Here is a 56,543-nt window from a genome sequence, read left to right as displayed (position 1 = left end):
AGCCCAATGCAGACGCCAGCAACACCCCGACAATCGCCAGGCTGATCAGGGCGATCAGCAGGTGATGTTGCGTCTGGTAAAAGGTCTCGGTGTCGATGCCGATCATGAAGCGCAGCGGCGGGCGTTGATCCTTGGCCGGGAACTGGCTCACCAGTACTTTCAGCGGGTAGGGATGGTCCGGCAGCTGCAAGTCACGCATGCCCAGCGGCCCTTCGGCAAAGGCGCGGATTTGCGGTGTCGGGCTGCCGTATTCGTAGTGCGGATCACCGCTGGTAATCCAGAAACTGATGCGCTTGTCTTCCTCGCCCAGCAACTTGAGTTTGTTGTTGATCTTCACCCAATGTTCGGGCGTGCCGTAACGGCCAACGGTGGATTCGAGCACGCTGTAGCGCGCGTCCAGTTCGGCTTCGGGCAGCAATCCCAAGCCCTTGTCGACCTGCTGGTACAAGGCCCAGCCGATCAACAAAAACACCAACAGCGCCACCAGCGTGAACATCCCGCTCAAGCGCAATGCGATGCTGTTACTGGACACCACGGCTCTCCAGCACATAACCCATGCCACGAATCGTGTGCAGCAATTTCTCGTCGAAGGGGCCATCGAGTTTGGCCCGCAGGCGCTTGATCGCGACCTCGACGACGTTGGCGTCGCTGTCGAAATTGATGTCCCAGACCATCTCGGCAATCGCTGTTTTCGAGAGGATTTCACCTTGCCGGCGGGCCAGCACACTGAGCAGCGAAAACTCCTTGGCCGTCAGATCAAGGCGAGTACCGGCGCGGGTGGCCTTGCGGCTGATCAAATCAATCCACAGGTCGGCGATACTCACTTGCACCGGTTCGTGGCCGCCGCTGCGGCGGGTCAGCGCTTGCAGCCGTGCCACCAGTTCAAGGAACGAAAACGGTTTGCCGAGGTAATCGTCGGCGCCGTCGCGCAGGCCCTTGATGCGGTCTTCGACGCGCTCGCGGGCGGTGAGCATGATCACCGGGGTTTGCTTGCGTGCACGCAATGCACGTAGCACGCCGAAGCCGTCCAGGCCCGGCAGCATGACGTCGAGGACGATCACCGCGTAGTCGCTTTCCAGCGCCAGGTGCAGGCCCTCGACGCCGTCGCGCGCCAGGTCCACGGTGTAACCCTGTTCCGTCAGGCCGCGGTGTAAATAATCCGCGGTTTTTTCTTCGTCTTCGATAATCAGAACGCGCATGACCCCGCCTCAGTCTGTGGTCGCCAACGCCGGTACCGGCGAAGGTTTGGGCCTGTGGAAAAGCCGCTCAAGCCACAAGTATATGACCGGAGTGGTGAACAGCGTCAGCGCCTGGCTGACCAGCAAACCGCCCACGACCGCGATTCCCAGCGGCTGGCGCAGTTCGGCGCCGGTGCCGTAGCCGAGCATCAGCGGCAGTGCGCCGAGCAGGGCGGCGAGGGTGGTCATGATGATCGGCCGGAACCGCGTGATACAGGCCTGAAAGATCGCCTCTTCCGGTGGTAAACCACGGTTGCGCTGGGCATCAAGTGCAAAATCGATCATCAGGATGCCGTTTTTCTTGACGATACCGATCAGCAGCACCAGCCCGATCAGCGCCATGATCGAAAAGTCCTGGCCGCAAATCCACAGCATGATCACCGCCCCGAGCCCCGCCGAAGGCAGCGTCGAAATGATGGTCAGCGGGTGAACGAAGCTCTCGTAGAGCACGCCCAGAATGATGTACACCGCAACCAGCGCCGCCAGAATCAGCCACGGCTGGCTGGCCAGCGAACTCTGGAACGCCTGCGCCGCGCCCTGGAAATTACCGCTCATGGCCGCCGGCATGCCGATGTCGACCTTGGCCTGGTTGAGCATGATCACCGCATCGCCCAACGCCACGCCGGGCGCGAGGTTGAACGACAAGTTAGCGGCCGGGAACATGCCGTCGTGGGCGATGGACAGCGGGCCGACCGTGGGGGCGTCAAATTTGGCCAGTGCCGACAGCGGCACCATTTCTCCGCTCAGGGGCGAGCGCAAGTAGAAATAGTTCAGGCTTTCCGCCTTGCCGCGTTGCTGGGTGTCGAGTTCCAGAATCACGTTGTACTGGTTGATCTGGGTCTGGAATTCATTGACCTGACGCTGACCAAATGCATCGTAAAGCGCTTCGTCGACATCACTGGCGGTCAGGCCGAAGCGCGCCGCCGCGCTGCGGTCGATGCTGATGTGGGTGATGCTGCCGCCCAGTTGCAGGTCGTTGGAAATGTCGCGAAACGCAGGGTTGCCGCGCAGCTTTTCCGTCAGGCGTTGGGTCCAGGTGCTGAGGGTCGCGCCGTCATTGCTCTTGAGTACGTATTGGTACTGGGCGCGGCTCGGGCCGGAGCTGAGGTTGATGTCTTGCCCGGCTCGCAGGTACAGCACGATGCCCGGGACCTTCATCAGTTTCGGGCGAATCCGGTCGATGAACTGGCTGGCCGAGACATCGCGGTCGCTGCGTTTTTTCAGGGAGATCCAGAAGCGACCGTTGGCGATGGTCTGGTTACTGCCCGATACGCCGACCGAGTGGGAAAACGCCGCGACGGCGGGGTCCGCCGCGACGATTTCGGCCATTGCCAGGTGTTTTTTCACCATGTCGCCGTAGGAAATATCGGCGGCGGCTTCGGTCGTACCGAGGACAAAACCGGTGTCCTGCACCGGGAAGAACCCTTTCGGAATGAAGATGTAACCGGCGATGGCCAGGCAGAGGGAAAGGCCAAACACACCGATCATCAACTTTTGATGGGCGAGGGCGCGGCGTAGCAGTTTTTCATAGCCGGCCATCAAGCGTTCGCCGAACGTCGGTTTGCTGTGGGCGTGGTGCACCGGCGCACGCATGAACAGCGCGGCCAGGGTGGGCGCCAGCGTCAGCGACACCACCACCGAAATCATGATGGTCGAGGTGGCCGTCAGGGCGAATTCCTTGAATAACCGCCCGACCACGCCGCCCATGAACAGCAGCGGAATGAATGCCGCCACCAGCGAGAAACTGATCGAGACCACGGTAAACCCAATCTCGCCGGCGCCCTTGATCGCCGCCTCGCGCATGCTGTCGCCGGCCTCAAGGTGCCGGTGAATATTCTCCACCACCACAATCGCGTCGTCGACTACAAACCCCACGGCCACCACGATGGCCACCAGCGTCAGGTTGTTCAGGCTGAAGCCCATGATGTACATCAGCGCGAAACTGGCGATCAGCGAAACGCCCAGTACCGCGGACACGATCAGCGTCGCCGACCACTGGCGCAGGAACAGCGCCATCACCGCCACCACCAGCATGATCGCGATCAGCAGGGTGATTTCCACTTCATGCAGCGAGGCGCGGATAGTCTGGGTGCGGTCGACCAGTACCTTGACCTGCACCGAGGCGGGGAGCATGGCTTCCAGAGCCGGCAACGCGGCTTGAATGCGATCCACGGTCTCGACAATGTTCGCGCCCGGTTGCCGGGAAATCACCAGGTTCACCCCCGGCCTGTCGCCGGCCCAGGCCTGAACGTAGGCATCTTCCGAGCCGTTGACGACTTTGGCGACATCCCTCAGATGAACCGGGGCGCCGTCCTTGTAGGAAACGATGAGTTGGCTGTATTCCTCGGGGTGAAATAGCTGGTCGTTGGTCGACAGGGTCGAAATGCTCGATTCGCCGTACAGCGCACCTTTGGCCAGGTTGAGGCTGGTGCTCTGGATCGCCAGGCGAATGTCCGCGAGGGTCAGGCCAATGGCCGCCAGTTTGTCCGCCGACGCTTGAACCCGGATAGCCGGACGTTGCTGGCCGGTAATGTTGATTTGGCCTACGCCATCGATCTGACTGATCTGACGGGAGAGCAGGGTTTCCACCAGATCACTGAGCTCGGTGCCGGGCATTTGGGTGGAGTTGACGCTGAGGATCAGCACTGGGCTGTCGGCGGGATTGACCTTGCGCCAGGTTGGCAGCGTGGGCATGTCCTTGGGCAGTTTGCCGGCGGCGGTGTTGATCGCGGCCTGGACTTCCTGGGCGGCGGTGTCGATGCTTTTGTCGAGGGTGAACTGCAGGGTCAGGTTGGTCGACCCCAAGGCGCTGCTCGACGTCATTTGCGTCACGCCGGGGATGGCGCTGAATTGCACTTCAAGCGGCGTGGCCACCGACGAGGCCATGGTTTCCGGGCTGGCGCCGGGCAATTGCGCGGCCACCTGGATAGTCGGGAATTCCGCTTCCGGCAGCGGCGCAATCGGCAGGCGCGGGAAGGCGATGGCGCCGAGCAGCACCAGAGCAAAGGTCAGCAGGATAGTGGCGACCGGATGATCGATGCACCAGGCCGAGACTGAGCCGTGGCCCTTCATGGTTTCGACTCCGATTGCACCACTTGCGGCGGGTCGGTCAGCACTTGCACGGTTGAACCAGGCTTGAGCCGCGACTGGCCATCACTGACCAGCACATCGCCCTGTTTCACGCCTTTGATGATGTCCTGGCCGCTGCCTTGAGCGACGACCTGCACGTTGACGGCTTCAACTTTGTCACCGTTGACCCGGTACACGAAATGTTGATCGAGGCCCCGCTGTACGACGGTGGGCGGCACCACCAGCGCATCTTTCTCCAGGGCTGTCTGAATTTTTACCGTTACCAGCAGGCCGGGCCAGAGTTTCTGTCCGGGGTTGTTGAATTCGGCCTTGGCGCGGATGGTCCCGGTATTGGCGTTGATCTGGTTATCGATCAGGGTCAGGTGACCTTCGCCCAGCAGGTTGCCGGTTTCACCGTCGGTGTCGGCGCCGATGTAGGCTTTCACTTGTGCGCGTTGTGGGTCGCCGATCAGCCCTTGCAGGGTCGGCAGCATTTGCTGCGGCAAGGAGAACTCGACGGCGATCGGGTCGATCTGGGTCACGGTGAACAGACCTTGGGCGTCGGTCATGCGCAGGAAGTTGCCTTCATCCACCGTACGAATACCGACGCGCCCGGTGACCGGGGAGCGAATCTGTGTGTAGGAGAGTTGCACCTGAGCGGCGTCGATTGACGCCTGATTGCCTTGCGCCGTGGCCTTGAGCTGATTGACCAGCGCTTGTTGCTGGTCGTAGGTCTGCTTGGAAACCCCATCGTCGACCGTCAGTAATTTGTACCGCTTGAGGTTGACCTGTGCGACTTCCAATTGAGCCTGGCTTTCACCCAGTTGCGCACGGGTCTGATCGAGGCTGGCGCGGATCGAGCGGTCGTCGATGGTCGCGAGCAAGTCCCCTTTGTTCACCAGTTGGCCTTCCTTGACCAGGATTTTGGTGAGGATGCCGTCAATTTGCGGACGCACCACAACGCTGTGCAAGGACAGCACCGAACCGATGCCGCTGACATAACGTGGGACGTCTTTTTCAACAACGTTGACCACGCGCACCGGGATGGCCGCAGGCGCAGCGAGCTTCGCCGTGGCGGGCTTGACGACATACCAGGTGCCCCACGCGGCCAAAGCAATAAGCAGACCGGCGATCAAGGCGGTTTTTTTCTGAATTTGCATGCGAGTGGGGCGCCGGGCTAAGGGATAGGGGGAGTTTTCAGGTTTATACCCTCCTTTATAACCCTGTCAGCCCGTCAGGAGGGTGACTGCTAACTGACGGCGCTGTCAGTTTGGGAGGGATCTTGATTTTGCTTGCATGGCGTTCGGTCAGGTTGACCGCGTTATCGTTCATCGCGAGCAAGCTCGGCTCCTACAGATACGTTGGGTCCTTGTGGGAGCCGGGCTTGCCCGCGATGGCGGCAGTTCAGTCAACACAAAACCCGACGGACTCGCTCGCGGCGTGAAGCTTGCAGCTCTCGACACAGGTATACTGCCGCCTTTCGCGGCTCGCTGACCGGGCCCGACTCTATGTGCACCACCCGGAGCTTTCATGACTTCCCCGACACAACCGCCGGTTGCCGACGCTTTGAGCGACGACCAGGCAGACCTGCCAGACAGCGTCGACTCCAGCGCAGACAGCGAAACCAAAGCCGCGATCCCGGCATTCAAGTTCCCGTTCAAACCGGGTGAATTGGCCGCCGCCAAGAACGCCAACCAGCCTTGGTACAAGAATGGCGCGAAGAATGGGCATACCAAGACGCCAGGCGCAGCACCTCCGGGCACGCGTCGTTCGATGGGTAAGCGTTGACCCTCGGTTATGTTTTCTGCTGGAAAGAAATCTGTCTGATGCCGAGACAGTTCCCACAAGGATGAGCGACTTGTCCTCTGGGAAGGTTGGTGACCCTTCGTCGAAGATTCGTTTCCAAGAATTCTCGACGAAGCCACTGAAATGCCTCTGCTAAAAACGCTCACCGTCCTGTCGCTGGTGCTCCTGACCACCGGTTGTGTGTCTTCTAAACCTGACCCACAGATCCGTTTTGGGGTCGAAGCCCTGGTTCCGCCATTTGAAAGCCGTAATGAAAATGGCGAACTGGTCGGGTTGAACATCGATTTGGGCAACGCCTTGTGTGCCGAACTCAATGCCCGCTGTGTCTGGATCGACCAGGCTTACGCCACCAATATCGCTGCCCTTGAAGCCAGGCGTTTCGACGTCATCATGCCGATGACCGCTACGGCGGCGCGACGTGAGCGGATCGACTTCACCGAGAACCTTTACCCGTTGAGCAGCCGACTGGTGGCGCGTCAAGGTTCCGGTTTGCAACCGTCGGTGGTCTCGCTCAAAGGCAAGCGCGTCGGTGTTCTGGCGGGCACCAGCCGCGAGACGTTCGCCAAAACCCGTTGGGCTGAGGCCGGGGTGACGGTGCGCAGTTTCAATTTGAATGATCAACTGATTGCCAGTTTGCAGGCGGGCGAAATCGACGCAACCCTGCAGGACACGATCGAAATTACCCACGCATTTTTGAGCCAGCCTCAAGGACAGGCATTCGACTTTGCCGGTCCTGTGCTCGACGATCCTATGTTGGGCAGCGGTGTGGCAATGGGGGTGCGCAATAACGACACCGCGTTGCGCGATAACCTGAATACTGGCCTTGAGCGTCTCAAGCGAAATGGCCAGTACCAGGCGATAACCCAGCGTTACTTGCCCCCCGTGACTACCGATGCACCCCGTTACTTTCCTAATGAAGAAGGCCTGCCATTTTCCGATGCGGTGCAGGTGGGGCACACGGTTTACCTGTCCGGGGTGATCGGCCTCGGAGCTGATGGCAAATTGGTCAAGGGCGGCATCGGACCGCAAACGACCCAGGCCATGGAGAACTTGCGTGCGGCATTGCAAGGCAATGGTTCATCCCTGGTCCAAGTGGCCAAATGCACGGTCATCCTGGCTGACATCAAGGATTTTTCCGCCATGAGTACTGTGTATCGCAGTTACTTCCCGGGGGACCGTTTGCCGGCTCGTACGACGTTTGCCGGCCAGTTGGTTGCGGGTGCGAAAGTAGAAGTGGAATGCCTGGCGGTCACGGCCCGCTAGTTCTATCGGTGACGGGCCATTGTGCAATGGAGTTGTGCGGTGGCTCCGACGTCTGGAGCCGGGCCTCTCAAGCCGCCCGCAACGAAATAAACGCGTAGTTCACCGGCGCTTCGGTCACCAGTTGCGCACCTGCCGCCTGCACTTGCCCGGCAATTTCATCTCCCGACACATGAAACACCCAGTCAGCCCCTGACGCTGCCAACGGTTGTGCTGTTACGTGGTCGATGACATTGGCAAATGCCGTCATGTCTGGCAGATAGGCCGTAAATCCATCGCCCTTCAGCGCTGTCGTGCGAATGCCCAATAACGCGCAAATCGCGTCCTTGGCCTGGACATCATCACGATCCGCCTGGCGCGAACGCAGGATCAGCTCTTTCAGTTCCTGATCGACCATTTCGCCGTCGATGATCAAGTCCGGGCCTTGTTCCCACGACTCGGGCGGGCAGTCCTTGGTCGCCGTGTCCAGCATGATGTGTGGGTTGATTTCCGCCGGGTAGATGCGGCACACCAGCGGTCGGCGTTGGTAAATGCGGCACAGGTTGTCTTCGTCAAGATTCCGGCAGGGACCGACGTTGTAGGCGGCAAAGGTGATCGCCACATAGGCCTCGGACGCGCCGCTTCGAACCACCACCGAACGGCGTTCGGCATGTTCGCGTTGCTGCGCCGGCAGGCCCAGGCCGTTCCCCAGGAAACCCTCGACGAGCACGATCACCTGACCGCCATCGGCCGCCCACATCCGGGCTTCCGCCAGCGTCAGCGGGACGTGGTGGTCATTGCAGCACTTGCCGCAACCTACGCAGGAAAACGTTGTGTTCATGGATTACCGGACCGCCTGTTAACGCATGAAGTGGCGACAGAATGTCGCCGCAGCGCTCGGTCTTGAAGCAAGTTGTACGCCACTCACTGGGCCTTGGCAGTCGGACGGATCGAGTCCCATTCGGTCACGTAGGCGGTTTTGGTCTTTTTGTTGTAGAGGCACAGTTCAGTGCCTTGCTGGCCTTTCATGTGTTTTTGCGGGTATTGGCCTTGCAGCAGGAGGGCGGTGTAGTCGACCCGATCATCGAATTGCGCAGGGTTGCCGACGGGCTTGGCATTTTTCAGGCTGCTGGCCTTGGTGCAACGGGTGAGTACCGCTTTGTCGTAGGCTGCCCAGGCGTCGGGGCTGGAAGCCTGGGCCTGGGAGGCGAGGGCGCTGAGGCAGAGGAAGGTCAGGCTGACGGCTTTCATGTTCGGGCATCCTTGGGGGTGATTGACCAAGGTCTGAGTCTGTCACATCGGGACAGGTTCCCGGCGAACCACAACCATCCCGGCACTTTCATACAAACGCTGCGCTCGAAGGTTGTCTTCCAATACCTTCAGGTCGACAAAACCCTCGCGGCGTTGCTGAAACACATTGAACGCGTGCAGCAATAAAGTGCGGCCAAGCCCTTGGCCTTGTGCTCGCGGATGCACGACAAGGTTCTTGATGAAGGCGCTGGTCCAGCACTGGCACACGCCAACGACACCGTCGGCATCCAGCGCAATGAAACACAAGGAGGGATCGTATTCGGGATCGGTTTCAAACCGCTGTTGCCACAGTTCCAGCGCTGGCACGCGGCCGCCACCTTCGAGATAACCCTGTTCCATCAAGCGATGAACGGCTTCGGCCAATTCAGGCCGGTAGGGGCTGAGGACTATCCCTTGAGGCCAGGTAATCGGCGGCACACCTTGCGCGAGGTTGCGCCGCATCAAAAAGCAAAAGCCCTCGGCCACCTGTTAATGACCTTGTTCAGCGACAGCCTTGGCTGCCTCGATCAGGCATTTGGTCAGCTCTGGCGAAGAGAATTTGGTCAGCACGGCGTTAGCTCCGGCCAAACGCGCTTTTTCGCTGTTCATCGCACTGTCCAAAGACGTGTGCAACAGCACATACAGGTGCGAGAAGTCCGGCGTTTCGCGCAGGGTGCGGGTGAAGGCGTAGCCGTCCATTTCCGACATTTCGATGTCCGAGACGATCAGGTTGATCTGCGAAGCGGTGCCTTGCAGGTCGAGCAGGCAGTCGATGGCTTCCTTGGCGCTGCGGGCGGTGTGGCATTGCAGGCCGAGGTTGCGCAGGGTGTGCACCGATTGTTGCAGGGCAACCTGGCTGTCATCGACCACCAGAATGCGGGCGTTGCCCAAGACTTCGGCGTCTTCCATGCTCAGCTCGGTCGGGGCCGATTCGATTTGCGCCGGAGCGATGCCGTGGATGACTTTTTCGATGTCCAGCACTTGCACCAGCGTACCGTCGACCGAGGTCACGCCGGTGATGTACGAGCGCACGCCGCCGGAACCAAAGGGCGGTGGGCGGATATCGGTGGTCAGGCAATGGACGATCTTGCTCACGGCCTGAACATGCAGGCCCTGCTTGGAGCGGCTGACGTCGGTGACGATCAGGCAGCCACCGTTCGGATCTTCCAGCGGGCGCTCGCCAATGGCACGGCTCAGGTCGATCACCGACAACGAGGCGCCGCGCAGGGTGGCGATGCCTTTAACGTGGGGATGCGACTCCGGCAGCCGGGTCAGCGGCGGGCAAGGGATGATTTCACTGACTTTCAGCAGGTTGATCGCCATCAGCTTGCCGCTGCGCAACGTGAACAGCAAAAGCGAAAGTGAATCTGCGCGGGCTTTATTGGTGGACATAAAAACCTTCTGTGGAAAAGGTGATGGGCGATTGCGGGATCGCCCACAACTACCGATATCGGGTTATCGACTTGTAGCGGGCAGGCTTTAGGGGCTTTGCGTCGCACATCGGTGAATGCATTCTTTGTAGCAGCTGCCGAGCCTGCGAGGCTGCGTCCGGTTGCGAAGCAGCCGTAAACCCTGAATCCCGGATGTATCAGATACAACGCAGCCGATGGATTGGCGAGGACTGCGTCTTCGAACGCAGCCTCGCAGGCTCGGCAGCTGCTACAGGGACCGAGTTATTTCATCCCCAACCGCTTGGCCATGCGCCCAAGATTCGCCCGGTCCAGGCCTAGCTCACGGGCCGCGCTGGCCCAGTTGTCTTGGTGCCGCTCCAGGCAACTACTGATCAATTGCCGTTGATAGTTCTCGGTGGCTTCACGCAAATCGCCAGACACCAGCACCACAGGGTTGGCCACCGGTTGCTCGGTGATAGCCTCGACACTGCCAGTGGGCAAGTCCAGGTCCGCTGCACTCAAACTGAGAATCTTCGGGCGATCCTTGCAGTTGCCCAGCGCTTTGAGTGAGCTTCGACCAATCAAATGCTCCAGCTCACGCACATTCCCTGGCCAGTTGTACGCCAGCAATGCGGTCTGCGCGTCGCTGCTCAAACGCAGGCTGTTGAGGCCCATGCGCGAGCGATTTTGCTCAAGAAAGTAGCCACTGAGCAGCAACACGTCCCGCCCGCGATCGCGCAGCGCCGGTACCAGCAAGGGGTAAACGCTCAAACGGTGGTAGAAGTCGGCACGGTAGCGACCGTTGCGCACTTCTTCGGCCAGGTCGCGGTTGGTGGCCGCGATCAGCCGCACATCCACCTGGTGTTCCTTGTCCGAGCCCAGGCGCTGCAACTGACCGCTTTGGAGCACTCGCAACAGCTTGGCTTGCACTGTCAGTGACAATTCACCGACTTCATCGAGAAACAGCGTGCCGCCATTGGCCAGCTCAAACTTGCCGCGACGATCACTTGTTGCGCCAGTAAAGGCGCCCCGCACGTGACCGAACAATTCGCTCTCGACCAATGTGTCCGGTAGCGCCGCGCAGTTGAGGCTGATGATGGGTTTGTCGGCTCGTGCAGAGGCGGCGTGAATCGCCTGCGCCACCAGTTCCTTGCCGACGCCGGTTTCGCCGGTGATCAACACGGTCAGGTCACTGCCGCCCACCAGATTGATTTCTTCCACCAGACGCTTGTGGGCCTTGCTCTGGCCGATCATCTCGCGGTCCTGCTGACCACTGGCTTGACGGTAAACCTCGGCGCGCTGGTGTTCGTCTTCGGCGCGATTGGCCAGGCGCTCGATGCGCTCGGCAGCGTTGACCGTGGCCGCAGCGAGGCTGGCAAAGGCTTGCAGGGCGTCCAGTTCGATGGGTTCAAACTGTTCCGGATCGAGGGCATCGAGGGTCAGCAAACCCCATGGGCGCTCGTCGATAAACAGCGGGCATCCCATGCAGTCGTGGACTTCCAGATGATCATCGAGGCCTTCGACCAGCCCGTCGTAAGGGTCCGGCAGGCCGCTGTCGGCGGCAAAGCGGGTGGGGCCGTGGCTGCTGAGCAATGCCTCGAAGCGCGGGTGTTCGCTGACTTTGAAGCGTCGCCCCAGGGTGTCGGTACTCAACCCGTCGACGGCCAAGGGCACCAGCCAATCGCCATCAAGGCGCAGCAGGGCTGCGGCATCGCAAGGGAGCAAGGCGCGCATGGCTTCGAGCAGGCGGCGATAACGCTCGCCTTCGGGCAATTCGCGAGACAGGTCGGAGACCAGGGGCAGCAGGGCGGTGAGCAAGGATTTTGCAGTCATAGTGACTCCATGTAGTCGGGATGACTATAAGGTAGTGTGTGTCGATATGACTACTGTGTTTTTAAGTTGTTGTTTTATAAGGTTTATAGTTTTGGCATGGAAACTGAAAGGTCTAAGGAAACTCACACAAAGATCCGGAGTCGCCTTAATGCTTAGCGTCCAAGACCGTGCCATTGTCAAATCCACCGTGCCGCTGCTGGAAAGCGGGGGCGAAGCGCTGATTACCCACTTCTACCGCATGATGCTCTCGGAATACCCTGAGGTCCGCCCGCTGTTCAACCAGGCCCACCAGGCCAGCGGTGATCAACCGCGCGCGCTGGCCAACGGTGTGTTGATGTACGCGCGGCACATCGACCAGCTCGACCAGTTGGGTGACCTGGTGGCCAAGATCATCAACAAGCACGTGGCCCTGCAAATCCTGCCGGAACACTACCCCATTGTCGGATCCTGCCTGTTGCGCGCCATCGCCGAAGTGCTGGGCGAAGAAATCGCCACCCCTGAAGTGATTGCTGCCTGGGGTGCCGCGTATGGCCAACTCGCCGACATTTTGATCGGCGCTGAAACCAGCATCTACGACCAGAAAGAACAGGCCCCTGGCGGATGGCGCGGGGCGCGGGATTTCATCGTGACGGCCAAGGTCGAGGAAAGCGCTGAAATCACCTCGTTCTACTTCGAACCTGCCGACAAAGGCCCGATTCTTGTGGCGGAGCCTGGCCAGTACATCGGCATGAAACTGATCCTCGACGGCGAAGAGATCCGTCGCAATTACTCGCTGTCGGCACTGGCGAACAACGGTCAGTACCGCATCAGCGTCAAGCGTGAAACCGGTGGGCGCGCGTCAAACCACTTGCACGATCAGTTGCATGTCGGTGCGAGCATCGAGCTGTTTCCGCCGTCGGGCGAATTCACCCTGGCCGCCAGTGACAAACCGCTGGTGCTGATCAGTGGCGGTGTCGGCATCACGCCAACGCTGGCAATGCTCGAAGCCGCGCTGGCCACCGAGCGCCCGGTGCATTTCATCCACTGCGCGCGCAACGGCAGCGTGCACGCCTTCCGTGACTGGATCGATGGTCTGGCCGAGCGTCATCCGCAACTCAAGCGCTTCTATTGCTACGCCGAAGATGACGGCGTCAGCGCCGCTGCGCACAAGGTCGGGTTGTTGAGTCAGGAGCAACTGGGCGAGTGGTTGCCCGAACAGCGTGACCTGGATGCTTACTTCCTTGGGCCTAAAGGCTTCATGGCCGCGATCAAGCGTCACCTCAAGGCCTTGGGTGTACCGCAGCAGCAAAGCCGCTACGAGTTCTTTGGCCCGGCCTCGGCGCTGGAGTAACTGGTCAGGGCGACTCGGGAGACCGAGTCGCCTTCATCTCGGGTAAGCCCGCTCCCACAGGTTTTGTGTCGTTCGAGAGATTGCGGGCAAGCACAATTCCTGTGGGAGCGGGCCGCGATTGGCCGCACTGCGGTTCCGAACCGTACAAATCCTTTAAAAGTTAATCCCTCCTTAACCGCTTTATCGTTTATTCCCCCGAATCCACCGGCACGCGGCAGGCTCTCAAACGACGGAGCCTGCGTGTAGACTGGCGGCAACTGATATCAAAAAGGGAAACGCGATGAGCGAGGAATCGATGCGGTTGGGACGCGAACGGCGTTATCTGGTGTTACTGGGCATCATCTGCCTGGCGCTGATCGGCGGCGCGCTGTACATGCAAATTGTGTTGGGCGAGGCGCCATGCCCGCTGTGCATCCTCCAGCGTTATGCGTTGTTGTTTATCGCGGTGTTCGCCTTCATCGGTGCGGCGATGCGCACCCGTCGCAGCATTACCGTGTTCGAGACGCTGGTGGTCATCAGTGCCATTGCAGGCGTCGCGGTCGCCGGGCATCACGTCTACACCCAGTTCTATCCTGCGGTCAGTTGCGGCATCGACGTGCTGCAACCGATTGTCGATGGTTTGCCACTGGCGAAGATCTTCCCGCTGGGCTTCCAGGTCGATGGCTTCTGCTCCACGCCGTACCCGCCGATCCTCGGCCTGTCGCTGGCGCAATGGGCGCTGGTGGCGTTCGTGTTGATCGTGGTGCTGGTGCCGTTGCTCACTTCACGTAACCGTAAAACGCTGCGCTGAGGCAGTTCGCTTCACCGCTGCGTCATCCAAAAAAAACGCCCCGGTCCTCGTTAAGAGGGCCGGGGCGTTTTGCATTTCTGACGGTTGGTAGAAAGACCTTGATGCACGACAAGAAGGGGTGCGACACGTGTGCGACATGTTGTCACATCGGCAGTGTCGCAAGGCATTTCAAAAGGATTAATTGGCATAAGGTCTGGCAACAAAATTGGACTGCCCGGATGCTGATTCAATTCGCCCGGAAAGTGATGAGGCAGGCAGTTTTAACAAGTGCTGGCGAATTGCCGGAGCCCTTGTCACGTGGGGGCTTTGGCAATCTCGGGAGAGGGTGTAGGGGGCTCGAAGCTGTCTGAACTGCGGGAGATAGACCTACTAATTTTGGTGTTTTTGTTGAGAATCAATTTCGATAACATGCCCGACTTTTACGAAATACGTTAATGATTGTTGCTGGAATGGATAAAAATTATTTCGGGATGAGACATGGTTTATGAATCGTTACATATCTACAATCGCCCGCACTGAATTCCCGGCACTGCTCACCCTTAATCAGGTGCTTGAGCAGAAAGAAGGGCGTCGAGAGGCCTGAAGGCTTCATGCGACTCCCCGGTGTCGGAGCCTTCCAACTATCCGCACCAAATGGAATTGGTCTGTAACAAGGCCTTTGACCACGAATTCGAATAAGAACTTACCGCTGGCCCAGGATTTGTCGAGCAGCGTCTGACGCGCGACGGGCAGCCCTTATTCAATCCAAGAAAAATGCCAACCCTTGGCAGGGTGAAGTGTTGGCGATCAAAACCCAACTGCATTGCGCAAGCTGCTTTAGAGGTCGTGAGATGAGTAAAAACAGGTACCCCAGACTACTAGGCTTATTGCCGCTGATTGGCACGTTGTTGCTGTCAGGCTGCAACATGACCTTGCTCGATCCCAAGGGCCAGGTGGGCCTGGATGAGCGAAACCTGATCATCACCGCAACGCTGCTGATGCTTCTTGTCGTGGTACCGGTCATCGTCATGACCTTCCTGTTCGCCTGGAAATATCGCGCCTCCAACACCGACGCCGTATACACGCCGAAGTGGTCGCACTCCACCAAGATTGAAATCGCGGTGTGGGCCATTCCAGTGCTGATCATCATTGCCCTGGGTTATGTCACCTACAAGTCGACCCACGCACTGGACCCGTACAAACCACTGGAATCCGACGTCAAGCCGGTCACCATTCAAGTGGTCTCGATGGACTGGAAGTGGCTGTTCATCTACCCGGAACAAGGCATTGCCACGGTCAACAAGATCGTCTTCCCGGCCAACACGCCAATCAATTTCCAGATCACCTCCGACACCGTGATGAACTCGTTCTTCATTCCGGGCCTGGGCGGCCAGATCTACGCGATGGCGGGCATGCAGACCAAACTGCACCTGATCGCCAACCAGAACGCTGAATTCGACGGTATCTCCGCCAACTACAGCGGCGCGGGTTTCACCGGCATGAAGTTCAAAGCAATCGCCACCTCTCAGGCTGATTTCGATGCCTGGGTCAGTGATGTCAAGAAGGCACCTAAACAGCTTGAAAAAGCTGAATACGAAGCCCTTTCCAAACCAAGCCAGAACAATCCAGTAGAGCTCTACTCCTCGTTCACGCCGAACCTGTTCCAGACCATCGTCGACAAGTACGAAGGCATGAAACCGGGTCCGAAAGTGGACCACGAGAAGAAAGAGAAAGAAGTGGCCCAGATGGAAGGGATGGACATGAGTTCGCATTCAGCTGCCGGGGCAGAGGAGTAAACGATGTTTGGTAAATTAAGTTGGGAAGCGGTCCCGTTCCACGAGCCGATCGTGATGGTGACCATCGCCATGATCGCGCTCGGCGGTCTGGGCGTGTTCGCTGCAATCACCTATTTCAAGAAGTGGACCTACCTGTGGTCCGAGTGGCTGACATCGGTCGACCACAAGAAAATCGGCGTGATGTACATCGTCGTGGCCATGATCATGCTGCTGCGTGGTTTTGCCGACGCCATCATGATGCGTTCCCAGCTGGCCCTGGCCACTGAAGGTTCGCCTGGCTACCTGCCACCTGAACACTATGACCAGATCTTCACCGCTCACGGTGTGATCATGATCATCTTCATGGCGATGCCATTCTTCACCGGCCTGATGAACCTTGCAGTGCCGCTGCAGATCGGCGCCCGTGACGTTGCCTACCCGTTCCTGAACTCCCTGAGCTTCTGGCTGCTGGTCTCCGGCGTTGTGCTGGTTAACGTGTCCCTGGGTGTCGGCGAATTCGCCCGTACCGGTTGGGTTGCGTATCCACCGCTGTCGGAACTGGGCTACAGCCCTGGCGTGGGTGTGGACTACTACATCTGGGCGCTACAGCTATCCGGGCTAGGTACGACGCTGACCGGGGTCAACTTCCTGGCCACCGTGCTGAAAATGCGTACCCCGGGCATGAAAATGATGGACATGCCGATCTTCACCTGGACCTGCACCTGGGCCAACGTACTGATCGTCGCTTCCTTCCCGATCCTGACCGCTACCCTGGCACTGCTGACGCTTGACCGTTACATGGATTTCCACATTTTCACCAATGAACTTGGTGGCAATCCGATGATGTACGTCAACCTGTTCTGGGCCTGGGGTCACCCCGAGGTTTACATCCTGATTCTGCCGGCATTCGGGATCTTCTCCGAAGTCATCTCGGCGTTCTCCGGCAAGAAGCTGTTCGGTCACCACTCGATGATCTACGCCTCGGGCGCGATCTCGATCCTGGGCTTCATGGTTTGGCTGCACCACTTCTTCACCATGGGTTCGGGTGCCAGCGTCAACGCCTTCTTCGGTCTGGCGACGATGCTGATTTCCATCCCGACGGGTGTGAAGCTATTCAACTGGCTGTTCACCATCTACCAGGGCCGTCTGCGCATGACCAGCCAGGTGCTGTGGACCCTGGGCTTCATGGTGACCTTCGCCATCGGCGGCATGACCGGCGTGCTGCTGGCCATTCCGGGTGCTGACTTCGTTCTGCACAACAGCCTGTTCGTTATTGCTCACTTCCATAACGTGATCATCGGCGGCGCAGTATTCGGCTACATCGCAGGCTTCGGCTTCTACTTCCCTAAAGCGTTCGGCTTCAAGCTGCACGAAGGTTGGGGCAAGGCAGCGTTCTGGTTCTGGATCTCGGGCTTCTTCGTCGCGTTCATGCCGCTCTATGTATTGGGCTTCATGGGCATGACCCGTCGTCTGAACAGCACCACCAACCCTGAGTGGACGCCTTACCTGCACGTTGCAATGTTTGGCGCGATCCTGATCGCTGTCGGTATTGCCTGCCAGTTGATCCAGCTGTACGTCAGTGTCCGTGACCGTAACAAGCCGGAAAACATGTGCGAACACGGTGACCCGTGGAATGCCCACACGCTGGAATGGTCGACTTCGTCGCCACCACCGTTCTACAACTTTGCCGTTCTGCCGAAAGCCGACTGCATCGACCCGTTCACCGAGGCCAAGGAAAACGGTACTGCGTACAAGGCCCCGGCCAAGTACGAGCCGATCCACATGCCAAACAACACCGCGACCGGCCTGGTCATGGGTGCTCTGTTGACCGTGTTCGGTTTCGCGATGATCTGGCACATCTGGTGGATGGCCATCTTCGGCCTCGCCGGTACCGTGATCTACTTCGTTATCCATGCTGCCCGTGATGACCAGGGCTATATGGTGCCGGTCGACGTGATCGAGCGCACCGAAGCCGAGCAGCACAAGCGTCTGGTAGCCGCCGGGAAAATCCCGGCCACTGCCACCCGTGTTGAAACCTCGTTGGAACAGGCTTAAACCATGTCGAACTTAGTGACCAATGCTGGACACACCCATGTCGATGGACATGGGCACGATGACCATCACCACGACTCGGGCGAGATGACCGTATTCGGTTTCTGGCTCTACCTGATGACCGACTGCATCTTGTTTGCGTCGATCTTCGCGGTGTACGCGGTACTGGTTAACAACGTAGCGGGTGGCCCGTCGGGCCACGACATCTTCGAGCTGCCATACGTGCTGGGCGAAACCGCCTGCCTGTTGCTCAGCTCGATCACCTACGGCTTCGCCATGCTGGCGTTGTTCAAAGGCAACAAGAAGGCGGTACTGGGCTGGTTGGCCATCACCTTCCTGTTCGGCCTGGGCTTCATCGGCATGGAGATCAACGAGTTCCACATGCTGATCTCCGAAGGCTACGGTCCTAACCGCAGCGGCTTCCTGTCCGGGTTCTTCACCCTGGTCGGCACCCACGGTCTGCACGTGACCAGCGGTCTGATCTGGATGGCGATCATGATGTATCAGGTCCAGAAAAAAGGCCTGACGTCGACCAACAAAACCCGTCTGAGCTGCCTGAGCCTGTTCTGGCACTTCCTGGACGTGGTGTGGATCTGCGTATTCACCGTTGTTTACCTGATGGGGACCCTGTAATGGCTAACGCAGCTCACTCACACAATGGCCACGACAGTCACGACGACAGCCACGGCAGCGTCAAGTCGTACGCCATCGGCTTCATCCTGTCGGTGATCCTGACGATCATTCCTTTCGGCCTGGTGATGTACCCGTCGCTGCCGAAAGCCATGACCCTGTGGATCGTACTGGTCTTCGCAGTTATCCAGGTGCTTGTTCACCTGGTGTACTTCCTCCACCTGGACCGCTCCGCTGCCCAGCGTAACAACGTGATCGCGTTTGTTTTCGCCGCATTGGTAATCGTTCTGTTGGTTGGCTTGTCGCTGTGGATCATGTTCAGCATCCACACCGTCATGATGGCGCACTGAGGAAAGTCCGGATGTCCTTTAAGCACTTTATCCAAATCACCAAACCGGGGATCATTTTCGGTAACGTGCTTTCTGTGGCGGGCGGATTTTTCCTGGCCTCGAAAGGGCATGTCGATCTGGCCATTTTCCTGGCCGCCATGATCGGCACGTCCCTGGTGGTGGCTTCGGGTTGCGTGTTCAACAACTGCATCGACCGCGACATCGACCTGAAGATGGAACGCACCAAGAACCGGGTGCTGGTCCAGGGCTTGATCTCCCTGAAACTGGCCCTGGCCTTTGCGACCGTCCTGGGTGTTGCCGGCGTCGCATTGTTGTACAAGGTGGCGAACCCGTTGGCCGCGCTGTTCGCGGTGATCGGTTTCATCATCTACGTCGGCTTCTACAGCCTGTACCTCAAGCGCAAGTCGGTTCACGGCACGCTGGTGGGCAGTCTGTCGGGCGCCATGCCGCCGGTGATTGGCTACGTCGCTGTGACCAACAGCTTCGACATGGCCGCACTGACCCTGCTGGTGATGTTCAGCCTGTGGCAGATGCCGCATTCCTACGCCATCGCGATCTTCCGCTTCAACGATTACCTGGCCGCATCGATTCCGGTGCTGCCAGTGAAGCGCGGGATCCAGGTGGCCAAGAAGCACATCCTGATCTACATCCTGGCCTTCCTCGTGGCGACCTTGATGCTGACCTTCAGCGGCTACGCCGGCATGAGCTACCTCGCCGTCGCCGCGGCCATGGGCATGTACTGGTTGTACATGGCCTGGACCGGCTACAAGGCAGTGGATGACACGGTCTGGGCACGCAAGCTGTTCGTGTTCTCGATCTTCACCATTACCGCGTTGAGCGTGATGATGTCCCTGGACTTCAAAGTGCCGACCGAGTTGCTGCTGACGTACGCGCCTTAAGCGTCGGATGCTGTAAACAAAAGCCCCGCCTTCGAGAGAAGTGCGGGGCTTTTTGTTGGGGGGCAAGCAGAAAAACTCAGCGATCAAGCAACCGGAAAAACCGGTCCCGCACCTGGGTGTTATCGCTATGCGCGACATTGAAACGCAGGAAGCTGCTGGCATCGGCCGCTTTGCTCAGCAAGGTGCCGGGCGCCAGCACCAGGTCAATGTCGAGGCCTTTGCTGGCCAGGGTTTCAGCGTGGAAACCTTCGGGCAATCGGGTCCAGATAAACAACCCTTCCCCCGGCAGCGACGATACCGAGCACCCGGCCTCCACCAGCCAGCGCGCCACACGGCTGCTGGATTCGTAGAGGCGGTCGACGGTGCGGCGGGTGTGTTTGGCGTAGCTTCCATTGTTGAGCATGGAGCAGGTGATCTGCTCCGCGAGTTCCGAGGTCACACCGCCACAGGCCATTTTCAAAGCAATCATCCGGGCCGCCAAGGGCCGCGACAACACGCTGTAGCTGACACGGCTGTTGGCGGTCAGGGTCTTGGAAAAACCGGAGACGTAACTGACCGTGTCCAGCCCGCCCGCGGCCAGGCGCGGTGTGCGTTTCTGCTGGATGTCGCCATACAAGTCATCTTCGACGATATGAAAACCATAGCGGTGACTCAGTTCCAGCAGGCGATAAACCTGGGCGGCGGTGAACGAGTGGCCGGTCGGGTTATGCAGCGTGCTGTTGGTCATATACAGCACGGGGCGATGGGCAATCAGCAATTGCTCGAACGCCTCAAGGTCCAGGCCATCGCAATCGCGGGCAATGGTGATGACCTTGGCGCCGTGCAACGCCAGATTGGCGTGCATGTTGAAGTAACACGGGTCGTCGAGTACTACCGTATCGCCAGGCTTTATCAACAGGCGCATCAGCAGGTCGATCGCCTGCACGGTGTTGGAAGTGGTGATGATTTGTTCCACCGGTGCCTCGATACCGACGGTCGACAACTTGACCCGTAATGCCTCGCGCAACGGCAGATAACCGCCCACTTCACCGTACTCGCCCATGCGCAGCGTCGTCGCGCGAAGTGTCGCGCGTACGGCTTTGAGCAGTTCTTCGGCGGGCAACCAGGAGGCGGGGAGGAATCCGCAGCCGGGACGCAGCGCACCGTTTTCCAGCAACAGTGCACGGCGGACCCGGCTGAGCGTGTCCTGAGGTTGCAAGTCCGGACCGGCAACCGCGGACGGCGGATTGATGGCTCGCTGAACGTAATGCCCGGAACCCTGGCGCGAGACCACCAGTCCCTTGGCGCGCAACCGGTCAAGGGCATCGACCATTGTCGACTTGCCCACGTTCATCAAGCCCGAGAGCTCGCGAATGGGTGGCAGTTTGGCCCCATGGGGCAGGCCTCCCTGGTTGATCGCCATCGTCAGCTGATCGACGATCTGCTGCACCAGCGGCATCCCTGGCTGAAGTTCGATGGCGGCGATGACTGCACGCTGAGCCTGCATTTTACTGGTCTCCCTGGCAGTAAAGTTCGTTGGATTCTATACGAACTTACCCTGAACAAGACAAGTGTCTGATGCCTACCATCAACTGCGCTTTTCGCTCTCTTGATGAAGAAGGTTCGGTAGATGATTAAGCAATTGACTCGCGACGAACGCTTCGTCGCCCTGGCAAAAGAACTGGGTTTTGATATCTACGACGAGAACGCTGCTGGCGGACATTACGCGCCGCTGATTCGACATGAAGATGAACTGTACATCAGCGGGCTGGTGCCGCGAATGAACGGCAAAATTCAGTACCCTGGCAGGGTGGGGCTGGAGCTCAACCTGGCAGATGCTCAAGAAGCGGCGAGTATCAGTGCGATACGAGGGCTGGCGCTGATTTACGCCGCCATCGGTTCACTGGAGCACATAAAGGCGCTGCTTCGCATAACGGTCTATGTGAAATCCACCTTTGATTTTGTCGATCTCAGTGACGTGGCCAATGGCGCATCGGATGTCTTTACGCATGTACTAGGCGATGCCGGTAAACACACCCGTACGACCGTCGGTGTTTATCAGCTGCCGAAAAACGCGCCGGTAGAAGTGGACATGATGGTGGCGCTGCATTCGTCAGCTCCGTCATCCTGAGTGCAATAAAAAGCCCTGCTTCAAGGGCAGGGCTTTTCGGTCATCGGCGTTTACCCGACTGATTTACTGCGCGGCGATGCTGTAGCCGTCGAACGCGGTTTGCTGCTGCAGTGCGGTGATGATGTTCTTGCGGTTGACCGCTTGTTCGACGCCGGCGTTATCGAGGAACGTCTCGCTTTCAATCACTGCGTCATCGCCTTCGCCGACGAAGGTGAAGCCGAGGAACTCCAGCGCTTTGCGGTCAACGTTCAGGCTTGAACGCGGGGTGCGCAGCGGCAGGGTGACGTTTATGCCGTCCTTGCTGATGGTGAACACTTCGAGATCTTTCTTGGCGCGAGCCACTTTGCTTTTGCCACTGCTCGGATTGCTGATGGCCTGGTGAGTCTGGTTCAGCACTTTCAGTGCGAGGCCGTAGACGATCTCCTGAAACGCCGGGTCATCCTTGAAGCTGGAGAGAATCCGGCTGATCGGGAATTTGCTGCTCAGGTCTTCGAGAGCGGCGATGTCGGCCGCTTCCGCGTCCTTGAGTTGCTTGAGTTCGCCCATCAGCTCATAGGCTTTATCGTCGTCGAAGCTGTCATGTGCCTGGCGAATCGCGGCGCGCAGCTCGCGGATCTGGTCGCTTTCCCGGGTGGACTGAAAAGCGTCCAGGACCATCTCGCTGATGGTCTTGGCCTGTGGCACATGCTGTGAAAGATTGATGGAGTTTTCGTATTCCGCTTTGGACGACAAGGTGACTACGGATTCAGCGGTGTTGGAATCGGACATTGAAATTTCACTACTTCTTTTAACTTGAATTGAGGCGAGAAAGCACAGGGCCTTTTCAGGCCGACTAATCTATTGGACCGTGGCAGCGTTGTCACGGGTGAACAGGCAACTGGTCGTCATTTTTGCGAGCCGTTACCTGAATGTGTACCGCCGACTAGGTCCCGGTTGAATTGAGATTCATCGAGCGAACCGCCCATTGCTCTGCCGTTTGCTGATCCACCGGCAAGGAGAAGCGAAAGGTCGCGCCTCGTCCGGGCAGATCGATCAGCTGGATCTCGCGACCATGCAATTGCAGGATCCGATGCACGATACGCAGCCCCAGCCCGCCATCGCGCCGTGCACCGCCAATGTTGAAGGGACGCAGGAACAGCCCTTCGCGCAACTGTGGTGCGATGCCGGGGCCGGTGTCGCTGACGGTGACTTCGATAAACGGCCCTTGTGGGCGCAGGCTCAATTCGACTTCTCCACCTTGAGGGGTATTGCGCAGGGCGTTGTCGAACAGGTTGGTCAACACCCGCTCGATCAATCCCAGGTCGGCGCAGGCGGAGGACACGTTGGGGGCAAAGGTTGCCTTCAGCTCAATTTGACGTGCTTCGGCGGTCAGCTCGAATTTCTGGAAGATGTCCTGCACCAGATCAGTCAGGGAAAAGCGTTCCAGTATCGGTTGTACGAAGCCATGCTCCAGCCTGACCAGTTCGAGCAGTGATTGCGCCAGGCCACCCACTTTTCGACTTTGATCCAGGGCGATGCCCAGATAGCGACGACGGTCGGCAGGGGATAACGTGGCGTCTTTGAGTGTCAGGGTTTCCAGGTATCCGTGCAGCGAGGCCAACGGTGTTCGCAGGTCGTGGGAAATGTTTGCCACCAGTTCACGGCGCTCCTGATCCTGGCGAGTCAGTGAGCGCCACTGTTCACTCAGGCGGGTTTGCATTTGCCGGAAGGCAGCGTCCAGCACGGCGATTTCATCGTGACTGGCCGCTTTGCCTACCGGTTCCGCGGCCGGTGGTGTGGAGGGAACGCCATCGATGTCGAACTGACTGACTCTTTCGGTCAAGCGGCGCAACGGTCGGGTAATCAGGGCAAATGCCGTGAGACCGGCGATCAGGCACAACAACGCGACCAGACCGATGGACCACAGGGCGGTATTGAGCGCGGCACTGGTGGCGCCGCGTTCGGCGAAGCGGTCGTGTTCTTCGCTGAGCAGTACCACATAGAGATAACCGGCGGGCTGACCGTTAACCCGCAATGGCGCGGCGCTGAAGACTTTGCGTCCATCGACGCTGCGCGGGTCATCGCCGAGAATCGGCAGGGCGTCGCCCTTGAGCAAGCGCTGGATCGGTCCGAGGTCGATCCGTTCCCGATGTATCCGGCCTTCGGGGGCGGCGCTGCCGACAATCTTGCCCTCGGAGTCCAGCAGATAGACCTCGACGCTGGGATTGACCTGCATGAGTTTGCTGAACAATTCGCGAACGGCATTGGGCATCAGGCCGCCAGCATCCATCAGCACGGTGTCGTGGGCGATGTGTTGCGCCAGATCGCGCGACAGTCCCTGGACCACTTCCAGTTCATGCATTTGATTGGCGCGCACTTGCATCCACGCCGATGTGCCACAGCACACCAGCAACAGAATCGCGAACACCAGGGACAGGCGTTGTGTCAGGGTCAGCCTCATGGCTGTTCCTCCTTGACCGCGAATTTGTAACCGCGCCCCCACACCGTGAGGATGCGCACAGGTTGCGCCGGGTCAGCTTCGATCTTGGCCCGCAGACGGTTGATGTGGGTGTTCACCGTATGTTCGTAGCCCTCATGGCTGTAACCCCATACCGCATTGAGCAAGTCCATGCGCGAGAACACCTTGCCCGGCTGGCGGGCGAAGAAGTAGAGCAGGTCGAACTCCCGTGGTGTGAGGTCCAGGCGCCGCCCGTCGAGCGAAACCTCGCGGGTGATCGGGTCGATGGACAGGCCGTCCGTCATCAGGCTGCCCGAGTCCATTTTCAGGTTGCGGGCCATGGCGTCTACCCGACGCAGCAGCGCCTTGACCCGGGCGACCAGTTCCAGCATCGAAAAGGGCTTGGCAAGGTAATCGTCAGCGCCGAGTTCCAGGCCCAGGATCCGGTGTACTTCGCTGGAGCGCGCACTGGTGATGATGATCGGGGTGTAGCGGGCCATCGCCCGCGCACGACGGCAGATTTCCAGGCCGTCGACACCCGGCAGCATCAGGTCGAGGATCAAGGCGTCCCAGCTTCCTTGCTGCAACAGGCGCATGCCTTCATCACCGTCGGCGCAGTGCACCACTTCGAACTGCTCATCGCGAAGATGCAGGCAAATCAGGTCGGCGATGTGCAGGTCGTCCTCGACCACCAGGACGCGTTTGGTCTGTTCCATAAAGCTCAATCCTTTGTCGCGAATGGGCACATTGTGCGGGTTTTCCTCAGCCTGAGTTATCACGAATTGTTTAACTCCTCGTGAGGATTTGGCGATCAACCCAAGCCTAGGCTGTGTTCCCTATCAGGCACCTGGAATTTTGGAGAAGGCCATGTTTTCACGGCGACAGTTTCTTGTAGCGGGCGGCGGGCTGGGGGCTGCAGCGTTGGTGATCGGAGTGTTGCCAAAATTTGCCGCCAGCACTGCACTGGTCAGTGATGCCGGCGCGGCGGAGGTATTCGAGGTGACCCACAGCGACAGCGAATGGCACGCCCTGCTCAGCGACGAGCAGTACGAGATTTTGCGTGAAGAGGGCACGGAGCGGGCCTACAGCAGCCCATTGAACAATGAACATCGCGCAGGTGTTTTCGCCTGTGCAGGGTGTGATTTGCCGCTGTTCTCATCCGACACCAAGTTTGACAGCCGCACCGGCTGGCCCAGTTTCTGGGCACCGCTGGATAAATCGGTGGCCACTCGTCAGGACCGATCCTTTGGTGTGCTGCGCGAAGAGGTTCACTGCCGGCGATGCGGCGGTCATCTGGGGCATGTCTTCGACGACGGGCCCAAACCCACCGGTCTGCGTTATTGCATGAACGGCCTGGCGCTGACCTTCAAGCCGCAGGCGGCTTGATCCGTGGGCATTTCCCTTCATTCACCTGGTGCAGGTCGACGCTATGTGGCTTTTGGTTCTCGCTTATCTCGGTGGTGTACTGACAATCGTCAGCCCCTGCATCCTGCCGGTACTGCCCTTTGTCTTCGCTCGAACCGGGCAGCCGTTTATGAAAAGTGGCTTGCCGCTATTGGCGGGGATGGCGCTGACCTTCGCGCTGGTCGCCACGTTGGCGGCGGTGGGTGGCGGTTGGGTGGTGCAACTCAATCAATACGGTCGCTGGCTCGCGTTGCTGTTCGTAGCACTGTTCGGGTTGACGCTGATGCTGCCCCGACTGGCCGAGCGACTGACACGGCCACTGGTGGCGGCCGGCAGCCGACTATCGGAGGCCGCCGGCGCCGATGCCCGGCCACGCCCCGGCGCTTCCTTCCTGATCGGCGTTGCCACGGGCCTGCTCTGGGCGCCTTGCGCCGGACCTATTCTGGGGCTGTTGCTGACAGGCGCGGCGCTGCAAGGGGCAAGCATCGAAACCACATTGCTACTGCTGGCTTACGCGGCCGGTGCCGCCACTTCCCTCGCTGTGGCGCTGCTGCTGGGCGGTAAAGTCTTCGCAGCGATGAAACGTTCGATTGGCGCAGGCGAATGGGTTCGGCGCGGTCTGGGGGCCGCGATGCTGGCGGGGGTTGCCGCGATTGCCCTGGGGTTGGATACGGGGATTCTGGCACGGGTTTCGACCGCGTCCACCGGTGGAATCGAACAGGCATTGGTGGGGCGATTGGCCGGCAAATCCCCGAATAACAGCGGGGCGATGATGGCCGCCGGTGACACGGTGAAAGTGAGTGACAAGGCCTCCGGTGTCTTGCCGATTGAAGGCAACCTTCCTGCACTGGATGGTGCAGTGCAGTGGCTCAATTCCCCACCTCTCACGGCGCAGGCCTTGAAGGGCAAAGTCGTGCTGGTGGATTTCTGGACCTACTCCTGCATCAACTGCCTGCGCACGTTGCCGTATGTGAAAGCCTGGGCCGAGAAGTACCGCGATCAGGGGTTAGTAGTGATCGGTGTCCATGCACCTGAATTCGCCTTCGAACGGGATGTTGGCAATGTCACCAAAGCCATGAAAGACCTCGGCATCAACTACCCGGTTGCCATCGATAACGACTACAAGATCTGGCGTGCCTTCAACAACGAGTACTGGCCGGCCCATTATTTTGCAGATGCTCAGGGGCGCATTCGCTATCACCACTTTGGTGAAGGCGAGTACGTCGAATCGGAGAGGGTCATCCAGCAGCTGCTGCGTGAAGCGGGAGCGGTGAAGGTCGCGGATGGCCTGATCAACGCTGATGCGACTGGGGTTCAGCTCGCGCCGGACATGAAGGAAGTGCAATCACCGGAAACCTATGTCGGTTTCCAGCGTGCGGAGCATTTCGTTCCCGAGACCAGCCTTGTGCCGGACAAAGTCGCCGCCTACACCCCACCCGCTGAATTGGCCCTCAATGACTGGAGCCTGGACGGAAAATGGAATGTCGGTTCCGAACGGGCGATTTCCAGCGCCCCCGCCAGTCGCATCGTCTATCGCTTCCACGCTCGCGATTTGCACCTGGTGCTGGGCCCTGCTGCCGACGGAAAACCAGTGCGATTCAAAGTGCTGATTGACGGAAAAGCCCCCGGCGATGCCCACGGCACCGATGTGGCGCCCGACGGCAGCGGCACTGTGAAAGAACAACGCTTGTATCAATTGGTGCGCCAGAGCGGCGGCGTGACGGACCGCACGTTCAGCATCGAGTTTCTCGATCCCGGCGTGTCGGCCTACGCGTTTACGTTCGGTTGAAGCCATTTCGTTTGTCTAGGAGTCATGTCCCATGAAAACCCTGATCACCTGGCGCCGCACCCTGTTGGGGATGGCTGCTGCCGGCATCATCAGTCAGTGCTCGGCCTTCTCGTTCGGTGCCGAAGACGCGGTCATCATTCCCCCGCCGGCCCTGGATGAAACAACCCAGGCCCACAGTGAAAAGGTGGTGTTTGCCGGCGGATGTTTTTGGGGCGTCCAAGGTGTGTTTCAACATGTCAAAGGTGTGAAGCAAGCCGTCTCCGGTTACGCCGGCGGCGCGGCCAGCACCGCCCGATATGAACGGGTCAGCGAGGGCGACACCGGCCATGCGGAATCCGTCGAAGTCACGTTCGATCCGGCTCAGGTCAGTTATGGCACGCTGCTACAGATCTATTTTTCGGTGGCCCACAACCCCACCGAACTGAATCGCCAAGGTCCCGACAGCGGCACTCAATACCGGTCGGCGATTTTCACTGAAAACACCGAACAGCAACGCATCGCCCAGGCCTACATTGCCCAGCTCGACGCCACCCATTTGTTCAACAAACCCATTGTGACCAGGCTGGAAACCTACAACGGTTTTTACCCGGCAGAAGAGGAGCATCAAGACTTTTTGACCGAGCACCCGAGCTATCCGTACATCGTGATCAACGATCTACCGAAAGTGGCGCAGTTGAAGCAGCTGTACCCGGACCGGTACCAGGAGAAACCGGTGTTGGTGAAGGCTGGAATGTAAAATCGACGTGGGGTTGGTTTCACCCCGAAATCACATTCTTGCCCGCCACCTTCGACCGATAAAGCGCCTGATCGGCCCTGGCCAGCAACCCGGTCTGTTGCTCTTCGTCAAAGCGCTGGACCACGCCAAAACTCATGGATACTTGAAACTCGCCCACGGCTGGCAGGCTCGACAATCCGTCGCGGATTTTCTCGGCGAGAAGTCTGGCTTCAGCCAACGAGGTATCGGGAAGGATGATGATGAACTCGTCACCTCCCCACCGCGCCAGCAGATCACCTTCGCGTACGCAGAGCTTCACGCCCTCGACCACCTGCACCAATGCCGCATCACCCAGGGCATGACCGTAGTGATCGTTGATGATCTTGAAGTCGTCGATGTCCATGGCGATCAGGGACAGCGGTCTGCGAAAGCGCTGGGCTCGTTCGCATTCCAGAGGCAGGGCTTTTTCCATCAGGTAGCGATTGGCGATGGATGTCAGCGTGTCGGTTTCCGCCAGTTTGCGGTTTTCTTCGAGTTGGATCTGAAGCTGCTGATTGACCCGAGACAATTCCCGGGTGCGCTCTTCAACTGTCGCTTCAAGGGAGTGAGTGCGTCGTTCCAACGCTTCAAGCAGGCGACGTTTGTCGTCGATGCTGCGGTGCGCGCCGATCATGCGCGCCACGGAGCCGTCAGCATTGCGGGACAGCACATAACCGCGGTCTTCGATCCAGGTGTAACTGCCGTCCAGCATGCGGCAACGATATTCGGCCTGGTAGGTGGGCGCGCGCTGTTGCACGTAATCATCAAACACGGCCATGACCGCGGGGTAGTCGTCAGGGTGAATGAGGTTTTCCCAAGTCAACGCCGTGTTGTCCAGGGAATGAGGCTCGTAGCCGAGCATCTTGTACCAACCGGGATTGCGGTAGACAAAGCCGGTGTTGGCGTTCCAGTCCCAAATACCGTCGCTGACCAATTCCAGAATGGTGTGCAGCAGGTCTTCGCTAAAATCTGACGCATTGAACTTCAACGGCTTGATATTCGACGCTTCCCCCATCACCGCTCTCCCTGACGCACAGATATCAATTGATTCGCCTGGCATCGAGATTAGTGCATGGCACGTTGCCCCCGCTAGTGTTTGCCCCATAACTGCATGGCAAAGTCGACGAAGTGGCGTAGTTTCGGTAAACGGTAGCGATCCTGGGCGTATACCAGGTGCATTGGCCGGCTCGGCAGCCGGTAGTTCTGCATCAGTGCTACCAGTTTTCCGTTGAGCAAGTCTTGCTCTACCAACGCATCGGGCAGCATCACGATGCCCATCCCGGTTCGAGCCGCCTGATGCAACCCCGCCGAACTATTGATCAGCATCGGGCCGCTGACAGCCACCATCACTTCACCTTCCGGCCCACTCAGGCGCCATTGTTTTTCGACCGATTGCCAGTCATCCCCGACCGGGTAAGCAAAGGACAAACAGGCGTGATGTTGCAGGTCTTCGGGCATTTGCGGTATCCCGCGGCGCGCCAGGTATTCGGGAGAAGCGCACATGGTCAGGGTGTAGTCGATCAGCGGGCGGGCGATCAGGTTGGACGGCTCGATTGCGCCCAAGCGAAACGCCACATCGAGGCTGTTCTCGAGTAGATCGGGACGCCCGTTGGTGAGCACCACATCCAGTTTGACTTGCGGACATTGCAGCGAGAACTCACTGAGCGCCGGCGCGAGCCTTTCCGTGCCGAACGTCAGCGGCGCCGTAATGCGCAGGGTCCCACTCGGCGCGTCCTGACTCTGTTCGGCCAGGCGTTCGGAGTCAGCCACCAGCCCGAGTACTTCCAGGCAGCGCTGGTAGTAAGCGGAGCCGAATTCTGTCAGGCGCTGGCGCCGTGTTGTACGGTTGAGCAGGCGCACCCCCAGGCGTTGTTCCAATGCGCGAAGGTGATTGCCGACCATGGTTGTGGACATTTCGCACTGCTGCGCGGCGGCGGTCATGCTGCCGGCTTCCACCACTTTTACGTAAACCGTCATTGCCTGGAACAGATCCATTATCAAGCCCGGCTTTAAGATGATTGAAGTGTTACAGCGTTTATCCAGCTCAGGTGGCTAACCATACTGTAAAAACACCGACCATTGATGGAGCTTGATGTCATGACCGCCGCCTGCCTGATGAGCACTTACCAACCGCTGGCCTTGAGTTTCAGCAAAGGGCTGGGCACACGCCTGTGGGATGAGGCCGGTCGTGAATACCTGGACGCAGTGGCGGGAGTGGCGGTGACCAACGTTGGCCACTCCCATCCGCGCATTGTGTCGGCGATCAGCGAGCAGGCCGGTTTGCTGTTGCACACATCGAACCTCTACAGCATCGACTGGCAACAGCGCCTGGCGCAAAGGTTGACGACGCTGGCGGGTATGGATCGGGCGTTCTTCAACAACTCCGGCGCCGAAGCCAATGAAACCGCACTGAAACTCGCGCGGCTTCACGGTTGGCACAAAGGGGTCGAGCAACCCCTGGTGGTGGTCATGGAGAACGCTTTTCATGGCCGCACGCTGGGCACGTTATCCGCCAGCGATGGCCCGGCCGTGCGCCTGGGTTTCAACGAGTTGCCGGGGGATTTTGTCAAAGTGCCCTTCGGTGATCTCGGTGCTTTGGATAAGGTGCATCAAGCCCACGGCCAAAGAATCGTGGCCATTCTGATGGAGCCGATCCAGGGCGAAAGCGGCGTCCAGTTGGCACCACGCGGTTATCTCAAAGCGGTGCGCGAGCTCTGCAACAGGCACTCATGGCTGATGATGCTCGACGAGATCCAGACCGGTATCGGCCGCACCGGTCAATGGTTCGCGTTCCAGCAGGAAGGCATTGTCCCGGACGTCATGACCCTGGCCAAAGGCCTCGGCAACGGCGTCCCCATCGGCGCCTGCCTTGCCCGGGGTAAAGCCGCTGACTTGTTCACTCCGGGCAGCCACGGCAGCACCTTCGGCGGTAATCCGTTGGCCTGTCGTGTCGGATGTACAGTGCTGGACATCATCGAAGAACAAGGTCTGCTGGAAAATACCAGGCTTCAAGGCGCGCGCTTGCTCGCCAGGTTGCAGACCGAACTGGCCGGGCACCCGAACGTCATGGCCATTCGTGGCCAGGGCTTGATGATCGGCATCGAACTCAAGCAGCCGATCCGCGACCTGACCTTGATCGCCGCGCGGGATCACGGTTTGCTGATCAACGTGACACGGGGCAAGACCATTCGCCTGCTGCCGCCGCTGACGATTGATGAGCGGGAGGTGGAGATGATTGTCAGAGGCGTATGTCGGGCCGTGACTATTGCCTGACATACGTTCCCGATCGTTTCCACGCTCTGCGTGGGAATGCCTCTTGTGACGCTCTGCGTCACGCTTTCGGGAACGCGGAGCGTCCCTGGCTGCATTCCCACGCAGAGCGTGGGAACGATCAAAAAGTGGACTGGATTCACTGTTCGGTAGTGAGATCAGTGAGATCAGTGAGCGGTGTAGTCCCCATCCGAACAACGCGCCATCCCAGCCTGCCATCACCTCAGCTTGGGGACTCACCCCGCAGCGCAGTAATTACTCAACCCGTAACAAGCGATCTATAAACGCCGTAATTTCACCGCGATCCTCGAGTTTGATTTTTGTACCTCCAAACCCTTGAAACAATCGCCGGTGCGCGCCGAGCCCGCTCGAGTCTTCACGGCGATGGTAGTTTTCGGCCCACTCCAATAACGAGATCAGTCGCTCGTCGTCGTGTTCTTCTCGCTGGCGAATATTGGCGACGCAATATTCGTCATCGACACACAACCAGATCAGCGCTGTCGCTCGGTGGACAAGTTCGCTGATGATCCAGCCGTAAACACCCTCGATCACCCACTGTTCCTCACTGGCCGCGATCCGTGCCATGCCCAATACTGCGGCACCCGGGCGGGCAATGCTGTGTTCGTCCGACACCCAGTGAATCCGATCGAGATCGATCCATGGCACCTTGAGGTGTTTGGCCAATCGTTTAGCCAGCCAGCTTTTGCCTGAGCCAGAGTTGCCGATGATCAGCGTTCGGGTGAGGTTCATGGTGACTCGCCGTTTCAGTCGTCATGTTCAGGCGCAACCATCCGGGTCTTGGGCGAGCCGTTTGAGTTGTGCTGATAAATATCCTGGGGTTGTCCTTTCTCATTGAAGAACACTTGGCCGATGCCTGCCGAGTTCCATAGCCGTTCGCCAGCTTCTGCGTGTTCAGGGGTATACGGGACGATGCGCATGCGCCGACGTTTGGTCAGCCAGTTCAGGGGCGAGCGCGGCGAATAGAGCCAGCGATTGAGGCGGTCGAACCATTCGAGCAGGGTGGGCGGAAATTCGTTTTTGATGCCGCTGCTGGTGATCTGCCAGATTTTCGGACCCGCCTTGCGGTGTCGGATCAATACTTCGTAGACGAAGGAATAATGCACATCGCCGGACAGCACCACGTAGTTACCCGGTGTGCGCGAGTGTCGGAAAATGTTCAAGATCACTTGGGCTGCGCCGCGATGAGCCATCCAGTTTTCGGCGTCCACCAGCAGTGGAAAACCGCACCAGCTAAAGGCTTTTTGCACGGTTTCGATCAGTTTGACGCCGAAGATCGGCGCCGGTGACACGATGATCGCCGACGGATGATCCAGTAATTCCTGTTGCAGTTCACTGAGCGCTTCCCAGTCCAGCAGGCCCGAGGGTTGCTTGAGATTCATCTCGCTGCGCCAACGACGGGTGCGGGTGTCTATCACGACCAGCGCAGGCGTGGTGGGCAGCACGTAATGCCACTGCTGAAAACGCAACAGCGTATCGATCAAGTCATCCTGCAGCGCACTGTCGAGGTAACGATCGCCTCCGGTGGCGCCGAGCAGACGGGTTTTTTCCAGCACATCGCCAAACGCCAGCGGGTTGTTGCCCCAGCCCTGGCACAGCATGTAGGCGATCAAGGCGTTGCCGATGATGCGCTTGGAGAACGGATGGCCGTAGGCCGTTTCCTCCCATTGCGCGCTAAGGTTCCAGTCGTCGGTAATGTCGTGGTCGTCGAAAATCATCAGGCACGGCAGGTGCGCCATGGCCCGCGCGGCACGGCCCAGGCCGGACTTGAAGTCATCGATGCGGGTTTGTTCAAGGGCATAGCGCTTGCGCCTTTCAGGTGTCAGCGCGGGCGGTTGCGGGGCGATCAGGGTCCATGGAATCGGCGACCAGACCAGCAGGTACATGGCCATGACTTCTGCGAACGTCACCAGGTGATTGTCGGCGCTGCTGCTGGTGAAAATCGGCTTGCGTGCGCCACCGAAAAAACGCTCGCGCAGGGTCTCATTGCTCTCAAGCGCCGGTAACAGATCCTCACGGTGGTAGTAACTGACCGGGTGTTCGTAGAGTTTGGCGCTGTCGCTGACCACGGCGCCTTCGAGATGTTCATCGAACAGGCCCAGGCGCTCGATCAAGGCGTGAATCGCTCGCAGCATCGGCCCGGCGACGTCGTCGGCGTAGACCTGATCGCCGGTCATCATCAGCAGTGCCGGCCTCTGCAACGCATCGTGTTCCGTCGCCAACAACTGGTCGACGCAGAGCAGGCCATCAATGGCCGGGTGATGAGGTTTTCGGCAAGAGCCATGCAGCAGTTGATCAACCCGGGAACGCAGCACGAAGTTCGGGCAACGGGCATCGCCGTACAACAGGTGCGGCGCCCAATCGGCGATGCCGGATTCAACGCCATCGATCAGCAGGTCATATTCAATCAACGTGTCGCAGGGCAGGGCGGTGTCCAGCGGCACATCGACCAGGTGCACAAAGGCATGCTTGCCGACCGCGATCACCGTGCATTGCCCGCCATCGAGGCGGATATCGCCGACACCCTGCAAGCGCAAGGTCAGCTCCAGCGCCCGGGAACCCACCAGCCACAACACCAGGCGTGTGGGCTCCAGGCGCCGCAACAGCGGGCCGACAAGGACCGGTGGCAGGGCGTGATGGCTGTCGGGGAGTGGCGAAGACATGGGCATGCAGATTCAGGACTCTTGGCGCGCAGAGCACGTGATGATAGCGCAGCCAGCGGTCGGGGTTGTCTGATGGCTAAAGGCTTAAAACCTCACCGGATGTGTCTTGGAAAGGTGGCGGGGCAGGGTGGTGATCACTTGGCAGGAAAGATCACTGCCCACACCACTAACGTGATGAATGCCGCCAGCAGGCTGCACGATCCGGCGATCAAATGACGCCGAACCGGGGACTCCTCCCGCTTGAATCGGGTGAGAACCAACAGCCATGTCCCGACGAAAGCGCCGATGATCGCCATGAACGAATAGAGAAAGTAGGCCGGTCCTCGCGCTGCCTGTGGTTCGGCGCCGATAAAAATCAGCACGATGATCCCGACGATGAAACTGGCCAAGGCCCCGGCCAGGTTGGCAAACCACAGATTGAAGCTGCCACGGTTTCTAACGATCCAAAACCAGATCCCCGCTGACGCAGCGAAGAACACCAAGAGGGCGATGAATATCATTGAGTCTTCCTTGTTCGTTGATCACGTGAGGTGATGGCGTTAAGGCCACAATCCACAGTGTTGGACGGCGGGAAGATATCAAACTGGAAGTTTGTACAGAAAGGAAAGATCGAAAGATCGTGACTTGAGTCTGTCAGTCAGGGTGCGCATGCCCTCGAATGCTCGGCTTGAAAATCACTGGAACGCCCCTTGCCCTGTCTTCACAGGACAAGGGGTCATTCGAGAGAACCTAAGCCTCCCAGCCCGCCCCACTGACGGCTGCCTGCGCCAATGGGTGCATGTCTGCCCCCTGATGCTCCGTCTGCCAGGCCAGCAATTCCTTGCGCATGCCGGGCGTCCAGTACATCTGAATGTGATTGCGCACGCCGAGCACGGCCGCTTGCTGATCCGGCTCGGTGGCGAAGTACTGGGCGATCTGGTTGGCCATTTTGATCAGGTTTTCAGTGCTCATCGGCGCACCTCGGCGGTTGTTCCAGCGGTGCGTGCCTGGCGGCGTTCGGTGAGCAACCGCTGTTGTTCGTCGCTGAATGCCTGATAGCGTTTTTGCCATTCGGAAGGGTGGTAGACGCGGCTGACCTCCACGGCGGTGACCTTGTACTCCGGACAGTTGGTGGCCCAGTCGGAGTTGTCGGTGGTGATGACGTTGGCCCCCGATTCAGGGAAGTGGAACGTGGTGTACACCACGCCCGGCGCAACCCGTTCGGTGACCCGCGCACGCAGGACGGTCTGCCCGGCACGGCTGCCGATGCCGACCCAGTCACCCTCGTTGATGCCACGGCTCTCGGCGTCGGTCGGGTGGATTTCCAGGCGGTCTTCGTCGTGCCAGGCGACGTTTTCGGTACGCCGGGTCTGGGCGCCAACGTTGTACTGGCTGAGGATGCGCCCGGTGGTCAGCAACAGCGGATAGCGACTGTTGACCTTCTCCTCGGTGGGCACATAACCGGTGAGCATGAAGCGCCCCTTGCCGCGCACGAATTCATCGATGTGCATGGTCGGCGTGCCGTCCGGTGCCGCAGCGTTGCACGGCCATTGCAGGCTGCCGTGGCGATCCAGTTCGGCGTAGCTGACGTTGGTGAAGGTCGGCGTCAGGCTGGCGATTTCATCCATGATTTCTGATGGATGTTTGTAGTTCATCGGGTAACCCAAGGCGTTGGCCAGAGCCACCGTTCCTTCCCAGTCAGCCTTGCCGCCCAGCGGATCCATGACCTTGCGTACCCGCGAAATGCGCCGCTCGGCGTTGGTGAAGGTGCCGTCCTTCTCCAGGAACGAAGCGCCCGGCAGGAATACGTGGGCGAACTTGGCAGTTTCATTGAGGAAAATGTCCTGCACCACCACGCATTCCATGGCCGACAACGCCGCGGTGACGTGCTGGGTATTCGGATCGCTCTGAGCGATGTCCTCGCCCTGGCAATACAAACCCTTGAAACTGCCGGCCAGTGCAGATTCAAACATGTTCGGAATACGCAGGCCCGGATCGGGTTGCAGCGTGACGTTCCACGCCTGTTCGAACTGCGCGCGCACCACCTCGTTGGAGATGTGCCGGTAGCCGGGCAACTCGTGGGGGAAAGAGCCCATGTCGCAAGAGCCTTGAACGTTGTTCTGGCCACGCAACGGGTTCACGCCCACGCCTTCCCGACCGATGTTGCCGGTAGCCATGGCCAGGTTGGCGATGCCCATGACCGCTGTACTGCCTTGGCTGTGTTCAGTGACGCCGAGGCCGTAGTAAATCGCCGCGTTGCCGCCGGTGGCATACAGACGAGCGGCGGCACGGATGTCGGCAGCGTCTACGCCGCAGATGGCGGCCAGCACTTCCGGCGAGTTTTCCGCACGGCTGACGAACTCGCTCCAGCGGGCGAAATCGCTGCCTTCGCAACGGGCGTCGATAAACGCCTGATCGAGCAAGCCTTCGGTGACGATGACGTGGGCCAAGGCGTTGAGCATCGCGACGTTGGTGCCCGGACGCAGGGCCAAATGATATTCAGCGCGGGCATGCACCGAGTCCACCAGATCAATGCGGCGTGGATCGATGACGATCAATCGAGCGCCTTCACGCAGGCGACGTTTGAGCTGGGAAGCGAACACCGGGTGGGCGTCGCTGGGGTTGGCACCCATCACCAGGATCACGTCGGCCTGCATCACCGAGTCGAAACTCTGGGTGCCGGCGGACTCGCCCAAGGTTTGCTTCAGGCCATAGCCGGTCGGCGAGTGGCAGACTCGCGCGCAGGTGTCGACGTTGTTGTTGCCGAACGCGGCGCGCACCAGTTTTTGCACCAGGTAGGTTTCTTCGTTGGTGCAGCGGCTGGAGGTGATGCCACCAATGGAATCGCGACCGTATTTTTGCTGCAAGCGGCGGAACTCGCTGGCGGCGTAGGTCACCGCTTCATCCCAGCTGACTTCCTGCCACGGGTCGTTGATGTGCTGGCGGATCATCGGTTTGGTGATGCGATCCGGGTGGGTCGCATAGCCCCAGGCAAAGCGGCCTTTGACGCAAGAGTGGCCGTGGTTGGCTTGTCCGTTTTTGTCGGGAACCATGCGCACCAGTTGGTCGCCTTTCATCTCGGCGCGGAACGAGCAGCCCACGCCGCAATAGGCACACGTGGTGATCACGCTGCGTTCAGGCTGACCCAGCTCGACCACACTTTTTTCCATCAGGGTCGCGGTAGGGCAGGCCTGCACACAGGCGCCGCAAGACACGCATTCCGAATCGAGGAAGTTATCGCCACCGGCAGCGGACACACGGGATTCGAAGCCGCGCCCGGTAATGGTCAGTGCAAAAGTACCTTGGGTTTCTTCGCAGGCGCGCACGCAGCGGTTGCAGACGATGCACTTGCTCGGGTCGTAATCGAAGTAGGGGTTGGAAGTGTCCTTCACATCGGCCAGATGGTTGTCGCCTTCATAGCCGTAACGCACTTCCCGCAGGCCGACCTGACCGGCCACGGTTTGCAGCTCGCAGTTGCCGTTGGCCGAGCAGGTCAGGCAGTCCAGCGGGTGATCGGAGATGTACAGCTCCATCACGTTGCGGCGCAAGGTCGCGAGTTTCGGCGTCTGGGTGTGCACGCTCATGCCTTCGCTGACCGGCGTGGTGCAGGACGCCGGATAACCGCGCATGCCGTCGATTTCCACCAGGCACATGCGGCACGAGCCGAAGGCTTCGAGGCTGTCGGTGGCGCATAGTTTCGGAATCGTGGTGCCCATCAGCGCAGCGGCGCGCATCACTGAAGTGCCTTCGGGCACGCTGATGCTGCGGCCGTCGATGTTCAGGGTGACTTGCACCTGACTGTCGCGGGCCGGGGTGCCGAGATCGATATCAGTGTTCGGGTCGAAGAGAGTGATCATTGGTCGGCCTCCGAAGATTGCAGACCGAAGTCGGCGGGGAAGTGCTTGAGGGCGCTGGCGACCGGAAAGGAAACCATGCCGCCCAATGCGCACAGCGAACCGTATTGCAGGGTGTCGCACAGGTCCTTGAGGATGATCACCTGCTCATCGCGACCGTTCTGATCCGGCGCGGCCAGCAGCCGGTCGATCACCTCCACGCCCCGGGTCGAACCGATGCGGCAAGGCGTGCATTTGCCACAGGATTCCTCGGCGCAGAACTGCATGGCGAAACGCGCCATGTGGGCCATGTCCAATGTGTCGTCAGCTACCACCACGCCACCGTGACCGAGCATGGCGCCGATGGCGGCGAACGCCTCGTAATCCAGCGGCGTGTCGAATTGCGAAGGTGGCACCCACGCGCCGAGCGGGCCACCGACCTGCGCGGCTTTCAGCGGCCGGCCACTGGCGGTTCCACCGCCGTAGTCTTCCACCAATTCACGCAGCGTCAGGCCAAAGGCCCGTTCCACCAGGCCGCCACGACGAATATTGCCCGCCAATTGGAAAGGCATCGTGCCGAGGGAACGGCCCATGCCGTAATCGCGATAGAACTGCGCACCCTTGGCCAGAATCAGCGGCACCGAGGCCAATGTCAGCACGTTGTGCACCAGCGTCGGCAGACCGAACAGCCCCTTCAGCGCAGGAATCGGTGGCTTGGCGCGGACGATCCCGCGTTTGCCTTCGAGCGAATCCAGCAGCGCGGTTTCTTCACCGCAGATGTAAGCGCCGGCCCCGACACGCACTTCCATATCGAAGGCCAAGCCGCTGCCGCCGACGTTGGCGCCGAGGTAACCGTTAGTCCGGGCAATCGCCAGCGCCTCGTTCAGCGTGGCGATGGCCTGTGGATATTCCGAGCGCACATAGATGTAGCCAAAGCTGGCGCCGACGGTGATGCCGGCAATGGCCATGCCTTCGATCAGCAGGAAGGGGTCGCCTTCCATCAACATGCGGTCGGCGAAAGTGCCGGAGTCGCCTTCGTCGGCGTTGCACACAATGTACTTTTGCACAGCCTGGGTGGCGCGCACGGTGCGCCATTTGATCCCGGCGGGGAAGGCTGCGCCGCCACGGCCACGCAGGCCTGAATCGAACACCGCGGTCGCAGTTTCATCGCCGCCAATAGTGACGGCTCTATTTAAACCCTCGAAACCGCCGTGGGCTCGGTAATCGTCCAGCGACAGCGGCCGGGTGATGCCGGCGCGGGCGAACAACAGGCGTTGTTGAGACTTCAGATACGGCAATTCTTCCACCAGGCCCAAGGCCAGTGGGTGCGAGGACGGGTCGCCTTGCAGCGCATCGAGCACCGACGGCACATCGGCAGCAGTCAGCGGGCCGAAGCCGAGTCGGCCTTGCGGGGTGTCCACTTCCAGCAATGGTTCCAGCCAGTACAGGCCGCGAGAGCTGGTGCGTTGCAGGTCGTGGCTGGCAAGGGCAGACGCCACCGCATCGGCACCCACGGCACGGGCCAGCGAATCACAGGATAGATAGAGGCTCATACGTCCTCCCGGCAAGCGTCGAGCAACGCATCAAGACGCTCGGCACTGAGCCGCGCATGCACCTGACCATCCAGCTCCAGAGCCGGCGAACAAGCACAAGCACCAAGGCAATACACCGGACGCAAACTGATGCTGCCATCGGCGCTGCTGCCGTGATCGTCCAGTTGCAGACGCTCGCGCAACTGCGCGGCAAGCTGCTCGGCACCGCGACTCTTGCACGATTCGGCCCGGCACAGACGCAGGATATGCCGGGCCGGCGGCGCGGTGCGGAAGTCATGGTAGAAGCTGATCACCCCGCGAATCTCGGCCTGACTCTGATTGAGGGCGTGGGCAATCTCGGGGATGGCGGCATCGGGGATGTAACCGATTCCCGCCTGAATCTCATGAAGGATGGGCAACAGTGCACCCGCAGAGCCCTTGTGGCGCTCCAGCACGCTGTTGACCATAGGCAATTGCAACATCTCATCAGGCATACAGCATTCCTCACGGTCACGGACAAACCAGGCGGTTGTCGGTCGTCCGAAAGTGTCGGCTGCGGCATTCACACCACGTCACGGTATCGTGGCATTGTCAGGCCGTTGGCCAGGGCACCCTGAGTGGGCATCTTGTTGTGCCCGGCGCAGTCTTTGCCGCACCTTTTATAGGGCATTAAGGCAGCTTGCCACGCTGGTTTTGATTCATCTGCACCAAAGCGACGTGTTTGGTTCTTTCTACGACTACTACCCGTTAAGTCTAGACGAGGCCCAGCCCAAGGCGCCGTATGCAGCCCGCACTCGGGATTTACGTTCAAAAAACAGGGAATGACAGATGATTGATTTCAACAACAAAGGCTTCTTCAAACTCAAGCAAAACGAAGAATACGCCGAACGCGTCAGCGCACTGCTGCTGGAAGGGGAGCAGGTCATCGACTCCTACAAATCCATGCGCGACGGCGTGGTGTTTACCAACAAACGCATCATTGCCGTCAACGTACAGGGCATCACCGGCAGCAAAAAAGACTTCACCTCGCTGCCCTACAAAAACATCGTGGCGTACTCGGTGGAAACGTCCGGCACCTTCGACCTGGATTCAGAGCTGGAGATCTATTTCTCGTCACTGGGCAAAGTGAAGTTCGAATTCACCGGCAAGACGTCGATGGTGGAAATCTCAAAACTGATCTCCCAACACGTCCTCTGACCCCAACACGAAAAAGCCCCGAAAACCTCGGGGCTAACAACGGCCTCCAGCTAACCGCAATTCCTGTGGGAGCGGGCTTGCCCGCGATAGCGCTAGTTCAGCCAACATCAATCCGGAACCAACCGCCGTCATCAAGCAGTCCGCTCCCCCATTTTTCAGCGTTTACCCTTCAGACGCCGCCGCCCGCTCAGGCGCCGCAGCAGAACCCCGACCCCGCCCAAGCACCTTCACCGCATCATCAACCACCGCCTTACTCAACGCCGTCAAATAATGCGCAGCCCAGGCGTGGCGATCTGTGTCTGTGGCGTAAGCGGCATCTTCATTCAGCTTCTTGGCGAGAAACAGAAAGTCAGAAGCCATGGCCAATGCATCGCCGAGGGGAACGCCGCAAGTGACGTGGAAGAGTGGTTGATCGGCGCAGTAAATGGCGGGGGTTAGGCCGATGGTTTTCAGCCCTGATTGATCGGTCATTGGCCACCTCCGTTGACGGAGAGGCGGTGGGCGAGGATGGACGATGGGGCGTTACGCAACTGAGAGTCGCGTTGAGGGAAAAGCCAGATTTTGTACGTATCCATACAGCGCATTGTGAAGCTCCTTAATTTTTAAGAGCCGCCACAATTCGTTACCAAGCGAATGGGTGGCAGCTGTGCGCAGGTTGGTAAACCGGGAAATCAAGGAAACCGGCACGTCCGAAGACGTCCCACGCACAGCCGCCATAACGCAGATCGCAGGCGAAAAAAAAGCGCCTGCGAACGCATGGCACTGTTGCGCAGTGATTTACCTCGGGTTACCAAGCCCGGCCGCTGAATTGGCAGCGACGGTGGGAGGGTATCGTGGGGACGTCTTTCCTGCAACCAGCAAGAGTTGCGATTCCAAGACCCAATTGCCATGAGTTAGTAGCTTTCAAATGGAGAAAAGGTGACAGATCTATTTTCATCCACTCTGGGCCGAAAGCGGCTTTCGGCTTCTTCAGTTAAAGCGGCTTTTTCTGCATCTTGGTTCGATTTCTAGAGGCTAGCGCCGATCAGTTTTAGTGGATGCTGATCGCTGAATAGGAGTATGCATATTGCCCGACGATAATTAATCGGCGCGCTGATCTGGTAGGTTATGTCGCTCGAAAGGATTTTTGACAGGAGGTCAAAGTGGCTAAGCCAGCAGCGCGTAAAAGCGATTTATACCGTTGTCCTTTGCCGGGGCACGGTACCAACCCTATCGCATCAGGATCTCCCGACGTATTCTTCGACGGCCTTCCCGCAGCGCGTCAGAGCGATACCTGCACTTGCGGTAGCGCGCTCTCTTCAGGGCTGTCTACGACCGTGTTCATTAACGGCAAGAATGCGGCGACAATTGATATCGTAGGCACCCACGGCGGCATCGTGATTGGTGGTTCGGGCACGGTGATAATTGGCGATACCCATACCCCCTGCGGGTTTGTTCCTCCTACGCCGTTAACTGGTTTCGCGAGCTGGATTGGCTTCAGAATTCCTGCTGACGAAAGCTATGAGGGCTTGTCGTGCACCGCGCATTTTGAGGATGGGTCATCTCTGCCAGGTGTATTCAATAAAGACAACGCCGTTAAATTTTCGAATCCGTCCGGCAAGACCTGCGTGATGCTCAAATTTGACGATGAGGCTCCCGCCGGTACTTCGTCTCTTACAGAGAGCTTTTTGAACAGGATACTAGGATAAGGAACGTCCTATGACAGAGCCATACCTCGTCACCGGCAGCTATGTCGTTCAGCGTGAGCACGCCTTGCAAGATTCTCCGCTCGATAGAGCGCTAGAACTGATGGAGGGCACTGCACTTAGGTTCTCTCTGGACGCGATCTCTGACGAAAAGGTCCGGGCGAACTACCTGAAAAACATAAAACGTATGTCACAGCAGACGTTGGCAGATGTGAAAGCTGGGAAGATCGCCGCGCGAGAGGGCGTGCAGTTCAGCCATGAAATGCGAAACAAGATCTTGATGGAGCACCGCAAGGTTACCTCTGCGCAGGGGTTGGCTGTCGTGCAAAAAAAGAAGGCCGATGGCAGAACGCTTCAAACGCTCTTTGATCGTTACTCCAAGGAGCTGTTCAAAAAGAGTTACGACAGCCTTTCACCGACGGAGCAGAGCAAGGTTCATTACACAATTTTGGAAGCAGCAGGGCGGGACAATTCCAAGTTCACAAATGGCACAAAAAAAATGCAGCTAATGGGCAAACTTGGCATTTTGATTACTGCTGCTGTCGCGACTTATCAAATTCTGAATGCTGAAAACAAACAAAAGGAAACGGCGCGTCAAGGGCTCATCGTGGGCGGCGGCGCGGCGGGCGGTATTCTGGCAGGGCTTGGAGTCAGCGCGCTCTGTGGGCCCGGCGCTCCGATCTGTGCATTTGCCGTTGTGTTTCTGGGAACTGTTGTTGGGGGCGTCGCAGGCGGAACGGTAGCTGACTCGCTCGATGAGGAATTAGAGGAGTTCTCACATTGGGATATTCTTTGAGTCAATCTGAGTTGACAAAAATTAGGGTCGCGCTCTCGGATCCGTTCAATGATTTCCCGGTTAATTACGATTACATAGCGAGTCAGGTGAGAGGAGCTGATCCTCAAACCCTCTACGAGATCCTTTACTCCGAAGTCGCGCCTGTGTGCTTTACCAATATTGCGGCGGCCCTTCCAACGGTATGGACAGGCTTCGATCCTGACTCCCTCAACGCTATGATTGAAGAAAGGCGTGTCGCCAGGAAAAATAGTTGGTTTCGTAGGCAGTACGACAAACTCCTTGTTCGTTGGTTGGAATATAACTACGGGTACATCTGGAAGGAGATTGTTAGCAGGCTGTGAGTTGACAGCGAAGTTTGATTTGCTTTTAAGTTTAGCGTCATCAGTCCCAGCGGGGGCTGCTCGCGAATGCCGCTAGGCCTCAAGCCGGTTCCCCGATGCACCACCACTGTACTGCGACTTCATCGTCAGGCTGAGTTACGTCATGTCCGTGCTCGATGAAGTGCGCTGGTGTGTGCAACGCAAGAGCATGGCTGATCTGCTCTGGCATGAGCGCGTTAGTTTCACCGAGGAAACCCAAATAATAGTCCCGGTCATAGAAGACGGTGACCTCGCTCTGATGAACCCATGGCCACACCAGCAGGCAAGCGACCCGGTAGTAACCTTGTGAGTGGTCAGCAGCGTCGGACAGGTGGCTAGCGGCTTCGAGCAGTTGCTGAAGGCAGAAGGCTTGAACTTCGATACTGGCTTGAGGACCTTCGACCAGAGCCGCATGCACCGGGATCTTCCAGTGTGTGTAGCGCTCCATCTTCACGGATCGCGGGTGAAACTCGTCGCGAAAACTGGAGGCCCAGCGCTCCAGAGCGCGAAGGCGGCGGGGAATGCCTCTGAGTGGCTTGTTACTGAGGGCTATTTGCCGCATTGATACGTCCTTGTGGTGCCGAAAAAATCTTTGGTTGTTGTCAGTTGGGGTAATGGGTTAGTGGCAGGTCCATTCTCACTTCAACCATACCCCGGCCAGTATCAGTAGGTGTGAAGGGGCCCCACCCAATCATTACTGAATATCTTTCAGATAATCCTTGAGCGCGATTAGCGGCGCCTCAAGCTGATCCATCGTCTGCGCTGTGCGGAAATCAGCTGACAACCTGTGCAGCTCCCGTCCCAGTGGCGTATGAATACCGCCTAAAGCGTCCATCGCCAAACTGACACAGTGCTCCACCCGAAACTGAATCCCCTCAACATCCCCCCGCCGAACCAACAACCCAAAAACCTCGCGCTCATAATCACTCATGATTGGATCATCCCGAAGAATCGGACTCGAATCCTCCGTCTCATAAGCAAGCTTGAGGCAGAACAGGGCGACGGTTTCCAGCTGCAGTTCCATGGGTTGAATCCTTGAGAAGGGTCGTACAGGCCAAGAATACGAAGATCAAAAGCTCGCAGCCTTCGGCAGCTGCTACACGACAGCGGTGGACGAGGTCACTTTTCTACAGACGAAAAAAAAGGCCTTGCTAAGCAAGACCTTTCTTAATTTTGGTGCCCGAGGGAGACTCGAATAATAGCATAACTGTATAATTAACATAGTTTTTTGCATGTGTACACTTCCACGTTGTACCGTGAAGTGTACACCCTACCTGCCTCCAATAAGGACTGGTGTGGATGGAAGCTTGATCGGATTTCTCCATCCAATTTCCGATGAGCTGTGAGTAATATCTACAAGAAACTGGTTACGGATAGACTCCCTGGTCTGCCAAAAAATGCCGAACCTGTTGGCGCTGATGCGATTTTGACCCAGGTTACTGATTTTAGCTGACCCATGTGCAGCCTCTGAAATCCCACGCAAGGTCATCGATTGCTGAATATTCGAATGGGTCAATGATTTCCGGCGGCTTGGGTCAAAATCGCATCAGCGCCAACAGTGCAGACGCAAGAAAGAGGCAGAAAACCGCACTCAATGATGTGGCGAAGTTCAAGGATGGAAATCATGACCTATGTCCTCAACCTCAAAGGTGGTTTGAGTTTCTGTTCAGTAATCATAAACAACCTGCTCGGTGTTGACTGAGATCACGACAAGCTGCATCACCTCTAGCGGTCATCCCTCGCCCTCGTAATGACATGCGCTATGGGTCGAAAAGTACCTGGCGACATGCAGCAATCGGCCGATTCTGTTGAAAAAGTCGGATTTTCAGATCGCCTGAACTCAGGCACGGCTATCCCCTTTTGTTTTGTGGCTAACTTTTTGTTTGTTAAACACTTAAAAGCCAAGACTCACACTGCTTCAGTTTTGCATTGTCGTTCATTGCGTGAGATATTTTTTTGTCTATCTCTTTAAATTTATTCGGTTCGTTTTCTTTGTAAAATATTAACCAGTTGTCTCTGCCTTCATGTTCGATCATGTATTTTTGTTCATTTTTTTTGATGCTCAAAGACCAAGATGAGAAAAAATCGGGGTGATCCGAAAATACTGTTACCGTAAAGCCACAACGACTTGCCATGTCATATAGATCGGATTGTTTCATTTGTGGCCTCCTAAATGTTATTACAGTTTACGGGATTTTTTCGAAGTTTCCTTTAGCGCTGCTAAAGACTTGAGTACCACCCCCTGACGACGGTTGTGTCACACCTTTCACAGACCAAGTATCATCTATCTGTTTGGCTGTCGATTTCAATACGGGCGTTTTTTCGGTTGTTCGATAAATACCTTGCAGTTTTAGTTCGACTGTCCCTGCTGCACGATTATCTCCGAGTGGACCAATTCCTAGCTCTGATGGGGTTGTAGCAGGGTTCAGAGAGTAGTAGTTGCCTTGTGGAGCACCCGGTGATTGGAATTGATAAACGGTTTTTCCTCGGTTTAACGTTTCTACATTTACCGGTTGATTAAAATCTATGCCGTTTAAATGCCCTGGAATGCTTGTCTCTTCAAAGCCTTGTGTTCGGTAAAACTCCGTAGCGGTCTCTTTTCTTCCGCGGGCATTGATATCGTTATTGATATCCCCTGTCCGGCCGTATTTTTGATTCAGCTCAGCTCGTCTGTCATCTGGGCAGTTACTCGGAACGCAGCTCAACCCCAACGGATCCACCCACCCCGTAGGGTTAGGTACGTACTGGTAGTTGTTCAACCCACCCGCAAGCTTGATCGGATCCGGCGTCAAAAACCGTCCAGTCCCCGGATTGTAGTAGCGATGTCGGTTGTAATGTAAGCCCGTTTCGGCATCGAAGTACTGGCCCTGGAAGCGCAGCGGGTTGTCGATTTCTGCAACGTCGAGGGTGGCGAGGTTGCCGTAGGCGCGGTATTTCGCCGACCACATGATCTCGCCGCTGTAGTCGGTGAGTTCCTGCGGGGTGCCGAGGTGGTCGAGTTGGTAGTAGAACGGCGTGGCTTTCAGTGAGCCTTCGCCATCGAGCATCGCCAGCGGGCGGAAGCTACCCGGTTCGTAGATGTAGCTGCGATAGCGGTTGTCGGCGCTTTCGGCGATGAGGCGTTCGCCTTGCCACAGGAATTCGGTGGTGTGACCATCGACGGTTTTGGCGATGCGTCGGCCGAAGGCGTCGTACTGGTAGCTCGCGATGCTGCCGCCGGGGAGGCTGACACCGATCAGGCGATGTTGGCAGTCGTAACGGTACTCGGTGACGAGTTTTTGCCCGGTGCCGCGACGTTCGCGGATCAGGTTGCCATGGGCATCATAGTCATAGTGCCGGTCGCCCTGCATTAGCAGGCGGTTGCCTTTGACGTTGACCAGGTTCGCGGACGGCTGGTCGCCTTGGCCGAGGAGGTTGCCCGCCGGGTCGTGGGCGAAGCTTTCCGGGGTGGTGCCACGGACGTTGATCAGGCGATCGAGCGGATCGTAATGGTAGCTGCGCTTGCCTTTGCGGCTGTCGTCGATACCCGCAAGATTGCCGTTGGCATCGTAGGCGTAGCGACGGCGAAACAGGTTGCGGTCCTGCTGGCTGACGGTGTGGGCTTGCAAGCGGCCTTGTTCGTCGTACTGGTATTGGCTGAGCAGCAGGCCTTGTTGGCGCTGTTGTTCGCGACCGGCGCTGAACTGGTGCGTGGTCAGGCGCGAGCCGTTGAGGTCGATGCTGCTCAGGCGGCCGCCGGGTTGGTGGCGGTAGTCGAGTTTGCTGCCGTCGGGGAGGCGGCAATGACTCAACTGGCCCAGGTTGTCGTACTCGTAACGCAGAGTGCCCCAGCCTTGGTGTTCGGTGATCAGGCGGTCTTGCAGGTCATATTCGTAGGCGAGGGGCCAGTGGCCGTCGTCGACGTTGACGAGGCGGCCGAGGGCGTCGTAGCTGTAGTGAATTTCGTCGCCATCCGCCAGGGTTTTCACCAGCAAGCGGCCGGCGGCGTCGCGTTGGTATTCGGTGAACAACTCACTGCCGTCGTCGCCGAATTCGATTTTCTTCAGCAGTTGGCCGTTGAGGTCGTACTCGTAGGCCGTCCGGCGACCGTCGAAGCCGGTTTCCTGCTGGATCAGGCCGTTCGGGTAGTAATCGAGGTGATAGTGCTCGCCACGTTCGTTTTCGATCTCGCTGAGCAGCAGGCGCGAGTTGTCGTAGTGATAACGCAGTTGGCTGCCGTCCGGATTGATGAGACGACTGACCAAGTGCAGGTTATCGGCGTATTCGTAGCGGGTTACGCGGCCCAGTTCATCGCGTTCGGCAGTGACTTTGCCGTAGGCGTTGTAGGTGAAGGCGCGCGTAGCGCCGCCCGGCAAAGTGATTTGCGCGAGGCGGTTGGCAGCGTTCCATTGGTAGTGGGTGATCGCGCCGCTTTCGTCCTGACGGGTGATCTGCCGGCCCAAGGCGTCGTAGCGATATTTGCGCTGGCCGCCGTCCGGTAGCTGTTCTTCGAGCAGTTGGCCGAGGTTGTTCCAGCCCAGTTGATGACGACTGCCATCCGGGTGACGGATTTCCAGCAGACGGCCTTGGCGGTTGTAGCTGTAGTGGGTCGAGTTGCCGTCCGGGTCGACTTGTTCGGTGATGTCGCCCTGATCGTTGCGCCAGTATGTCCACTTTGCCGGGCCACGGTTCACCACACGGACGTAGCCGTGGTAGTACTCGTAAGTGGTGGGGGCGTCTTCCGGCGGAATCACCGCAACCAGTCGACCGGCTTCGTTGTACTGGTATTCGGTGACGGCGCCGAGTGGGTCTTTTTCGGCGATCAGGCGGCCCTTGTCATCGTAGGCCTTCAGGTGTTCGGCACCATCCGGGTCGACTTTGGCGACCAGTCGAGCCTGGTCGTCATGTGTGTAGACCTCTTCGCTGCCGTCAGCGTTGGTAACCGTGACGCTGCCCTTGTCATCCCAAGCGTAGTGCGCGTCCATCTGCGAGAAGCTTGCCCAGTGATGGATGCAGCGGGCTGACTTGCCTTCTTTTTCCCAATCCCAGTAGAAGCTGGCACCACCAGCCAGTTGCCGTTCGAGAATGACGTTCTGGTCGTTATAGGCATAACGCTCGGCTTCACCGGCGGCGTTTTTGGCTTCGATCAGGCGGTGCTGGGCGTCGTAGCCGTAGGTGACCAGGGTCTGGACGGTGCTCCAGGCATCTTCCAGGTTGTCCGCCGGGCTGAACTGCTGGTAATCGATGGCGACGATGTGTTTGCGGTCGTAACGCACGAGGAGGGCGCGACCGGCACCGTTATCGACACGTTTGATTCGTCCGTGAATGTCGCGGGTGATGTGCAGGCGGTTGTCGTAGCTGTCGCTGATGGCGATCAGCGTCGCGCCTTTGCTGTTGTAGCGGAAGTGGTAGAACTGGGTGTGTTCGCCGGCTTGGGTGAGGGTCAGTTCGGACGGATCGTCACCAAGGAAAATCGCCGCTTCCGACAGGCTGTTGGTGATCGCCGGGCGCTGCACACTGGGCAACGGGAAGGTGGTGACGCGGTTTTCGTGGTCGGTCCAGATTACTTCGTCGCCGTTGATGTCGACGCGTTGCGCCAGGGCGTGGCTCCAACCGTAACCGAGGCCGCAGTCGATTTCTGCGGCGCTGGTGCGATAGAGGCGCGTCCAGCTGAAGGGCAGCAGACCACCGAGTTCACCGTCGGTCAGGGTCAGCAGCTCTTCGCCGGTAACCATCGATACCGGGCAACCATTGGTGCAGGTTTTCTTGGCACAGGCGGCGCTTTTGTCGTCAGGCGTTTTTGACTGAGTAGGAGCGTCGTCGACCTTTTCCTTTGGTGCGAGGGTGGTCTGTTTGTCTTTCTTGCCACGCGGAAATGAAGAAGCGTCTTTCACTTCCTGCTTCGGCGTATCCGTGGTTTTCGGCACCTGACTTTTAGAACCGTTGGCGGCGGCCTCGTCGATTTTGAGCGCCGCCGTTTTGGTCGGCTTCATCGGCACGCTTTTGGCACTGGCAATCAGTGGCTTGGAAACCTCCGCGTGCGCTGGCAGGCTGTGCTTGCCGCTCAGGCTCATCAGTTTTGCGGCCAGCTCTTCAAGGTATTTGAGCGCCGTACCGGACTTGACCGTGGACAGAGTTTTGGTCCCCACCCGCACGGCGATCCCGGCACCGCCAGTGAGGCAAATACCCAATACCACGTTGATCAGGAATTCCGACGCAATGGCCGTCACCACGTCAACGATGACTTGCGGCGGCAGCATGCCGACCCACGCCACAATCGCCGAGACGTAAATGAACATCAGTGGTTCGTCACTGAGGATCAACAGACCCGAAGCAATGGACTCCTTGGACGCGGCATAGAGCTTGTCGATCTCGACATCCGACAGGTACTTGCGCAGCTTTTCGAGGTTTTCCTTTGGGTGTGCGAGTAGTTCGAACAGGCTTTTGATGTCATCCCACAGCCTGAGCAGCGCCTTTTCCAGACCATCCATCGCTCGTTTTAACAGAATGACAGAGCGGCCCGCGCGGTCAGCCGCCGAGTAACTGGCCCACTGAGGCTGGAACTTGCTCGACCATTCACTTTGCAACCAGCCGTTTAGATTGCCGATTACACCCTGGTAGGAGTCGTAGAGTGCTTTGACATTGCTTTGGGATACGTTCGGGAAAAAGGTAATGCGGTACATCTGGCCTTTCTTGCAGCCATCGATCACCTTGATGCCGCTCGGGCCGATCGTTGTTTCAATGACGGGGCCAGTGACGTCGTCGTAAAAAGTACCTTTGGTGACGGGTTCCAGTTTCACTGGCGTGTTGCCGATCGGTACGAATCGTGCTGATTCGAACATGTGGATCAGCGTGAAGTCGCCCGCCAGAGGGCAGGTCGCGTAGGTCTCGACCTTGCCGGTTTTGGTCTTGCGTTTGGTCACGCTGACTTCATTACCGACCTTGAAGGTTTGGTCGACATCCAATGCCCAACCGGTCAGGAAGCCGTCCGCCCATTCCTTGTAATCGCTCAGGCAGTTCTTGAAGTCTTTGAGAATCAGGTTCACGTCAGGGGTTTTGGCGTCCAGCACGTGTAGGACCAAGGTACCGATCGGGGTATTCATGACGTGACTTCCTTTGTCAGCTGAGCAGCGAGACGCTCTGCCAAATCTTCTGTATTGGGTTGTTGGCGCACGAAGCGCTCGACCTTGTGGCGCAAGTTATTTTCGGGAAAGGCGAAGAACAGTTCCGGGCGGTCCTCTCCCAGCCACTGCATCAGGTTGTCGACGACGGTGGTGTGGTCTTTTTCCGCCAAACTATCGAGCAACTTTTGCGGCACCTCCCACCACGGCCATTCCTTCGCTGGCGGCACGGCCCTCGGCCCAACGTCCAGGCTCTGGCCATTGATCAGATAGCGGTCAAACACCGGCAATACTTCACCTGCGCCAGCACCCAGCCCTTCAAGAATCGGGTAAATATGCCGCCCGTCCCAGAACCGGAAAAACACTTCGGTCCCATCGGGCATGCGTACCTGGGTCAAACTGCGCAGGTGCTCGAACACCACGTCCGGCGTGCTGGTGGACACTGCCAGCCAACCCCAGTCCTGAGCATCGGTTTCGGCGATCCATTGCAGAAAACCGGCATTGGGTTTCAGCTCGGCGAGGTAGGGCATGACGGGCTGCCAATCGGCGTAAGGCGTGCCGCTCCAGATCGGGATCAATTCCGGCGCCATGTCTTGCTGGTAGAAGGCCTTGAGTGGCTCGGCATCGCTGGCCGCGCTAACGATCAAGTACAACCGCTCACCCGTCTGCAACGGCCGTTCAGCCAGCCAAGCCTGTGGAGTCAACAGATCAGATCGCACAAGCACCTGCCTTGCACTTCTCGCACTCTTCACAGAATGGCGCGTTGCGTTTCAGGGTGTTGATCTGCGCCGGGCTCAGAACCGCCCCCGCCTTATCCGCATCCGCCTGTTTCAGCGCCCCGGGCATCAGCGGAGCCGCCCCAGTGCCGCTGCCCGGACTCCCCCCGGAATTCATGTTGATCACCGGCCCGCTCAGCGTCACACCGCTGGCGTCGATCTTGATGAAGCTGCCGCCGCCGATCAGGGTCAGTTCGGCGCCTGCCTCAAGCACGACTTTCATGCCGCTGCTGAGGTGGATTTCCTGTCCGGCGTCGATGAACTGGCCGGTGCCGATCTTGATGTGTTGGTTTACACCCACGGTGAGGTGGTCGTTGGCGCGGGTTTCGACTTTGCGGTCTTCGTAGACGGTGTGGTGTTCTTCGGCCTTGAATTCGCTGTAGCTGTTCTGCTCGACGGTGTCGTGGCGTTCGTGGCCGACGCGGATCTTCTGGTCGTGCTCGACGTTTTCGTCCCAGTCGCGCTGGGCGTGCAGGAAGATTTGTTCCTGGCCCTTTTTGTCTTCGATGCGCAGTTCGTTGTAACCGCCGCCACCTGGGGAACTCAGGGTCTTGAAGGTGCTGCGGGTCTTGTTCGCCGGCAGCTCGTAGGGGACGACGTTTTCCTTGTGGTACAGGCAGCCGCTGATCAGCGGTTGATCCGGGTCGCCTTCAAGGAAGGTCACCAGCACTTCCATGCCGATGCGCGGGATGGCGATGCCGCCGTAGTGGGCGCCGGCCCAGGCGGAGGAGACGCGCAGCCAGCAGCTGGTTTTGTCGTCAGCCTGGCCTTCGCGGTCCCAGTGAAGTTGCACTTTGACGCGGCCGTACTGGTCGCAGTGGATCTCTTCACCTTTGGGCCCGGTGACCACGGCGCTTTGGCTGCCGAGGATGCGTGGCTTGGGGTGGTTCAGCGGCGGGCGATTCGGGACGTCCCAGGGGGTGGCCTGGAAGCGGTTGCGGTAGCCCTGATGGAAATCGTCCTTGAGGTTGGTGGTGCTGCTTGTTACCGACTCTTCCAGCACTTGCGGCTGTTTGCCTTCGTGGAGGATTTCAGTCAGCAGCCACAGGTCGTTCCACTTGGCTTTGGGGTGTTGGGTCAGGGCCAGGAAGTGGCCGCTGACCAGCAACGGCTGATCGCTTCGGCCTTCGGCCAACTGGAAGTCGCTGCGGTGACGCTCAAGGGCGCGTTTGGCCAGGTGCTTGCCGCGTTCGCGGTCGATGAAGCGGCCGGGGTAGTCGTAGTCTTCGAGGTCGGGCAGGGCGTCGCCACGGTTCTCGCTTTCCAGCTTCAGACGCGGTTTTTCGAAGTCGTAATCGCGGCGGGTGGTGCGGCTGGTGCGGGTTTCCAGGCGCAGGTCGAAGCGCTTGATCACCGGGTCGTTGGCGACCATGCCGGAGTCTTGCTGATAGGCCACGGGCGCGAGTTTCGGGAACACCGTCTGGTCATCGCCGAACACTAGCTTGTGGGCCGTGGCGCTGTGCTGGAAGTGGTAATGGATACCTTCTTCCTCGCACAGGCGCTGGATGAACTGCAGGTCCGATTCATCGTATTGAACGCAGTAAATGCGCTCGGGATAAATCGCCCCGACTTTGAATTCGTAGGTATTGCTCTGGATGCCGTGCTCTTCGAGGACCATGCCGATGATTTTCGGCACGGTGAGGTTCTGGAAGATGCGTTGGTTGATGCGGTGCGCCAGGTAGGACAGCTGCGGACGCAGGGTCACGGCGTAACGGGTCAGGCGTTTGCCGGAATCGCCCTGGGCGGCGCGGTAGATCTGGCCATGAATGCCGCTGCCGTCAGGCGAGAGCTGCAAGAAGGCCGGTTTGTGCAATAGCGTTTCGAGGTCCAGGGACGGCTGCTCACTGACCAGCTCCACCTCAAACACAAAAGGCTGGCTGATGGCTTCCCGACCTTGCAGGGCAAGAACCTGGAGGTCGTTTCCCAGACCTTCAACAGTCAGGGCAAAGTGAGTCTGATTGGCCGGCGCGAACATCCCTTGTTCCTCGTGCAGTGCTGCGGCGCGCGTTGACACCCGAAAGCCGGATCAACGGACGCGAAAATTCCTGGAAGGCGCAAATGACATCGACCAGCAGAGCTGGCCGATGTTTGGAACCGTCAGCCGCGATTAAGCGACTGGAACACGCCAGTCATCGGAACCCGAAGTACCGGATACTTCGTGGGTCCAGGTGATTTTGCGGTAGGTGAACTGCACTTCTTCCAGGTGCGTGAAGTGCGAGTTCGACGGGTCCTGGCAGTTGTGCATTTTGTTGTTGATGGCGACGATGATCGCGTCTTCCAGTTTGGTGGTGTAGTAGTGCTCTTGGGTACCTTGAGCCGAAGTGCGGTACCACTGGATAACGATTTCGCTCATGCGCTCGCCGGAAGTCAGAGCCGCTTGCAGCAGTGGCGAAGACTTGTCGTAGACCTTGGTGATCACGACTGGCTTGTGTACACGCTGACCGGTCGGTTGGCCGGACTGTGGGTCACGCGGGATGATCACGTCGTGGCTGAAAGCCTGAACCATGACCTGGTCTTCGTGACCTTCCTGGTAGGTGTTGCCAACCGAGTCGGCGGTGAACGCGCCGGCAGTGATCAGACCTTGTTTCTCGCCAGTGACGGACATGTACGCTGGTGTAGCCATGGATGTGCTCCTTGCTAAAAGTTAGGGTGCCCGGGAGGCGGTATCGCCCGGTGGGTGCCTGACTTATCAAGGAGCGTGCCAGCTTTTGTGAAGTGCCCAGACGCCGGTGGCCTGCCGGCCCTGGCTCGCCGTTCAGCGAGTTTTTTACAACCATAATCGGAAGAAAGTGCGCAAGAAGTTGCGCGCCACTGCGCAACTTCTTGCGCACTTGGCTGCAGTCTTTGCAAGACGTGGCTTGCAGGGCAGTTGGATCGCGAATATTACGATCTACTGCGCAACTTCTTGCGCACAATGGCCCAATGATGGCGCTCACTGTGCGAAGAAAGAGAATTTCATAACCTTCCAATTCGCATCAAGGTAGTTGAAGGTAATGCTGGACCGGAGAAGTACCAATGCTAACCGATCTACAAGCTCGTCTATCACTCGCAGAGCTAGCCGAAAAATACTTAGAGGGAAGAGATCCTGCTTATGGTCGGCTGATCGAAGTCATTCATGATCCAGCGCGGCAAGTGCCTATCAAAGGGGTACTTGAGGCCATTCGCCGATACCAAAAAGCGCCGTACACACAACAAGAGCTTGAGCTGATCGATGACCTTTTATACATGTACGGATAATTGGCAAAACGCGATTCGGGATAGTCCAACAAGATCTGCCGATCAATCTGCCGCGCATCGTTGAACCCTGGCCCATCCTCCGACCGACACCACCGCACAAGCGCCTGCCAGGGATCACTGTGCGCTTTGACCGTGCCGTAATGCTCACCGCCAAACAGGTCGCGGAGGGCCTGCGGCCCGGCATAACTCAGTTGTCGGCCATAGCCAAAATTGCGCCCGTCCCGTCTACCGACCAATGCCATGATCAAACTCCTCTCGAAGCCAAAACTTTTAAAACTTTCCCCACGTCATCCCGCCAAGAATGTTGAGTGTTATCAGGGATCAAGGCCCCTGCGACCTGTGAGGGTTGTCCACTAACGCGGGACTGACGGCTCTTTACGACCGGGAGCTTGGGCATCTCATGATCTGGCCTCCTGAACACCGTTACCGGTGGGCGGGCGGAGGTTGCATTGGCTGACGAGACCAGCGCCGTGGGATCCTGAGTCAGGTGAAGGCAGTGAGGCGATGACCGGGGCATCCCTGACTGTCAGTCAGGTGCAGTCCATTCCTTGGGCTGCGGCACCATCATCTGCATCGCTGTTGCTGGTGACTTCGGTGTTTGTCACGCCGATTGTCACGAGGGGAAATGCCGCAAAGCCTTGTACGAGTTGGGCTGCAGCAGCGGTAGGAGCGCCCGTCTCTTTCCGGGAGAAAGAGACGGGCGCAGGTTGGCGCAAGGAAATGGCCAAGCGGATAGGTTGCTGCAGGGCAGCTATGAAAGGGAATGAGTTGCCGCAGTGGGCACGCTGGTAAAAGTAGGCATCCATCACATCGCTGTGACCGTGCGAGCCGCCGGACGCTCATCGCACTTTGGGAGAACCACCACGGTGTGGCGTAGCCTTAAAGGTTCTGGCTACCTGGGTTGCTGTCAACGACAGCGCTTTGCCCGATCTTTTCTACGCCTGTGGATAATTGAGGTCAAGACTCCAATTTTCGGGAGTTCTGCGGCGGTGGATGAAATTATCCACCGGTGGAAATCAGTGGTTTTCCACAGACAGTTTGCGCGGGCTTTAGATTTCTTAAGTGAGGTCCATCCAAACAGGGCGGCTTTGCAGCCCTGTTTGGATGGACCCGCGTGGAAGGGCGGACTGCGGTGATCTCATTGGCTTACCAGTGTTGGAATGCGCCACGGTAGTTTTGCAAGGTTGTCGTCGAGCGGGTCGAATTCGTGAGGCATCAAGTGATCACTGAGTCGCCGTTGATTCTGTCTCGATAGGCAACTTTTGGGGAGGATCATCTTTGTGTGCATGGGATGCTGTTAGAGGCGGTGCAGAAGGGCGAGCGAGGAACTGATTAACGCGAGTATCAAATTGATCGCGAAGGTTGGCTGTAATGCCTTCTTTGAGGGCATCGAGATAGTCTGCATACCACTGCATCATGATCCGACGTTGCGGCAGGTATAGGGCTTGATTGTACTCACCAGAGATGCCGCCCTCGACGTGAGCCAGCTGGCTTTCGACATGATCCTTCAGCCAGCCATGTTCGCGGAGCAGCGTGCTTGCGGTATGACGAGTGCCATGGCTGACGAGTCGTCCTTTGTAGCCGATCTTGGCAAACACCAGGTTGATCGTGTTTTCACTGATGACTGGCTGCTTTTCACCATTGCCAGGGAACAGATACCGGCTGCGTCCAGTGCTTTGATTCAGTTTGGTAAGCATGGCGATCAATTGATGAGGTAGAGGGCTGACGTAATCTCTGCGCATCTTCATGCGTGCGGCCGGGATGGTCCATATCCCTTCCTCGAAATCGATCTCTTCCCATTTTGCATAGCGAACCATGCCGGGGCGGCTCGCCGTCAGGATTGTCATCCATGATGCAATCCTCGCTGGTCGCCGACTGGTGGTCTTGCTTAAGGCCCGGAGAAACTCAGGTAGTTCGTGTTCATGTAGATGTG

The 56,543-nt window shown here is 58.5% G+C and carries 51 protein-coding genes and 1 pseudogene (2 of these 52 only partly in view); 19 read left to right on the top strand and 33 right to left on the bottom strand.

Annotation, left to right across the window (positions count from 1 at the left end; all coding sequences use genetic code 11):
* The 4 genes in view from LOY55_RS25230 to LOY55_RS25215 are tightly spaced (at most 9 nt apart) and all read right to left on the bottom strand, a layout consistent with a single transcriptional unit that may run on beyond the window.
* Positions 1-532 carry the 5' portion of a heavy metal sensor histidine kinase gene (locus LOY55_RS25230; RefSeq protein WP_223523192.1) on the bottom strand. The gene continues 833 nt to the left of window position 1, outside the view, so 532 of the gene's 1,365 nt are visible here — the first part of the coding sequence; it begins with the start codon at positions 530-532; its stop codon lies off the left edge, out of view.
* Positions 522-1,199, bottom strand: a complete 678-nt coding sequence (locus LOY55_RS25225; RefSeq protein ID WP_007916978.1) for a heavy metal response regulator transcription factor — start codon at positions 1,197-1,199, stop codon at positions 522-524. Before LOY55_RS25225 ends, LOY55_RS25230 begins: the two co-directional genes overlap by 11 nt.
* A 9-nt stretch (positions 1,200-1,208) precedes the next feature.
* The gene (locus LOY55_RS25220) at positions 1,209-4,310 is read right to left on the bottom strand and encodes a multidrug efflux RND transporter permease subunit (protein ID WP_223523193.1); all 3,102 of its coding nucleotides are present in this window, start codon (positions 4,308-4,310) and stop codon (positions 1,209-1,211) included.
* On the bottom strand, positions 4,307-5,467 hold the full coding sequence (locus tag LOY55_RS25215) for an efflux RND transporter periplasmic adaptor subunit (protein WP_109787533.1): 1,161 nt from the start codon (positions 5,465-5,467) through the stop codon (positions 4,307-4,309). Before LOY55_RS25215 ends, LOY55_RS25220 begins: the two co-directional genes overlap by 4 nt.
* 370 nt (positions 5,468-5,837) lie before the next feature.
* On the opposite strand from LOY55_RS25215, the gene LOY55_RS25210 reads away from it, so the two are divergent.
* Together LOY55_RS25210 and LOY55_RS25205 are read left to right on the top strand one after the other, a co-directional pair.
* Positions 5,838-6,095, top strand: coding sequence for a hypothetical protein (locus tag LOY55_RS25210; RefSeq protein ID WP_054045524.1), 258 nt, complete (start codon positions 5,838-5,840; stop codon positions 6,093-6,095).
* A 141-nt stretch (positions 6,096-6,236) separates the two neighbouring features.
* Positions 6,237-7,376, top strand: a complete 1,140-nt coding sequence (locus LOY55_RS25205; protein ID WP_223523194.1) for a transporter substrate-binding domain-containing protein — start codon at positions 6,237-6,239, stop codon at positions 7,374-7,376.
* Positions 7,377-7,443: 67 nt separating this feature from the next.
* On the opposite strand, the gene LOY55_RS25200 is transcribed toward LOY55_RS25205, so the two are convergent.
* From LOY55_RS25200 to norR, 5 genes are all read right to left on the bottom strand, one after another.
* The gene (locus tag LOY55_RS25200) at positions 7,444-8,193 is read right to left on the bottom strand and encodes a YkgJ family cysteine cluster protein (protein ID WP_223523196.1); all 750 of its coding nucleotides are present in this window, start codon (positions 8,191-8,193) and stop codon (positions 7,444-7,446) included.
* Positions 8,194-8,276: 83 nt separating this feature from the next.
* Entirely contained in the window at positions 8,277-8,603 is a 327-nt protein-coding gene (locus tag LOY55_RS25195; RefSeq protein WP_109787536.1) for a hypothetical protein, read from the bottom strand.
* A gap of 42 nt (positions 8,604-8,645) precedes the next feature.
* Complete coding sequence (locus LOY55_RS25190; RefSeq protein WP_223523198.1) at positions 8,646-9,104, bottom strand: GNAT family N-acetyltransferase; 459 nt, start codon at positions 9,102-9,104, stop codon at positions 8,646-8,648.
* A gap of 27 nt (positions 9,105-9,131) precedes the next feature.
* On the bottom strand, positions 9,132-10,034 hold the full coding sequence (locus LOY55_RS25185; protein ID WP_046026679.1) for a chemotaxis protein CheV: 903 nt from the start codon (positions 10,032-10,034) through the stop codon (positions 9,132-9,134).
* Between the two features lie 281 nt (positions 10,035-10,315).
* Positions 10,316-11,866: a nitric oxide reductase transcriptional regulator NorR gene (gene norR, locus LOY55_RS25180; RefSeq protein ID WP_223523200.1), complete on the bottom strand. Its 1,551-nt coding sequence runs from the start codon at positions 11,864-11,866 to the stop codon at positions 10,316-10,318.
* Positions 11,867-12,014: 148 nt separating this feature from the next.
* On the opposite strand from norR, the gene hmpA reads away from it, so the two are divergent.
* The 7 genes from hmpA (at position 12,015) to cyoE (ending at position 19,671) form a co-directional block, all read left to right on the top strand.
* Positions 12,015-13,196, top strand: a complete 1,182-nt coding sequence (gene hmpA, locus LOY55_RS25175; protein WP_046026677.1) for an NO-inducible flavohemoprotein — start codon at positions 12,015-12,017, stop codon at positions 13,194-13,196.
* Positions 13,197-13,476: 280 nt separating this feature from the next.
* Complete coding sequence (locus LOY55_RS25170; protein ID WP_046026676.1) at positions 13,477-13,986, top strand: disulfide bond formation protein B; 510 nt, start codon at positions 13,477-13,479, stop codon at positions 13,984-13,986.
* A gap of 830 nt (positions 13,987-14,816) precedes the next feature.
* Positions 14,817-15,761, top strand: a complete 945-nt coding sequence (gene cyoA / locus LOY55_RS25165) for a ubiquinol oxidase subunit II (protein ID WP_046026675.1) — start codon at positions 14,817-14,819, stop codon at positions 15,759-15,761.
* A 3-nt stretch (positions 15,762-15,764) separates the two neighbouring features.
* Positions 15,765-17,795, top strand: a complete 2,031-nt coding sequence (gene cyoB, locus LOY55_RS25160; RefSeq protein WP_046026674.1) for a cytochrome o ubiquinol oxidase subunit I — start codon at positions 15,765-15,767, stop codon at positions 17,793-17,795.
* Positions 17,796-17,798: 3 nt separating this feature from the next.
* Entirely contained in the window at positions 17,799-18,425 is a 627-nt protein-coding gene (locus LOY55_RS25155) for a cytochrome o ubiquinol oxidase subunit III (RefSeq protein WP_046026672.1), read from the top strand.
* Positions 18,425-18,772, top strand: coding sequence for a cytochrome o ubiquinol oxidase subunit IV (gene cyoD / locus LOY55_RS25150; protein ID WP_046026671.1), 348 nt, complete (start codon positions 18,425-18,427; stop codon positions 18,770-18,772). Before LOY55_RS25155 ends, cyoD begins: the two co-directional genes overlap by 1 nt.
* 11 nt (positions 18,773-18,783) lie before the next feature.
* Complete coding sequence (gene cyoE / locus LOY55_RS25145; protein ID WP_046026670.1) at positions 18,784-19,671, top strand: heme o synthase; 888 nt, start codon at positions 18,784-18,786, stop codon at positions 19,669-19,671.
* 76 nt (positions 19,672-19,747) lie between these two features.
* Here the strand turns inward: cyoE and LOY55_RS25140 are convergent, their stop codons facing one another.
* On the bottom strand, positions 19,748-21,157 hold the full coding sequence (locus LOY55_RS25140; RefSeq protein WP_223523202.1) for a PLP-dependent aminotransferase family protein: 1,410 nt from the start codon (positions 21,155-21,157) through the stop codon (positions 19,748-19,750).
* Between the two features lie 123 nt (positions 21,158-21,280).
* On the opposite strand from LOY55_RS25140, the gene LOY55_RS25135 reads away from it, so the two are divergent.
* Positions 21,281-21,781, top strand: a complete 501-nt coding sequence (locus LOY55_RS25135) for a RidA family protein (RefSeq protein ID WP_046026667.1) — start codon at positions 21,281-21,283, stop codon at positions 21,779-21,781.
* A gap of 63 nt (positions 21,782-21,844) precedes the next feature.
* Here the strand turns inward: LOY55_RS25135 and LOY55_RS25130 are convergent, their stop codons facing one another.
* The 3 genes from LOY55_RS25130 to LOY55_RS25120 all read right to left on the bottom strand — a co-directional run bounded on the left by LOY55_RS25130 (position 21,845) and on the right by LOY55_RS25120 (position 24,934).
* Positions 21,845-22,549, bottom strand: coding sequence for a hypothetical protein (locus tag LOY55_RS25130; RefSeq protein ID WP_109787539.1), 705 nt, complete (start codon positions 22,547-22,549; stop codon positions 21,845-21,847).
* Between the two features lie 154 nt (positions 22,550-22,703).
* A complete protein-coding gene (locus LOY55_RS25125; protein ID WP_223523204.1) occupies positions 22,704-24,221 on the bottom strand; it encodes a HAMP domain-containing sensor histidine kinase in 1,518 nt (505 codons plus the stop codon).
* On the bottom strand, positions 24,218-24,934 hold the full coding sequence (locus LOY55_RS25120) for a response regulator transcription factor (protein WP_046026664.1): 717 nt from the start codon (positions 24,932-24,934) through the stop codon (positions 24,218-24,220). Before LOY55_RS25120 ends, LOY55_RS25125 begins: the two co-directional genes overlap by 4 nt.
* Positions 24,935-25,085: 151 nt before the next feature.
* On the opposite strand from LOY55_RS25120, the gene msrB reads away from it, so the two are divergent.
* Genes msrB through msrA form a run of 3 tightly spaced genes read left to right on the top strand, consistent with a single transcriptional unit; the run spans position 25,086 to position 28,147 of the window.
* Positions 25,086-25,604, top strand: a complete 519-nt coding sequence (msrB, locus tag LOY55_RS25115) for a peptide-methionine (R)-S-oxide reductase MsrB (protein ID WP_223523206.1) — start codon at positions 25,086-25,088, stop codon at positions 25,602-25,604.
* Between the two features lie 43 nt (positions 25,605-25,647).
* On the top strand, positions 25,648-27,411 hold the full coding sequence (locus LOY55_RS25110) for a cytochrome c biogenesis protein DipZ (RefSeq protein WP_223523207.1): 1,764 nt from the start codon (positions 25,648-25,650) through the stop codon (positions 27,409-27,411).
* A 31-nt stretch (positions 27,412-27,442) separates the two neighbouring features.
* Positions 27,443-28,147: a peptide-methionine (S)-S-oxide reductase MsrA gene (gene msrA / locus LOY55_RS25105; protein WP_077431291.1), complete on the top strand. Its 705-nt coding sequence runs from the start codon at positions 27,443-27,445 to the stop codon at positions 28,145-28,147.
* Between the two features lie 19 nt (positions 28,148-28,166).
* Here msrA and LOY55_RS25100 read toward each other — a convergent pair whose 3' ends face one another.
* Both LOY55_RS25100 and LOY55_RS25095 read right to left on the bottom strand, forming a co-directional pair.
* Positions 28,167-29,180, bottom strand: a complete 1,014-nt coding sequence (locus tag LOY55_RS25100) for a sensor domain-containing diguanylate cyclase (protein WP_223523209.1) — start codon at positions 29,178-29,180, stop codon at positions 28,167-28,169.
* 74 nt (positions 29,181-29,254) lie between these two features.
* Entirely contained in the window at positions 29,255-30,160 is a 906-nt protein-coding gene (locus LOY55_RS25095; RefSeq protein ID WP_077431292.1) for a LysR family transcriptional regulator, read from the bottom strand.
* Positions 30,161-30,262: 102 nt separating this feature from the next.
* On the opposite strand from LOY55_RS25095, the gene LOY55_RS25090 reads away from it, so the two are divergent.
* The gene (locus LOY55_RS25090) at positions 30,263-31,438 is read left to right on the top strand and encodes an aspartate aminotransferase family protein (protein ID WP_223523211.1); all 1,176 of its coding nucleotides are present in this window, start codon (positions 30,263-30,265) and stop codon (positions 31,436-31,438) included.
* Between the two features lie 252 nt (positions 31,439-31,690).
* On the opposite strand, the gene LOY55_RS25085 is transcribed toward LOY55_RS25090, so the two are convergent.
* The 7 genes from LOY55_RS25085 to LOY55_RS25055 form a co-directional block, all read right to left on the bottom strand.
* Positions 31,691-32,185 (bottom strand): adenylate kinase, encoded by a 495-nt coding sequence (locus LOY55_RS25085; RefSeq protein WP_223523212.1) that lies wholly within the window; start codon positions 32,183-32,185, stop codon positions 31,691-31,693.
* A 14-nt stretch (positions 32,186-32,199) separates the two neighbouring features.
* A complete protein-coding gene (locus LOY55_RS25080) occupies positions 32,200-34,122 on the bottom strand; it encodes an alkaline phosphatase D family protein (protein WP_258667060.1) in 1,923 nt (640 codons plus the stop codon).
* Between the two features lie 128 nt (positions 34,123-34,250).
* A complete protein-coding gene (locus tag LOY55_RS25075) occupies positions 34,251-34,616 on the bottom strand; it encodes a hypothetical protein (protein ID WP_223523216.1) in 366 nt (121 codons plus the stop codon).
* 229 nt (positions 34,617-34,845) lie between these two features.
* A complete protein-coding gene (locus LOY55_RS25070; protein WP_077431296.1) occupies positions 34,846-35,067 on the bottom strand; it encodes a formate dehydrogenase subunit delta in 222 nt (73 codons plus the stop codon).
* Positions 35,064-37,952: a formate dehydrogenase subunit alpha gene (fdhF, locus tag LOY55_RS25065; RefSeq protein WP_223523218.1), complete on the bottom strand. Its 2,889-nt coding sequence runs from the start codon at positions 37,950-37,952 to the stop codon at positions 35,064-35,066. The genes LOY55_RS25070 and fdhF overlap by 4 nt, the downstream gene beginning before the upstream one ends.
* Entirely contained in the window at positions 37,949-39,481 is a 1,533-nt protein-coding gene (locus LOY55_RS25060; protein ID WP_223523220.1) for an NADH-quinone oxidoreductase subunit NuoF, read from the bottom strand. Before LOY55_RS25060 ends, fdhF begins: the two co-directional genes overlap by 4 nt.
* Positions 39,478-39,954 (bottom strand): formate dehydrogenase subunit gamma, encoded by a 477-nt coding sequence (locus LOY55_RS25055; RefSeq protein WP_140668453.1) that lies wholly within the window; start codon positions 39,952-39,954, stop codon positions 39,478-39,480. The genes LOY55_RS25060 and LOY55_RS25055 overlap by 4 nt, the downstream gene beginning before the upstream one ends.
* Positions 39,955-40,288: 334 nt before the next feature.
* Between LOY55_RS25055 and LOY55_RS25050 the strand changes: the two genes are divergently transcribed.
* Positions 40,289-40,657: a PH domain-containing protein gene (locus LOY55_RS25050; protein WP_007948195.1), complete on the top strand. Its 369-nt coding sequence runs from the start codon at positions 40,289-40,291 to the stop codon at positions 40,655-40,657.
* A 162-nt stretch (positions 40,658-40,819) separates the two neighbouring features.
* On the opposite strand, the gene LOY55_RS25045 is transcribed toward LOY55_RS25050, so the two are convergent.
* Positions 40,820-41,128, bottom strand: a complete 309-nt coding sequence (locus tag LOY55_RS25045) for a DUF3077 domain-containing protein (protein WP_223523222.1) — start codon at positions 41,126-41,128, stop codon at positions 40,820-40,822.
* 671 nt (positions 41,129-41,799) lie between these two features.
* On the opposite strand from LOY55_RS25045, the gene LOY55_RS25040 reads away from it, so the two are divergent.
* Genes LOY55_RS25040 through LOY55_RS25030 form a run of 3 tightly spaced genes read left to right on the top strand, consistent with a single transcriptional unit; the run spans position 41,800 to position 43,479 of the window.
* Positions 41,800-42,345 (top strand): PAAR domain-containing protein, encoded by a 546-nt coding sequence (locus LOY55_RS25040; RefSeq protein WP_223523223.1) that lies wholly within the window; start codon positions 41,800-41,802, stop codon positions 42,343-42,345.
* Positions 42,346-42,355: 10 nt separating this feature from the next.
* Entirely contained in the window at positions 42,356-43,138 is a 783-nt protein-coding gene (locus LOY55_RS25035) for a hypothetical protein (protein WP_223523224.1), read from the top strand.
* Positions 43,135-43,479 (top strand): hypothetical protein, encoded by a 345-nt coding sequence (locus LOY55_RS25030; protein WP_408981005.1) that lies wholly within the window; start codon positions 43,135-43,137, stop codon positions 43,477-43,479. The genes LOY55_RS25035 and LOY55_RS25030 overlap by 4 nt, the downstream gene beginning before the upstream one ends.
* Positions 43,480-43,558: 79 nt before the next feature.
* On the opposite strand, the gene LOY55_RS25025 is transcribed toward LOY55_RS25030, so the two are convergent.
* The 8 genes from LOY55_RS25025 to LOY55_RS24990 all read right to left on the bottom strand — a co-directional run bounded on the left by LOY55_RS25025 (position 43,559) and on the right by LOY55_RS24990 (position 53,996).
* The gene (locus tag LOY55_RS25025) at positions 43,559-44,059 is read right to left on the bottom strand and encodes a DUF3916 domain-containing protein (protein ID WP_109787557.1); all 501 of its coding nucleotides are present in this window, start codon (positions 44,057-44,059) and stop codon (positions 43,559-43,561) included.
* Positions 44,060-44,191: 132 nt separating this feature from the next.
* Positions 44,192-44,521, bottom strand: a complete 330-nt coding sequence (locus LOY55_RS25020) for a hypothetical protein (RefSeq protein ID WP_223523228.1) — start codon at positions 44,519-44,521, stop codon at positions 44,192-44,194.
* 488 nt (positions 44,522-45,009) lie between these two features.
* On the bottom strand, positions 45,010-45,123 hold the full coding sequence (locus LOY55_RS25015; protein WP_080995113.1) for a DUF1652 domain-containing protein: 114 nt from the start codon (positions 45,121-45,123) through the stop codon (positions 45,010-45,012).
* 260 nt (positions 45,124-45,383) lie between these two features.
* Positions 45,384-45,656 carry a hypothetical protein gene (locus tag LOY55_RS25010; RefSeq protein ID WP_017338150.1) on the bottom strand — a complete coding sequence of 91 codons (273 nt, stop codon included), beginning with the start codon at positions 45,654-45,656 and terminating at the stop codon, positions 45,384-45,386.
* Between the two features lie 27 nt (positions 45,657-45,683).
* On the bottom strand, positions 45,684-50,579 hold the full coding sequence (locus tag LOY55_RS25005) for a polymorphic toxin type 46 domain-containing protein (RefSeq protein ID WP_258667058.1): 4,896 nt from the start codon (positions 50,577-50,579) through the stop codon (positions 45,684-45,686).
* Entirely contained in the window at positions 50,576-51,316 is a 741-nt protein-coding gene (locus LOY55_RS25000) for a DUF4123 domain-containing protein (protein WP_258667057.1), read from the bottom strand. Before LOY55_RS25000 ends, LOY55_RS25005 begins: the two co-directional genes overlap by 4 nt.
* Positions 51,306-53,348 (bottom strand): type VI secretion system tip protein VgrG, encoded by a 2,043-nt coding sequence (tssI, locus tag LOY55_RS24995; protein WP_258667056.1) that lies wholly within the window; start codon positions 53,346-53,348, stop codon positions 51,306-51,308. Before tssI ends, LOY55_RS25000 begins: the two co-directional genes overlap by 11 nt.
* A 132-nt stretch (positions 53,349-53,480) precedes the next feature.
* A complete protein-coding gene (locus tag LOY55_RS24990) occupies positions 53,481-53,996 on the bottom strand; it encodes an Hcp family type VI secretion system effector (RefSeq protein ID WP_007900657.1) in 516 nt (171 codons plus the stop codon).
* 392 nt (positions 53,997-54,388) lie between these two features.
* On the opposite strand from LOY55_RS24990, the gene LOY55_RS24985 reads away from it, so the two are divergent.
* On the top strand, positions 54,389-54,610 hold the full coding sequence (locus tag LOY55_RS24985) for a hypothetical protein (RefSeq protein ID WP_017338155.1): 222 nt from the start codon (positions 54,389-54,391) through the stop codon (positions 54,608-54,610).
* 19 nt (positions 54,611-54,629) lie between these two features.
* On the opposite strand, the pseudogene LOY55_RS24980 reads toward LOY55_RS24985, so the two are convergent.
* Together LOY55_RS24980 and LOY55_RS24975 are read right to left on the bottom strand one after the other, a co-directional pair.
* Positions 54,630-54,852, bottom strand: a pseudogene (locus tag LOY55_RS24980) (integrase); the annotation flags it as partial.
* A 981-nt stretch (positions 54,853-55,833) separates the two neighbouring features.
* Positions 55,834-56,543: the 3' portion of an integrase arm-type DNA-binding domain-containing protein gene (locus tag LOY55_RS24975; RefSeq protein ID WP_258667054.1), read on the bottom strand. 619 nt of this gene lie beyond the right edge of the window; 710 of the gene's 1,329 nt are visible here — the last part of the coding sequence; its start codon lies beyond the right edge, outside the window — the gene reads right to left on this strand; the stop codon is at positions 55,834-55,836.

Source organism: Pseudomonas sp. B21-040 (assembly GCF_024748695.1).
In the GTDB taxonomy this organism is placed as follows: Bacteria; Pseudomonadota; Gammaproteobacteria; order Pseudomonadales; family Pseudomonadaceae; genus Aquipseudomonas.
This window is presented reverse-complemented; position numbering and strand designations above follow the sequence as displayed.

What these genes read in the sequence shown, in the direction of transcription:
- LOY55_RS25200 (WP_223523196.1), bottom strand. Translation starts at nt 8,193, where the DNA reads ATGAACACAACGTTTTCCTGCGTAGGTTGCGGCAAGTGCTGCAATGAC.
- cyoA (WP_046026675.1), top strand. Translation starts at nt 14,817, where the DNA reads ATGAGTAAAAACAGGTACCCCAGACTACTAGGCTTATTGCCGCTGATT.
- LOY55_RS24990 (WP_007900657.1), bottom strand. Translation starts at nt 53,996, where the DNA reads ATGGCTACACCAGCGTACATGTCCGTCACTGGCGAGAAACAAGGTCTG.
- LOY55_RS25135 (WP_046026667.1), top strand. Translation starts at nt 21,281, where the DNA reads ATGATTAAGCAATTGACTCGCGACGAACGCTTCGTCGCCCTGGCAAAA.
- LOY55_RS25100 (WP_223523209.1), bottom strand. Translation starts at nt 29,180, where the DNA reads ATGGGGGAAGCGTCGAATATCAAGCCGTTGAAGTTCAATGCGTCAGAT.
- LOY55_RS25185 (WP_046026679.1), bottom strand. Translation starts at nt 10,034, where the DNA reads ATGTCCACCAATAAAGCCCGCGCAGATTCACTTTCGCTTTTGCTGTTC.
- LOY55_RS25075 (WP_223523216.1), bottom strand. Translation starts at nt 34,616, where the DNA reads ATGATATTCATCGCCCTCTTGGTGTTCTTCGCTGCGTCAGCGGGGATC.
- LOY55_RS25155 (WP_046026672.1), top strand. Translation starts at nt 17,799, where the DNA reads ATGTCGAACTTAGTGACCAATGCTGGACACACCCATGTCGATGGACAT.
- LOY55_RS25025 (WP_109787557.1), bottom strand. Translation starts at nt 44,059, where the DNA reads ATGCGGCAAATAGCCCTCAGTAACAAGCCACTCAGAGGCATTCCCCGC.
- LOY55_RS25205 (WP_223523194.1), top strand. Translation starts at nt 6,237, where the DNA reads ATGCCTCTGCTAAAAACGCTCACCGTCCTGTCGCTGGTGCTCCTGACC.
- LOY55_RS25005 (WP_258667058.1), bottom strand. Translation starts at nt 50,579, where the DNA reads ATGAATACCCCGATCGGTACCTTGGTCCTACACGTGCTGGACGCCAAA.
- LOY55_RS25070 (WP_077431296.1), bottom strand. Translation starts at nt 35,067, where the DNA reads ATGAGCACTGAAAACCTGATCAAAATGGCCAACCAGATCGCCCAGTAC.
- LOY55_RS25120 (WP_046026664.1), bottom strand. Translation starts at nt 24,934, where the DNA reads ATGGAACAGACCAAACGCGTCCTGGTGGTCGAGGACGACCTGCACATC.
- LOY55_RS25220 (WP_223523193.1), bottom strand. Translation starts at nt 4,310, where the DNA reads ATGAAGGGCCACGGCTCAGTCTCGGCCTGGTGCATCGATCATCCGGTC.
- LOY55_RS25095 (WP_077431292.1), bottom strand. Translation starts at nt 30,160, where the DNA reads ATGGATCTGTTCCAGGCAATGACGGTTTACGTAAAAGTGGTGGAAGCC.
- LOY55_RS25225 (WP_007916978.1), bottom strand. Translation starts at nt 1,199, where the DNA reads ATGCGCGTTCTGATTATCGAAGACGAAGAAAAAACCGCGGATTATTTA.
- LOY55_RS25140 (WP_223523202.1), bottom strand. Translation starts at nt 21,157, where the DNA reads ATGCAGGCTCAGCGTGCAGTCATCGCCGCCATCGAACTTCAGCCAGGG.
- LOY55_RS24985 (WP_017338155.1), top strand. Translation starts at nt 54,389, where the DNA reads ATGCTAACCGATCTACAAGCTCGTCTATCACTCGCAGAGCTAGCCGAA.
- LOY55_RS25110 (WP_223523207.1), top strand. Translation starts at nt 25,648, where the DNA reads ATGTGGCTTTTGGTTCTCGCTTATCTCGGTGGTGTACTGACAATCGTC.
- cyoE (WP_046026670.1), top strand. Translation starts at nt 18,784, where the DNA reads ATGTCCTTTAAGCACTTTATCCAAATCACCAAACCGGGGATCATTTTC.
- cyoD (WP_046026671.1), top strand. Translation starts at nt 18,425, where the DNA reads ATGGCTAACGCAGCTCACTCACACAATGGCCACGACAGTCACGACGAC.
- LOY55_RS25050 (WP_007948195.1), top strand. Translation starts at nt 40,289, where the DNA reads ATGATTGATTTCAACAACAAAGGCTTCTTCAAACTCAAGCAAAACGAA.
- LOY55_RS25090 (WP_223523211.1), top strand. Translation starts at nt 30,263, where the DNA reads ATGACCGCCGCCTGCCTGATGAGCACTTACCAACCGCTGGCCTTGAGT.
- LOY55_RS25020 (WP_223523228.1), bottom strand. Translation starts at nt 44,521, where the DNA reads ATGGAACTGCAGCTGGAAACCGTCGCCCTGTTCTGCCTCAAGCTTGCT.
- tssI (WP_258667056.1), bottom strand. Translation starts at nt 53,348, where the DNA reads ATGTTCGCGCCGGCCAATCAGACTCACTTTGCCCTGACTGTTGAAGGT.
- LOY55_RS25085 (WP_223523212.1), bottom strand. Translation starts at nt 32,185, where the DNA reads ATGAACCTCACCCGAACGCTGATCATCGGCAACTCTGGCTCAGGCAAA.
- LOY55_RS25130 (WP_109787539.1), bottom strand. Translation starts at nt 22,549, where the DNA reads ATGTCCGATTCCAACACCGCTGAATCCGTAGTCACCTTGTCGTCCAAA.
- norR (WP_223523200.1), bottom strand. Translation starts at nt 11,866, where the DNA reads ATGACTGCAAAATCCTTGCTCACCGCCCTGCTGCCCCTGGTCTCCGAC.
- LOY55_RS25195 (WP_109787536.1), bottom strand. Translation starts at nt 8,603, where the DNA reads ATGAAAGCCGTCAGCCTGACCTTCCTCTGCCTCAGCGCCCTCGCCTCC.
- LOY55_RS25210 (WP_054045524.1), top strand. Translation starts at nt 5,838, where the DNA reads ATGACTTCCCCGACACAACCGCCGGTTGCCGACGCTTTGAGCGACGAC.
- msrB (WP_223523206.1), top strand. Translation starts at nt 25,086, where the DNA reads ATGTTTTCACGGCGACAGTTTCTTGTAGCGGGCGGCGGGCTGGGGGCT.
- LOY55_RS25215 (WP_109787533.1), bottom strand. Translation starts at nt 5,467, where the DNA reads ATGCAAATTCAGAAAAAAACCGCCTTGATCGCCGGTCTGCTTATTGCT.
- LOY55_RS25045 (WP_223523222.1), bottom strand. Translation starts at nt 41,128, where the DNA reads ATGACCGATCAATCAGGGCTGAAAACCATCGGCCTAACCCCCGCCATT.
- LOY55_RS25035 (WP_223523224.1), top strand. Translation starts at nt 42,356, where the DNA reads ATGACAGAGCCATACCTCGTCACCGGCAGCTATGTCGTTCAGCGTGAG.
- LOY55_RS25170 (WP_046026676.1), top strand. Translation starts at nt 13,477, where the DNA reads ATGAGCGAGGAATCGATGCGGTTGGGACGCGAACGGCGTTATCTGGTG.
- hmpA (WP_046026677.1), top strand. Translation starts at nt 12,015, where the DNA reads ATGCTTAGCGTCCAAGACCGTGCCATTGTCAAATCCACCGTGCCGCTG.
- LOY55_RS25015 (WP_080995113.1), bottom strand. Translation starts at nt 45,123, where the DNA reads ATGATTTCCATCCTTGAACTTCGCCACATCATTGAGTGCGGTTTTCTG.
- LOY55_RS25010 (WP_017338150.1), bottom strand. Translation starts at nt 45,656, where the DNA reads ATGAAACAATCCGATCTATATGACATGGCAAGTCGTTGTGGCTTTACG.
- msrA (WP_077431291.1), top strand. Translation starts at nt 27,443, where the DNA reads ATGAAAACCCTGATCACCTGGCGCCGCACCCTGTTGGGGATGGCTGCT.
- LOY55_RS25190 (WP_223523198.1), bottom strand. Translation starts at nt 9,104, where the DNA reads ATGCGGCGCAACCTCGCGCAAGGTGTGCCGCCGATTACCTGGCCTCAA.
- cyoB (WP_046026674.1), top strand. Translation starts at nt 15,765, where the DNA reads ATGTTTGGTAAATTAAGTTGGGAAGCGGTCCCGTTCCACGAGCCGATC.
- LOY55_RS25080 (WP_258667060.1), bottom strand. Translation starts at nt 34,122, where the DNA reads ATGCCCATGTCTTCGCCACTCCCCGACAGCCATCACGCCCTGCCACCG.
- LOY55_RS25060 (WP_223523220.1), bottom strand. Translation starts at nt 39,481, where the DNA reads ATGAGCCTCTATCTATCCTGTGATTCGCTGGCCCGTGCCGTGGGTGCC.
- LOY55_RS25125 (WP_223523204.1), bottom strand. Translation starts at nt 24,221, where the DNA reads ATGAGGCTGACCCTGACACAACGCCTGTCCCTGGTGTTCGCGATTCTG.
- LOY55_RS25055 (WP_140668453.1), bottom strand. Translation starts at nt 39,954, where the DNA reads ATGCCTGATGAGATGTTGCAATTGCCTATGGTCAACAGCGTGCTGGAG.
- fdhF (WP_223523218.1), bottom strand. Translation starts at nt 37,952, where the DNA reads ATGATCACTCTCTTCGACCCGAACACTGATATCGATCTCGGCACCCCG.